General features: G+C 49.3%; 52 protein-coding genes and 1 tRNA gene (2 of these 53 cut by a window edge). 20 read left to right on the top strand and 33 right to left on the bottom strand.

Annotation, left to right across the window (positions count from 1 at the left end; translation table 11 throughout):
- Together AACQ84_RS01090 and AACQ84_RS01085 are read right to left on the bottom strand one after the other, a co-directional pair.
- On the bottom strand, positions 1 to 359 hold the 5' end (the start) of the coding sequence (locus tag AACQ84_RS01090) for an NAD(+) kinase (RefSeq protein ID WP_012305854.1). It extends 583 nt beyond the left edge of the window; only the first 359 of its 942 coding nucleotides appear in the window; the start codon lies at positions 357 to 359; its stop codon lies off the left edge, out of view.
- A gap of 172 nt (positions 360 to 531) precedes the next feature.
- Positions 532 to 1,518 carry an SDR family oxidoreductase gene (locus AACQ84_RS01085; RefSeq protein ID WP_012305853.1) on the bottom strand — a complete coding sequence of 329 codons (987 nt, stop codon included), beginning with the start codon at positions 1,516 to 1,518 and terminating at the stop codon, positions 532 to 534.
- A 154-nt stretch (positions 1,519 to 1,672) separates the two neighbouring features.
- Here AACQ84_RS01085 and msrA point away from each other — a divergent pair, with 154 nt between their 5' ends.
- On the top strand, positions 1,673 to 2,332 hold the full coding sequence (msrA, locus tag AACQ84_RS01080) for a peptide-methionine (S)-S-oxide reductase MsrA (RefSeq protein ID WP_012305852.1): 660 nt from the start codon (positions 1,673 to 1,675) through the stop codon (positions 2,330 to 2,332).
- 76 nt (positions 2,333 to 2,408) lie between these two features.
- On the opposite strand, the gene AACQ84_RS01075 is transcribed toward msrA, so the two are convergent.
- From AACQ84_RS01075 to cax, 3 genes are all read right to left on the bottom strand, one after another.
- The gene (locus AACQ84_RS01075; RefSeq protein ID WP_012305851.1) at positions 2,409 to 5,459 is read right to left on the bottom strand and encodes a plasmid replication protein, CyRepA1 family; all 3,051 of its coding nucleotides are present in this window, start codon (positions 5,457 to 5,459) and stop codon (positions 2,409 to 2,411) included.
- Between the two features lie 208 nt (positions 5,460 to 5,667).
- Entirely contained in the window at positions 5,668 to 6,990 is a 1,323-nt protein-coding gene (gene ctpC, locus AACQ84_RS01070) for a carboxyl-terminal processing protease CtpC (protein ID WP_012305850.1), read from the bottom strand.
- A gap of 211 nt (positions 6,991 to 7,201) precedes the next feature.
- Positions 7,202 to 8,305, bottom strand: a complete 1,104-nt coding sequence (gene cax, locus AACQ84_RS01065; RefSeq protein ID WP_012305849.1) for a calcium/proton exchanger — start codon at positions 8,303 to 8,305, stop codon at positions 7,202 to 7,204.
- Positions 8,306 to 8,477: 172 nt separating this feature from the next.
- Here cax and AACQ84_RS01060 point away from each other — a divergent pair, with 172 nt between their 5' ends.
- Positions 8,478 to 8,954 (top strand): nuclease-related domain-containing protein, encoded by a 477-nt coding sequence (locus AACQ84_RS01060; protein ID WP_012305848.1) that lies wholly within the window; start codon positions 8,478 to 8,480, stop codon positions 8,952 to 8,954.
- A gap of 362 nt (positions 8,955 to 9,316) precedes the next feature.
- Here AACQ84_RS01060 and AACQ84_RS01055 read toward each other — a convergent pair whose 3' ends face one another.
- Both AACQ84_RS01055 and dtd read right to left on the bottom strand, forming a co-directional pair.
- Positions 9,317 to 10,285, bottom strand: coding sequence for a protochlorophyllide reductase (locus tag AACQ84_RS01055; RefSeq protein ID WP_012305847.1), 969 nt, complete (start codon positions 10,283 to 10,285; stop codon positions 9,317 to 9,319).
- A 302-nt stretch (positions 10,286 to 10,587) separates the two neighbouring features.
- Positions 10,588 to 11,043 carry a D-aminoacyl-tRNA deacylase gene (gene dtd / locus AACQ84_RS01050; protein WP_012305846.1) on the bottom strand — a complete coding sequence of 152 codons (456 nt, stop codon included), beginning with the start codon at positions 11,041 to 11,043 and terminating at the stop codon, positions 10,588 to 10,590.
- Between the two features lie 66 nt (positions 11,044 to 11,109).
- On the opposite strand from dtd, the gene AACQ84_RS01045 reads away from it, so the two are divergent.
- Both AACQ84_RS01045 and AACQ84_RS01040 read left to right on the top strand, forming a co-directional pair.
- Positions 11,110 to 11,457, top strand: coding sequence for a YtxH domain-containing protein (locus AACQ84_RS01045; protein WP_012305845.1), 348 nt, complete (start codon positions 11,110 to 11,112; stop codon positions 11,455 to 11,457).
- A gap of 15 nt (positions 11,458 to 11,472) precedes the next feature.
- The gene (locus AACQ84_RS01040) at positions 11,473 to 11,865 is read left to right on the top strand and encodes a hypothetical protein (RefSeq protein ID WP_012305844.1); all 393 of its coding nucleotides are present in this window, start codon (positions 11,473 to 11,475) and stop codon (positions 11,863 to 11,865) included.
- Positions 11,866 to 11,901: 36 nt separating this feature from the next.
- Here the strand turns inward: AACQ84_RS01040 and hypD are convergent, their stop codons facing one another.
- The 13 genes from hypD to hypE all read right to left on the bottom strand — a co-directional run bounded on the left by hypD (position 11,902) and on the right by hypE (position 24,243).
- The gene (gene hypD / locus AACQ84_RS01035) at positions 11,902 to 12,987 is read right to left on the bottom strand and encodes a hydrogenase formation protein HypD (protein ID WP_012305843.1); all 1,086 of its coding nucleotides are present in this window, start codon (positions 12,985 to 12,987) and stop codon (positions 11,902 to 11,904) included.
- 3 nt (positions 12,988 to 12,990) lie between these two features.
- On the bottom strand, positions 12,991 to 13,230 hold the full coding sequence (locus AACQ84_RS01030; RefSeq protein WP_012305842.1) for a HypC/HybG/HupF family hydrogenase formation chaperone: 240 nt from the start codon (positions 13,228 to 13,230) through the stop codon (positions 12,991 to 12,993).
- A gap of 133 nt (positions 13,231 to 13,363) precedes the next feature.
- Positions 13,364 to 15,658: a carbamoyltransferase HypF gene (gene hypF / locus AACQ84_RS01025; protein WP_200807227.1), complete on the bottom strand. Its 2,295-nt coding sequence runs from the start codon at positions 15,656 to 15,658 to the stop codon at positions 13,364 to 13,366.
- A 7-nt stretch (positions 15,659 to 15,665) separates the two neighbouring features.
- The gene (gene hypB / locus AACQ84_RS01020) at positions 15,666 to 16,448 is read right to left on the bottom strand and encodes a hydrogenase nickel incorporation protein HypB (RefSeq protein ID WP_234991340.1); all 783 of its coding nucleotides are present in this window, start codon (positions 16,446 to 16,448) and stop codon (positions 15,666 to 15,668) included.
- A gap of 42 nt (positions 16,449 to 16,490) precedes the next feature.
- On the bottom strand, positions 16,491 to 16,832 hold the full coding sequence (gene hypA, locus AACQ84_RS01015) for a hydrogenase maturation nickel metallochaperone HypA (protein WP_012305839.1): 342 nt from the start codon (positions 16,830 to 16,832) through the stop codon (positions 16,491 to 16,493).
- Positions 16,820 to 17,251 carry a hydrogenase maturation protease gene (locus AACQ84_RS01010; protein ID WP_012305838.1) on the bottom strand — a complete coding sequence of 144 codons (432 nt, stop codon included), beginning with the start codon at positions 17,249 to 17,251 and terminating at the stop codon, positions 16,820 to 16,822. The genes hypA and AACQ84_RS01010 overlap by 13 nt, the downstream gene beginning before the upstream one ends.
- On the bottom strand, positions 17,251 to 18,675 hold the full coding sequence (locus AACQ84_RS01005; protein ID WP_012305837.1) for a Ni/Fe hydrogenase subunit alpha: 1,425 nt from the start codon (positions 18,673 to 18,675) through the stop codon (positions 17,251 to 17,253). The genes AACQ84_RS01010 and AACQ84_RS01005 overlap by 1 nt, the downstream gene beginning before the upstream one ends.
- A gap of 81 nt (positions 18,676 to 18,756) precedes the next feature.
- Entirely contained in the window at positions 18,757 to 19,383 is a 627-nt protein-coding gene (locus AACQ84_RS01000) for a CBS domain-containing protein (RefSeq protein WP_012305836.1), read from the bottom strand.
- Between the two features lie 23 nt (positions 19,384 to 19,406).
- Positions 19,407 to 19,973: an oxidoreductase gene (locus AACQ84_RS00995; protein ID WP_012305835.1), complete on the bottom strand. Its 567-nt coding sequence runs from the start codon at positions 19,971 to 19,973 to the stop codon at positions 19,407 to 19,409.
- Positions 19,973 to 20,689, bottom strand: a complete 717-nt coding sequence (hoxU, locus tag AACQ84_RS00990; RefSeq protein ID WP_012305834.1) for a bidirectional hydrogenase complex protein HoxU — start codon at positions 20,687 to 20,689, stop codon at positions 19,973 to 19,975. Before hoxU ends, AACQ84_RS00995 begins: the two co-directional genes overlap by 1 nt.
- A gap of 60 nt (positions 20,690 to 20,749) precedes the next feature.
- Positions 20,750 to 22,354, bottom strand: a complete 1,605-nt coding sequence (gene nuoF, locus AACQ84_RS00985) for an NADH-quinone oxidoreductase subunit NuoF (protein ID WP_012305833.1) — start codon at positions 22,352 to 22,354, stop codon at positions 20,750 to 20,752.
- 57 nt (positions 22,355 to 22,411) lie between these two features.
- The gene (gene hoxE / locus AACQ84_RS00980; RefSeq protein WP_012305832.1) at positions 22,412 to 22,903 is read right to left on the bottom strand and encodes a bidirectional hydrogenase complex protein HoxE; all 492 of its coding nucleotides are present in this window, start codon (positions 22,901 to 22,903) and stop codon (positions 22,412 to 22,414) included.
- A gap of 293 nt (positions 22,904 to 23,196) precedes the next feature.
- Positions 23,197 to 24,243 (bottom strand): hydrogenase expression/formation protein HypE, encoded by a 1,047-nt coding sequence (gene hypE / locus AACQ84_RS00975; protein WP_012305831.1) that lies wholly within the window; start codon positions 24,241 to 24,243, stop codon positions 23,197 to 23,199.
- A gap of 212 nt (positions 24,244 to 24,455) precedes the next feature.
- Between hypE and ureC the strand changes: the two genes are divergently transcribed.
- From ureC to AACQ84_RS00960, 3 genes are all read left to right on the top strand, one after another.
- Entirely contained in the window at positions 24,456 to 26,165 is a 1,710-nt protein-coding gene (ureC, locus tag AACQ84_RS00970; protein ID WP_012305830.1) for an urease subunit alpha, read from the top strand.
- A gap of 92 nt (positions 26,166 to 26,257) precedes the next feature.
- A complete protein-coding gene (locus tag AACQ84_RS00965) occupies positions 26,258 to 26,836 on the top strand; it encodes a Uma2 family endonuclease (RefSeq protein ID WP_012305829.1) in 579 nt (192 codons plus the stop codon).
- Between the two features lie 128 nt (positions 26,837 to 26,964).
- Positions 26,965 to 28,290, top strand: coding sequence for a PhoH family protein (locus tag AACQ84_RS00960; RefSeq protein WP_012305828.1), 1,326 nt, complete (start codon positions 26,965 to 26,967; stop codon positions 28,288 to 28,290).
- A 9-nt stretch (positions 28,291 to 28,299) separates the two neighbouring features.
- Here the strand turns inward: AACQ84_RS00960 and AACQ84_RS00955 are convergent, their stop codons facing one another.
- From AACQ84_RS00955 to prfB, 3 genes are all read right to left on the bottom strand, one after another.
- The gene (locus tag AACQ84_RS00955; protein ID WP_041443308.1) at positions 28,300 to 29,784 is read right to left on the bottom strand and encodes an Ig-like domain-containing protein; all 1,485 of its coding nucleotides are present in this window, start codon (positions 29,782 to 29,784) and stop codon (positions 28,300 to 28,302) included.
- A gap of 57 nt (positions 29,785 to 29,841) precedes the next feature.
- Positions 29,842 to 31,308, bottom strand: coding sequence for a hypothetical protein (locus tag AACQ84_RS00950; protein ID WP_012305826.1), 1,467 nt, complete (start codon positions 31,306 to 31,308; stop codon positions 29,842 to 29,844).
- Positions 31,309 to 31,357: 49 nt separating this feature from the next.
- A protein-coding gene (prfB, locus tag AACQ84_RS00945) for a peptide chain release factor 2 (protein WP_143589440.1) occupies positions 31,358 to 32,471 on the bottom strand; the annotation gives its coding sequence in 2 pieces (ribosomal slippage) (positions 31,358 to 32,398 and positions 32,400 to 32,471; 1,113 coding nt in all).
- A 364-nt stretch (positions 32,472 to 32,835) separates the two neighbouring features.
- Here prfB and AACQ84_RS00940 point away from each other — a divergent pair.
- From AACQ84_RS00940 to AACQ84_RS00920, 5 genes are all read left to right on the top strand, one after another.
- Positions 32,836 to 33,780: a PRC-barrel domain-containing protein gene (locus AACQ84_RS00940; protein WP_012305824.1), complete on the top strand. Its 945-nt coding sequence runs from the start codon at positions 32,836 to 32,838 to the stop codon at positions 33,778 to 33,780.
- 235 nt (positions 33,781 to 34,015) lie between these two features.
- Entirely contained in the window at positions 34,016 to 34,153 is a 138-nt protein-coding gene (locus tag AACQ84_RS00935) for a chlorophyll a/b-binding protein (protein ID WP_012305823.1), read from the top strand.
- A 625-nt stretch (positions 34,154 to 34,778) separates the two neighbouring features.
- Entirely contained in the window at positions 34,779 to 35,123 is a 345-nt protein-coding gene (locus tag AACQ84_RS00930; RefSeq protein WP_012305821.1) for a hypothetical protein, read from the top strand.
- 187 nt (positions 35,124 to 35,310) lie between these two features.
- A complete protein-coding gene (locus AACQ84_RS00925) occupies positions 35,311 to 36,507 on the top strand; it encodes a glycosyltransferase (RefSeq protein WP_012305820.1) in 1,197 nt (398 codons plus the stop codon).
- A 60-nt stretch (positions 36,508 to 36,567) separates the two neighbouring features.
- Positions 36,568 to 36,640, top strand: a tRNA-Thr gene (locus AACQ84_RS00920).
- A gap of 44 nt (positions 36,641 to 36,684) precedes the next feature.
- Here AACQ84_RS00920 and AACQ84_RS00915 read toward each other — a convergent pair.
- Complete coding sequence (locus AACQ84_RS00915; protein ID WP_012305819.1) at positions 36,685 to 38,268, bottom strand: S8 family serine peptidase; 1,584 nt, start codon at positions 38,266 to 38,268, stop codon at positions 36,685 to 36,687.
- Positions 38,269 to 38,363: 95 nt separating this feature from the next.
- Here AACQ84_RS00915 and AACQ84_RS00910 point away from each other — a divergent pair, with 95 nt between their 5' ends.
- The gene (locus AACQ84_RS00910) at positions 38,364 to 38,900 is read left to right on the top strand and encodes a hypothetical protein (protein WP_012305818.1); all 537 of its coding nucleotides are present in this window, start codon (positions 38,364 to 38,366) and stop codon (positions 38,898 to 38,900) included.
- 117 nt (positions 38,901 to 39,017) lie between these two features.
- Here AACQ84_RS00910 and AACQ84_RS00905 read toward each other — a convergent pair whose 3' ends face one another.
- On the bottom strand, positions 39,018 to 39,212 hold the full coding sequence (locus AACQ84_RS00905; protein ID WP_041443306.1) for a hypothetical protein: 195 nt from the start codon (positions 39,210 to 39,212) through the stop codon (positions 39,018 to 39,020).
- Between the two features lie 209 nt (positions 39,213 to 39,421).
- Here AACQ84_RS00905 and AACQ84_RS00900 point away from each other — a divergent pair, with 209 nt between their 5' ends.
- The 4 genes from AACQ84_RS00900 (at position 39,422) to AACQ84_RS00885 (ending at position 44,534) form a co-directional block, all read left to right on the top strand.
- Entirely contained in the window at positions 39,422 to 39,682 is a 261-nt protein-coding gene (locus tag AACQ84_RS00900; RefSeq protein ID WP_012305817.1) for a glutaredoxin family protein, read from the top strand.
- 103 nt (positions 39,683 to 39,785) lie between these two features.
- Complete coding sequence (gene mutS / locus AACQ84_RS00895) at positions 39,786 to 42,431, top strand: DNA mismatch repair protein MutS (RefSeq protein ID WP_012305816.1); 2,646 nt, start codon at positions 39,786 to 39,788, stop codon at positions 42,429 to 42,431.
- Positions 42,432 to 42,535: 104 nt separating this feature from the next.
- Positions 42,536 to 43,684 (top strand): pyridoxal-phosphate-dependent aminotransferase family protein, encoded by a 1,149-nt coding sequence (locus AACQ84_RS00890; protein WP_012305815.1) that lies wholly within the window; start codon positions 42,536 to 42,538, stop codon positions 43,682 to 43,684.
- 76 nt (positions 43,685 to 43,760) lie between these two features.
- Positions 43,761 to 44,534 (top strand): DsbA family protein, encoded by a 774-nt coding sequence (locus AACQ84_RS00885; RefSeq protein WP_234991338.1) that lies wholly within the window; start codon positions 43,761 to 43,763, stop codon positions 44,532 to 44,534.
- Between the two features lie 81 nt (positions 44,535 to 44,615).
- On the opposite strand, the gene AACQ84_RS00880 is transcribed toward AACQ84_RS00885, so the two are convergent.
- From AACQ84_RS00880 to AACQ84_RS00860, 5 genes are all read right to left on the bottom strand, one after another.
- A complete protein-coding gene (locus AACQ84_RS00880) occupies positions 44,616 to 45,017 on the bottom strand; it encodes a fasciclin domain-containing protein (protein ID WP_012305813.1) in 402 nt (133 codons plus the stop codon).
- 43 nt (positions 45,018 to 45,060) lie between these two features.
- Positions 45,061 to 46,344, bottom strand: a complete 1,284-nt coding sequence (locus tag AACQ84_RS00875; protein ID WP_012305812.1) for a CO2 hydration protein — start codon at positions 46,342 to 46,344, stop codon at positions 45,061 to 45,063.
- 59 nt (positions 46,345 to 46,403) lie between these two features.
- Positions 46,404 to 47,900: an NADH-quinone oxidoreductase subunit M gene (locus tag AACQ84_RS00870; protein ID WP_012305811.1), complete on the bottom strand. Its 1,497-nt coding sequence runs from the start codon at positions 47,898 to 47,900 to the stop codon at positions 46,404 to 46,406.
- Positions 47,901 to 47,955: 55 nt separating this feature from the next.
- Entirely contained in the window at positions 47,956 to 49,806 is a 1,851-nt protein-coding gene (locus AACQ84_RS00865) for an NAD(P)H-quinone oxidoreductase subunit F (protein ID WP_012305810.1), read from the bottom strand.
- 127 nt (positions 49,807 to 49,933) lie between these two features.
- Entirely contained in the window at positions 49,934 to 50,869 is a 936-nt protein-coding gene (locus AACQ84_RS00860; protein WP_012305809.1) for a LysR family transcriptional regulator, read from the bottom strand.
- Positions 50,870 to 51,109: 240 nt separating this feature from the next.
- Between AACQ84_RS00860 and AACQ84_RS00855 the strand changes: the two genes are divergently transcribed.
- Positions 51,110 to 52,477: a cytochrome P450 gene (locus AACQ84_RS00855; RefSeq protein WP_012305808.1), complete on the top strand. Its 1,368-nt coding sequence runs from the start codon at positions 51,110 to 51,112 to the stop codon at positions 52,475 to 52,477.
- Between the two features lie 9 nt (positions 52,478 to 52,486).
- On the opposite strand, the gene aroA is transcribed toward AACQ84_RS00855, so the two are convergent.
- Positions 52,487 to 53,827, bottom strand: coding sequence for a 3-phosphoshikimate 1-carboxyvinyltransferase (aroA, locus tag AACQ84_RS00850; RefSeq protein ID WP_012305807.1), 1,341 nt, complete (start codon positions 53,825 to 53,827; stop codon positions 52,487 to 52,489).
- 320 nt (positions 53,828 to 54,147) lie between these two features.
- Here aroA and AACQ84_RS00845 point away from each other — a divergent pair, with 320 nt between their 5' ends.
- Positions 54,148 to 55,449, top strand: coding sequence for a DUF4912 domain-containing protein (locus AACQ84_RS00845; RefSeq protein WP_012305806.1), 1,302 nt, complete (start codon positions 54,148 to 54,150; stop codon positions 55,447 to 55,449).
- Between the two features lie 197 nt (positions 55,450 to 55,646).
- Here the strand turns inward: AACQ84_RS00845 and AACQ84_RS00840 are convergent, their stop codons facing one another.
- On the bottom strand, positions 55,647 to 56,000 hold the full coding sequence (locus AACQ84_RS00840) for a c-type cytochrome (RefSeq protein WP_012305805.1): 354 nt from the start codon (positions 55,998 to 56,000) through the stop codon (positions 55,647 to 55,649).
- Between the two features lie 152 nt (positions 56,001 to 56,152).
- On the opposite strand from AACQ84_RS00840, the gene AACQ84_RS00835 reads away from it, so the two are divergent.
- The gene (locus AACQ84_RS00835; RefSeq protein WP_012305804.1) at positions 56,153 to 57,139 is read left to right on the top strand and encodes an ABC transporter ATP-binding protein; all 987 of its coding nucleotides are present in this window, start codon (positions 56,153 to 56,155) and stop codon (positions 57,137 to 57,139) included.
- Positions 57,140 to 57,218: 79 nt separating this feature from the next.
- Here the strand turns inward: AACQ84_RS00835 and AACQ84_RS00830 are convergent, their stop codons facing one another.
- Positions 57,219 to 57,671: the end of a phosphoglucomutase/phosphomannomutase family protein gene (locus AACQ84_RS00830; protein ID WP_012305803.1), read on the bottom strand. It continues 981 nt past the right edge of the window; only the last 453 of its 1,434 coding nucleotides appear in the window; the start codon falls outside the window, past its right edge — the gene reads right to left on this strand; it ends in the stop codon at positions 57,219 to 57,221.

Genomic DNA, 57,671 nt, shown 5'->3' with positions numbered 1-57,671 from the left:
TGAAGATACATTTCCGTTAAAAATCCGAGGTGTCCCGTATTGACCGTCAGCAGCGGGATTCCCTTTGGAGCAACTTGGCGTGCGGCTGACAAGACTGTGCCATCTCCCCCCAGAACCACGGCAAACTGCATATTTTCATCGAAGTTGGGGGGCACCAATTGCTCAATTTTGGTGTGACATACGGGCTGTTGGTGGCCCGTTTCCTGGGTTGGCGGACATTCTGCATAGCCAAGTAGACCGCCAAATCCAGTGGCCGTAAACACTTCCCACCCTTTATTCCTCAAGGTTTTGGCTAATTCCTGAGCGACTTGGCAGGCAATGGGTTTGATGTCGTTATAGATAATGCCGGCTTTGGGCACAAGTAGAAGTGTCCTACAAACTTAAGGATATAAACAATAGGGTATCACTCAAACCGTTTCCCTTAATACCGATACGGTTGGCGATCGCCACTAATGAAACGTCAAGTTTTTAATTCTTCAGCAGCATCCCCCAGGTATCACTCCAGGGGAACACAACTGTAGTAAAACGTCCCTAAAACGGTGTCCGAATATTCGGCTTTTTCTTCCCGTTTTTCTTTTTGCCCTTATTTTTCTCGTAGTCAATTTCCTTCAGCTTTTGCATAATGCGGCTGAAGTATTCCTGCAAATAACTTTCTAGGGTCGTTGTTTCAGCGGGATCAAGCCCAAAGGTTTTGTAAACATCTTCCATCGGCGCATCCAAAGGCTTACCCGTGGCCATCACCTCCGCAAAAGCCAGGCGATCCGAAGCATTTTGCCCCCATTGGAAAAAGCGGCTGACCCGGCGCATTAACCGCAGAAAACCCAGGGATAGTCGGGCGATACTGGCAGTTTGGCCAGAATAACGCTCACAAATGGCGATAATTTCTTCCCCTTTCCAAGCCCGGGTGCCCACCACTGGAAATGTTTGTTTTTCCGTGGCCGGAATTTTCACCGCCTGCACCGCAAACTTCGCAATATCCTGGGTATTCATGTAGGCGATCGGCGAACTTTCCCCAGTGATCCAGACTGCTTGATTTTCAAGAATGGGAATCGCGTATTGGGCAATCAACCCCTGCATAAACCCACTCAAGCGCAGGATTGTATAGTTCAGGCCCGCTTCCTTGAGATATTCCTCGACGCAATATTTTGCATCCATCAAAGGCACATCACGGTGCTGCTCTGCATTAAGAATTGAAAAGAAAATAAATCGCTCAACCCCAGCTTCCTTGGCGGCTTGGATCAGGTTTACTTGCCCTTCCCAGTCAACTTCCTTAACACCAATAGAATCCGTTGCCCGGGCCGTGGCAGCATCAATGACAGCATCAACCCCTTCTAGGGCTGGGAGCAAAGACTCGGGCTGGCATAAATTTCCGCCGATTAATTCTGCGCCCCACTCCTTGAGAAAGGAAGCTTTACGGGGATTCCGGACGAGACAACGGACTTGATGTCCTTCATCCAATGCCCGTCGCGCGACTTGCCTGCCTAATGTGCCAGTAGCACCGACCACCAGTAAATTCATTTAAATTCCGGTTAAGTAACGTTTTTTTAAGATTCTATAGAATTTTATCAGAAAGCGATCGCCCCCTCCCCCCATGCAGAGAAAAAGGCCGCCCCATCCGCCAGATCTTTTTGTCTACAATCAAGGCAGTCACCATGGTTAAAATTTAAGTCCTATGTTTTTTGGTTTGCTCGGTAAAAAGACCCAGATGCCTACGCCCCAGGAGGCTTTACCCGGTCGTACCCAAACAATGCCTATCCCCGATCAGCATTTCGTCAATGGCAATCCCATTGCTCCCCCCTTCCCCGCAGGAATCGAACTTGCGATGTTTGGTCTGGGCTGTTTTTGGGGGGCAGAGCGCAAATTTTGGCAAACCCCCGGTGTTTTTAGTACAGCGGTGGGCTATGCGGCTGGCCACACCCCCAATCCGACCTATCAGGAAGTCTGCTCTGGGATGACGGGCCACAATGAAGTGGTTCTTGTTGCCTATGATTCTACGCAAGTGTCCTATGAGACTCTCCTCAAGGTTTTTTGGGAAAGCCATAATCCCACCCAAGGGATGCGCCAAGGTAACGATGTGGGCACCCAGTACCGTTCTGGCATTTACACCTACTCCGAGGCTCAAAAACAATTGGCCCAGACATCCCTAGAGGCCTACCAAGATGCTTTAAAGGCCGAGGGTTATGGCGCGATCACAACGGAAATTTTGGAGGCACCAGAATTTTATTATGCGGAAGAATACCATCAGCAGTATCTCGCAAAAAATCCAGGGGGCTACTGTGGCCTTGGTGGTACGGGGGTCGGCTGTCCCGTGGGTCTTGAAGCTAAATCCTAGTGACCCTCGGATCGCATAATTTTTGAACATCAGGGGCTTGGGTAAAATAGCCCCTTTTTTTATTTTTCACCGCAGATTAGGACGCCTCTGGGGTCGGTAACTCAAACGTCAGTTGGACATAGTTTGATTCCGTTTGGTGCCGGGTTTCCTGAAGCTTAGCCAGGTATTTTTGGCAGTCTTCTTGCCAGAAAGCGGAGGTGCCTGGGCAATTTTGGTCGGTTTGTAGCCAATGTTGAAAAACCGTTTGGCGTTGATCCTGGGGCTGACTGATTTGGTAAATACGGGTGCGTTTTTTCTGAATGGTGGTGATCTTGAGGTATTTCAGTTCGAGGCCGAGTAGTTCGAGGAAGCGGCGCAAAATCATGATCGGGGTAGAATTTTTCGCGAGGCCAATGCCAACGGTGGTCTTGATGGCATCTCGATTTTCTAAGGCGATCGCCGCGAGTCGTTGCATCTCTGGGTCGAGGTTGTGGAGCGGTCGATTGGCCTGGGCGAGGAGGGTGGTGATCCCCAAAATTTCCATGGTGCCGATGATTGCCCCCATTTGGGAGTGGTTAAAATCAGGCTGGAAAATTTGCCCGCCGCCCTGTTGCATGAGGTGAGTTGCGATTAGGGCATCTCGATCCGCCAGGTAAGGGCGACCCAGCGTCAGAAAATAGTGACGCCGCAGCTTTTGGTACCAGTGGTCGTCATCTTTAGCCACTAGGGAAGCGGTGACGGGGAGATTGTAGCGTTTCTGGAGTTCGTATTTGCGGAGTTGTTGTCGTTCAGAGGGGCTTTTCAGGAGTTTCTTTTTCAGGCGTTGGTAGTCTTTGGTACTCAAGGGGGTTGCCTGGGCGATCGCCAAACATTCTGCTTGGTAGTTGGTATCGCGAATGGAATTAATCGCCGTGGCCAATTGATTATCGGGTTGGCTTTGAGTCGCCGTCGTTTTGCGGTGTTTTGGTACCGCTGACAATTGATGTCCTTCCCGCTGGAGATGAGCAAGCACGGCCTCGCGGTAGTTCACCATGCCCGCATTAATCCGCACCGCAAATTTGGCCCAACACAGGAGGGATTCAGCCTGAAAAGCAGTGTCTAAATCATCAAGGGCGATAAAGTCAGACTGTTGCAGCAGACGGATATTCGTTTGGGTGAGCCTTTGACTGGAGGTGAGTAGTGCCGGAATGGAAGTGGCCCCATTGCCGACGGTGTTAAAGCCATATTTGGCTACCCAGAGATGACGCGGAATATTTTCACGGACTCGACTCAGGGCCTGGCAGATGGAATTAACCGTTTGTACCCCCTGGGCGATCGCCCACACCGAGGTGAAGTGTCCCTGCAAATCGAGACTGATCCCCGTTTCCACGGCGGGACTCGCTAAAACCACATCATACTGGGCGAGGGTTTGGTTAATTTGGCCCATGGCACCGTAGGCAGGATGTTCAGGATCCGCCAGGGATTCCGCATCAAGGCGAAGAATTTTGCGGTCAGGAAACTGATTTTTGAGGTAAATTTCGAGGGTCGAAGTGCTCCATTGGCTCTTGAGTTTTTGGGCAGATAGACAGATAAAAGGCCGCCCGCCCCCTTGGATATGTTGCACCAAGTCCTTGACTAGCCGTTTCGGTGTGCCATCGGGATAGTGATTGAGGGTGTAGTGGGTGGTGGTATCCGCTTGCCAAGTATTTTCAATGAGATAGGGCTGGAGTTTTTGCCCTCCCAAGGTCAGGAGGTAGTCAATGGAGACATCGCTCAAGTCGGCATCACTGATGTAAATTTGACCTTCGCCGACAAAAACATTTTGTAGCAGGTGCTTGAGACTCTGGAGAATATTGACCCGGTTATCGCGACAGGTGCTGGAATTTAACCCATGCCACAGCACTTGTTCTACTTCATCAAAAATAATCAGGGCATCGCCCCAGTGATGGGGATTGAAACGGGCCTGGGATTTGCCATGCAGAGAATCAATGCAGAGGCCATAGCCATTAATTTTTAGGTTGGGTTCCTTGGATCGATCTTTGCCCTTGGGTAAATCACGGATGTAGTCGAGGCCAAACCGCTGACAGAGTTCTTCGACGAGACGAATGCGGTGTCCAATCACAAGGACGGGCTGTTGGCGGGCGATCGCCCCCGCAACAACTGATTCTAGCCAACGGGTTTTGCCCGTTCCTTTGGGAGATTTGAGCGCAATTAACTTGGCTGCTGGGGGAATTGTTAACTGCTCCGGGAGATACCGCTGGTGGAGGGTTTGGTGACGGGGATAGGTGAGTTGTTCAAGGTCTTGGGCTTTCCAAAGATCGAGGCTGGGGGCGTTTTGAAAGGCAGCTTCAAAGGCGGCTTGACCTTGGTTCGCAATGAGATCATCCACCCCTTTCCCGGCACGACGATCCCAGGTGATCACCTTGATGGGGCAACCGGCTTGTTTGAGTAGATAACCTGTTTTTCGGATGGCACTGCGCACGGCCCGGATAGTGGTTGGTTTTTCATCCTGGTCAAAGGCAATGTAAATGGTGCGCTGGGCGTGAATCAGTTTTTTCAGTTGGGGAATCAGTCGAGATTGGCCGATGCGGTGGCCAAATTCATCCTTGGGTGTCCGGATCGCGCCATAAATACCCGGTAGGGCGATCGCCCCGTAGCCGGCACTGAGGAGGGAGCCTGCTTTTTTCGCCCCTTCAGTAATAATCAGGGGGATTTGGGGATGTTCCTTTAGCCATTGCCAAAAGCCCCCATCGGGCTGGGTATCGTCCCAATCGTCTTGGCTAAATTCTAGTTGATGGCGGCGGGCCACCCGTTCCCACACATGGGGCGGCAGTCGCAACGCAAACAGGCCCGTACTCGTTTTTGGGGGGTGTTCGTACTTGATGGGTTTGCCTTTTTCTGGATTGACGCGGGGTTGTTCCGGTTTGAAACAGCCCCAAAGGTCAGCCTTTCCCGTCAAAATATCAACACCAGAACACCACCAGCCCCCGGCCTCGGTGTGTTGATAGCGCTGGAGGTAACTGTCCCCCAAACGACCATCATTTCGTCGGGGCAACGCCTCTGAATAGAGCAAATAGTCCAAAGGGCGATCGCCCTCTAGGGAAATAACATTCAGTTGGATGAGTTCAGGATCAACACAGCTTTGCTGCCATTCTTGAACATGATCCATGGGTTGCACCTCAGACGCTAGATGTAGGGTAACTAAGCATACTCCACTCTATATCTGGTGCGCAACTTTATTTTTAAAAAAATCTTAAGCAAATTTTAAGGCCGCAAATCCAGGGGAGTTGAGCCTGGGATCCGGGGGCGATCGCCACCGCAACAAGATTTGTAACGGCCTTTTAAAGGGCGATCGCTGACACCGAGGACTTGGGAGTTTAGCTATCCTGGGCGGGGCGGCTCGGTCGCTCAGTGCTGGCCTGTTTTTCGGGGATCACAATCGTCCCAGTGCGGAGTTGTTCGTCGAGCAGTTGGATCGCCTTGGCATATTGCGGGTCAGCCATTGTACCAATTTTTGTGCGATCTTCTTGCAATGTTTCTTGATCAGCTTCATCAAGTTCCACAATAAAGTCCGGCGCAATGCCTTCTTTATTGATATCCCGACCAGAGGGGGTCAAATATTTGGCGACCGTCACGGCAACCCCAGAATCATCCCCTAGGCGACGGACAGATTGGACTAGGCCCTTACCGAAGGTTTGCGTCCCTACAAGTACCGCCCGTTGATTGTCCTGGAGCGCGCCGGAAAGGATTTCGCTGGCACTGGCGGATCCCCCGTCCACTAAAACGATCAGGGGTTTATCTGTTAGGGCGCGGTCACTGGCCTCCTGGCGATCCACTTCCCCGACACGGTTTACCGTCGAAACAATCCCACCACCATCAAGCCACATTTGGGCAATGTCAATGCTGGCATAGAGCAGTCCCCCAGGATTAGAACGTAGATCTAAAACATAGCCATCGACATTTTGAGATTCTAGATCGGCGATCGCCTCGCGCATCTCTGCCGTTGCCTGGGCGCTAAATTGGGTCAAGCGAATATAGCCCACATCCCCAATGGGACTCTCATTAATCCGTGCCTTTACCGGATGAATCTGAATCACTTCCCGGACAATGGGAAATTCTAATACTCGCTCATCTCGGCGGATGGTGAGGGTGACCTCCGTACCCCGTTGGCCCCGGATCAAATTCACCACATCGTTGAGTTCCATCCCTTCGGTGGGTTGCTCATCCACAGCAACGATCACATCTTGGGCCATAATGCCCGCTTCAAAGGCTGGCGTCTCCTCAATGGGCGCAATCACGACCACCTCTTCTGTATCTTTATCCTTGGCGATCTGAATGCCGACCCCGGTCAACTCACCGGACGTATCAACCTGTAAATTTTCAAAATCTTGGGGGGGCATAAACCGGGTGTAAGGATCTCCCAGGAGATCTAACATTTCCCGAATTGCATCGTAGGCTTCGTCCGTATTGGCATAGTCTTTGCTGAGAAACTCTTGCCGCACCTGACGCCAGTCATTTTGGTTAAAGGTCGCATCAACATATTCTTTGTTGATGACATACCAAACCTCGTCCACAATTTCCTTTGGGCTGTCTTTGAGGTAGGCTTGACTTTTAGAGTAGTGCAGCCCTGCCCCTGTAACCGCCACAGTGGTTAACACTAGAGCTGTTGCACCGAGTACAAAGGGTTTAGAGTTTGACATGGAAGGCTTCAGATAATTAGTAAATTGGGACTGCCCCCATCAATAATTTGCACGACAGCCACTATACCTATGCTAATGCAGCAAACTTAAAATCGGGAAGAGCGATGAAGATTTCCCGATTAAATCAGCATTATTTATGGTGGCTAAAAATAAAGACGAACCAAGGTTCGCCCAAAAAAATTAGCAGCTTGATTGTGTTGAATATCTCGGCCTAGGCCAATCCAGGTACGGCAGGATGGAAGAAAAAGGCCAATCCGAGCACTGTATAGGTCGCTAGCAACAAGCTTCCTTCTAACCAGTTGGAGTTGCCGTCAGAACTAATGGAGTTGGCAATCAGTACAGCCACGGCCACGGCCACCAGTTCAAAAGGATTAAAATCAAGATCCATCGGTTGACCAATGACCCAACCAGCAATCACTAAGACCGGGGCGACAAAGAGGGCAATTTGTAAACTAGAGCCAACGGCAACGGACACAGACAGATCCATTTTATTTTTGAGGGCAACGGTAACAGCGGTGGCATGTTCTGCGGCATTACCGATGATGGGCAGGAGGATCACCCCTGTAAAGAGAGGACTGAGGCCGAGGCTTTCGGTGGCTGCTTCGAGGGAACCGACTAGGAGTTCCGACTCAATGGCAACAGCGAGGGTAACAATCAGTAGAACCCCAACCCAGAGCCAAAGGTTAACTTTTGCCTTGGCTTCTTCTTCTGTTTCCCCTTCTTCTTCGATTTCTGCGACCCCCACATCATATAAATAGGAGTGGGTTTTCATCGAGAACAATAAAGTGAGGCCATAGACCAAAATGAGCACAATGGCTACGGCAACGGAAAGATTTTGGAGAGTGGCTTGGCCGATACCAGCGGAGGTGTACTCTACGGCGGTGGGAATTAGGATCGCAATTACCGCCAAGTTCATGGACGAAGCATTAAGGCGGGCAGCGGTGGGCTGAAAGTCTTGTTCTTTGAACTTGAGGCCACCCAGGAGCATCGCAAAACCCATCACCAGCAGCAGGTTACTAATGATTGATCCGGTGATCGTGGCCTTGACGACATCGACTAAGCCGGACTTGAGGGCGATAAAAGCCAAAATTAATTCGGTGGCATTACCAAAGGTGGCATTTAACAGACCGCCAAGGTTGGGGCCGACGACAACGGCAATTTCTTCGGTGGCTTCTCCCATGAAAGCGGCGAGGGGCACAATGGCGATCGCCGCTGTACAAAACACAGTAACGGGACTCCATTCGAGGAAGTGGCCAGCTAGGGAAATTGGGATAAAAACTAGCAGGGCTAGGAAAAAAGTGTTTTTGTTTAGCATAAAGACGTAAGGGTTGCGCTAGTGTCCAATATAGACGCGAAACCAAGAATCCGCGCTCCTTTTGGCAGAGATTCCTTGATGAAAACTTGCAAAGTGGCGATCGCTGTTACATTTGTATTTTTCCAAACACATAAAATCAATATCAGATTTAAAAATCCGCAGTAGACTAAAATTGCAGCGCTTCTTTGCTAAGTTAATGCAAAAAATATCCCAGTCTCCCGATTTAAAAACATTTTTTGCCCAAGAAATCGAGAAGAAAAAAGCATCTCAAACTCAGGAAATTTATGCAAGAGTCGAAAATAATCCCCTAGGTTACTTTGCGGTAGGTGTACATCAATTCAAGAACTTCAGGAATCAAGTCCAAGGCAATATCGGAGAAAGCTTTATTGCACTTCTATTGAGTCAGTTACCAAAAACCTGGGCGATGGGAAAAAATATCCTGATCCCCACCCGTAGCCAAAAGCTAACAGAGATTGATTTATTAATTGTCGGCACAAAAGGCATTTTTCTCATGGAAATCAAGACCTGGAAAGGGTCTTTTTCTGCGTATGCTGACCGCTGGAAAAGGAGAGAAGGGAGTCGTTGGATACCTTTACAAAACAGTCCAACCCAACAGAGTCTGTACCACCAAAAAGCGTTTCAAATTTGACTTGACGCCCAAAATATATCCATTGATAGCAATGCCATCATTGCACCTGTTATTTTTCCTGCTGCCCAGTGGGTCGGTGTAAAAAAATGTTCTGCCCCGGTAATTACTGCCTTAAGCGCATTAAAGCATTTGATTGCTCAAAGACAAGATTATTTGGATGATCTCCAAATAGAAACTATTGTAAATGCTCTCCAAAAAATTGCAGTGCCTACGCAGCAGTCAGACTCACAAAAGCCAACTTTGGCTAAACCTAAACCTATTCTCAAAAAGAAACGCTACACATGAGGCAAAAAAAATCTCCCTTGATGGGAGACGATAAGAATAAAATTGCTCTCTTAAGGAATTAGGAATCAGGATAAAAATTAGGCCGGCATCCCCACTAACTTGGCGCTGAGATCCCAAAGGACATCTGCTTTGTTGTCATCGAGAGCTTCATCAGAAACTTCTTGCATAAAGGCTTCCCGTCCTTGCTGTTGGCGGTTCCCCCAACTCCAGTAAACACCCGATACATCGAAGCCAGAATCCGCAACAACTTTAGCGAGACGTTCTCCGGCCACTTCTTCAGTGACATAACCCCCGGTGATATTTTTTTGGAACCAGGGGAAGATCTTCCGGAACAGACCATAGTGATTTCTAAAGAGGCCCGTTTCGGCAACGCAACCCGGATAGAAAGAATTGAAGATAATCCCAGTGTCTTTGTGATAGCGGTTGTGGAGTTCCCGCATGGTGAGAATATTGCAGAGTTTGCTGTCTTTGTAAGCTTTACCGGGTTTAAAGATTTTGCCGTCGATCATGGCAACAGGGGGCTTAAAGCCAGCGGCCATTCCCTGGAGATCGCCAAGGTCGGGGGGCGCAGGAATGGGAATTTTACCGCCTACTTCTTTCGGGTTCGCGGTGACAGTGCCGAGAATCACAAGGCGTTTGTCTGCAGCGGGGGAATTTTTGAGGTCTTCCAACATCAAATTGCAGAGCAGGAAATGACCCAAATGGTTGGTGGCAACGCAAAGTTCATAACCGTCTTTGTTGCGTTGGGGTTCCTTGGCGAGGGGCAGATAAACCGCCGCATTACAAACTAGGGAGTTTAGGGTTTTACCCGTTGCCCGAAAATCGGCGACGAATTTACGGACGCTATCGAAATCAGCGAGATCAAGGTGCATGATCGTCCGACTGGCTTCGGGGATACCAACTTCTTTGGCGACTCGCTCGGTTTTTTCGAGGTTGCGGCAGGCCATGACCACATGCCAGCCTTTATCGGCGAGGGCTTTGGCCCCATAGAGTCCGACCCCGGACGAGGCACCAGTAATGATCGCTGTTTTTTGTTGATCTGTCATGATTCTATGCTTTGGCGGAAATTCATCACGTTAACTGCTTGTTGAAAATCTTACTATCGTTCTTTTCCCTTAATTTCAGGGGAATTCGTCGGGGGGAATTTGTCCTGGGAATTGGGCAAGCAGTACGGGAGGGCTGAATTGGGCAAAGGCTTATGCCATGGGGCGATCGCCTTTGGCGTGGGGGAACTGAAACGGCGATCACCAAACTTTTAATATTTGTATCTCAATATTGCCCACTGCTTTACAAAGCCATATTTCTCGTAAAAACCTGGGGGAAAACTTTACTGAAATTTAGGGCCAGTTCAGGCGGGTTTAGCTTCGCGCTCTAGGAGGAGGGTCACGGGGCCATCGTTGCTGATTTCCACCTGCATCATGGCACCAAATTGTCCGGTTTCGATCTTCAGCCCACTTTGGCGCAAGAAAGCCACAAATTTTTCGTAAATCTGTTCGGCTTGATCTGGTTTGGCAGAACCACTAAAGGATGGTCGTCGGCCCTTACGACAGTCGCCATAGAGGGTAAATTGACTAACCACAAGGATTTCCCCCTGGATATCTTGGATCGAGGCTTGCCAGGGATTGCCCTCAGGATCCGGAAAGAGGCGCAGATCAAGGCATTTGCGGGCGAGCCACTGTAATTCGGCGTCGGTGTCGGTGGGGGAAATGCCGACAAGGAGCGTTAAGCCTTGGTTAATTTGGCCGACAATGTGCTGATTGACGCTGACGTGGGATTGTTGCACCCGTTGGAGAACAATTTTCATCGGTTTTAGTAGAAGCCGGGTTGAATACTACAATGGAGGCGATTTGTGTAATGGGAGAACTTCAATATGGCTGAGCGAAATGGTGGGGCCTTTGTGGGCGGTGTGCTCATTGGGGGCGCTGTGGGGGCGATCGCCGGTTTATTATTCGCACCGCGCTCTGGTAAAGATACCCGAAAAATTCTCAAAAAATCCCTCGAAGCGTTGCCAGAACTGGCGGAGGATCTCTCGGATAGTCTACAACTCCACGCTGATCAACTCTCGGAAACGGCCCGTCGCAATTGGGAAGATACGCTGCAGCGGTTACAGGAGGCGATCGCCGCTGGGATTGAAGCGAGCCAAACCGAAGCCCAACGCCTCGATGCCGAAGAAGAGGAACTCCTCCCTGTCCAAGAGATTGACCCGTCCCAAAATTAAACCGTTTCATTTACAGTGCAAGATCCCCTTTTTTGGCTACTCCTGTCTTTTTTGCTTGTTGCCCTCAGCCTTACCGCTGTCCTCGCCGCTGCTTTCCCGGCCTTTTTGGAACTGGGACGGGCGGCCCGTAGCGCAGAAAAACTCCTCGATACCCTCAACCGAGAACTGCCGCGCACCCTTGATGCCCTCCGGCGTACGGGGGGAGATATTACCGAATTAACCGATGAACTCGAAGCCAGTTTTAAAAGTGCCCGGGGGATTCTCCAGCAGACAGAAAAAGGACTGAAGCACACCCAACGACAAATTCAACAGGTGCAACGGGGCGGACGTAGTACTTGGACGGGATTCCAGACGGCTTGGCAAACGTTTTGGCGATCGCCCCGTAAAAAATCCAGGCGACGTCGTTAATTTTCCTTATTCTCTGATGTCATCGCCAAGGGAAATTTAGCCGTAACGGTAATAGGCAGCACAGGCTCCCTCGGAGGAAACCATCGGCGCACCAAGGGGACGTTCTGGGGTGCAGGTTGTGCCAAAGGCGGGACATTGCTTGGGTTTTTTTCGACCTTGCAGAATTTCGCCACTGATACAAGAAGAAGATGCTTGGGGCTGGAAATGCGTCAAATCTAGCTTAAATTTGCGAGAGGCATCAAAGACGGCATATTTTTCGCGCAAACCGAGACCACTCTGGGAAATTTCACCAATCCCGCGCCAAGTACGGGGCACAATTTCAAAAATTTCGGTCACTAATTGCTGTGCCGTGGCATTCCCTGCGGCTTGGACGACGCGACGGTATTGATTTTCGATATGCGATCGCCCTTCCTCCAACTGTTTCACGCAGAGATAAATCCCCTGCACAATATCCAAGGGTTCAAACCCTGTCACGATCAGGGGGATTTGGTAATTTTTGGCGATCGCCTCATATTCCTGATACCCCATCACCGTGCAGACATGGCCCGCGAGCAAAAAACCCTGAATGGTTCGATCCGGAGCGGACAAAATCGCTTCTATCGCTGGCGGCACTGACACATGGGCGACCAAGAGGGAAAAATTGGTTAGTCCTAACTTGGCGGCTTGGTAGACTGCCATCGCCGTGGTCGGTGCGGTCGTTTCAAAGCCCACCGCAAAAAAAATCACCTGTTTGTCGGGATTTTCCTGGGCCATTTTCAGGGCATCGAGGGGAGAATAAACCATTTTTACGGCCGCCCCCTGCGCCTTCACCGAGAGTAAATCGAGCCTTGTCCCCGGCACGCGCAACATATCACCAAAGGAACACAACACCACATCGGGCAACTGAGCCAGGGCGATCGCCTGATCAATAAGTTCAGCAGGGGTGACACAGACCGGACAACCGGGGCCATGAATCAAGGTGATTTCTGGGGGCAGCAGTTGATCGATGCCGTATTTAACGATGCTGTGGGTTTGTCCGCCGCAGATCTCCATGATTGTCCATGGACGGGTCACAAGGGCGGCGATCGCCTGCACATATTTCTGAACCGCTGCGGGATCGCGAAATTCATCTACAAATTTCATTCACTATCCCCCCGCAAAGGACTCCATTTCTGCCAAAGTGGCAAGGGTTTCTGTTGCCGCCACTTCATCCAAAACACTCAGGGCAAACCCCGCGTGAACCACTGCATAATCCCCCACTTGGGCTTCCGGCACATAGGCGAGGCTCACCTCCCGCACCACACCGCTAAAACTAACGCGACCCATTTTAAAAAGGGGGTCATCCCCCACAATTTCTAAAATTTTTCCCGGCACAGCAAGGCACATATTTTTGGAATATTTTGATTGGATTGGCTACTGTTTATCCTAACGAATTTTTTGCTTTGATGTTATTAGTTTTAAGTTTTTTTATTAAGCTTTTTGTTGAGACTCTTCTGGATGATTTCCCAACAGCAAAAAATTAGATCGCTTGTCCAGTAACCACCATAACCTGTCCCAAGGCGATCGCCCCATCATTGGGCGGGAATTTTTGGGGATAATAGATATTTGCCCCACTAGATTCCAACTTTTGGATCGTTTGCTCTAATAAATATTTATTCTGAAAACAGCCCCCCGCTAAGACAATATTTTTTCGAGAATTAAAACCAAGCTTAAGGGTATGCAGATAAATATCAAAAATAATTTCCACCAAGGTATTGTGAAATTTTGCCGCAATAAAATTTTTAGGCAAGTCATTTTGCAAATCCTGAATAATACCCTGAAATATACCACGACTATCAATCTCTAAGATTGAATCATTTTTTGTATATTGAAACTGATAAAAATCTGGTATTTGTAAACCATCAATTGAAAATTCTAAAGCCATCGCTGCCTGTCCTTCAAAACTTTCCCTTTGCCTTAAATCAAGCAGAGAGGCAACCCCATCAAATAAGCGTCCAACACTAGAAGTGAATGGCGTATTAATGTCTTTTTTTAACATTGATAAAAGCAATTCCAATTCTGTTGCAGAAAAAGCCTGAATTGTGGGTAAATTTAACTTTTTCAATACCTGTAAATCATAGAGTTGAGACAACAAACCTAAAGCACTGCGACGGGGTTCTCGACTCGCTCGATCCCCACCCGGTAACGGAAACGGTTTAAAGTGGGCAATTCTTTCACAACTCTGTTTTGTCACCCAGAAAAACTCACCGCCCCAAATTGTGCCATCTTCACCGTAGCCCGTCCCATCCCAAGCCACCCCTAACAGCGGCGATTCAAGCTGATGTTCCGCCATACAAGCATATATATGGGCATGGTGATGCTGCACTGAAATCAAAGAAATATTCAGTTTCTGCGCGAGATTTTTAGCATATTGTGTAGAGAGATAATCGGGATGTAAATCACAGGCAATAATATCAGGTTGAAAGTCATAAATTTGGCTTAGTTTTTGCAATGTTTTTGTCATCGCTTGCAGTGTTAATTGATTGGATAGATCACCAATATGCTGACTTAGAAAAAGACGATTTTTTTGGGCGATCGCCACCGTATTTTTTAGATGTGCCCCCATTGCCAAAACATTTTTCGAGAGCGTTCGTTTTAAGGTGAGTGGCTCTGGCGCATAGCCCCGCGATCGCCTCAAAATTATAGGCGTATTGTTCATCACCCGCACCACTGAATCATCCACCGGACGCAAAATTCGGCGATTATGAATTAAAAAGCCATCGGCAATATTTTTGAGCCTCTCTAGCGCTTCAGTTTCATCAATGCAAATGGGTTCATCACTGCGGTTACCACTAGTTGCAATGACTGGAAAATTCAGGCTTTTTAATAATAAATGGTGTAGCGGAGTATAGGGCAACATTACTCCTAAATTCGGATTGTGCGGCGCAACATTTTCAGCAAGATTAAATTCTTTTTTCTTCTGTAATAAAACAGTCGGACTGGCTTGGGAAGTCAAAAATGCTTCTTCTAATTGTGACAAAAAACAATCATTTTTAATGGACGGCAAATCAGGATACATCACCGCAAAAGGTTTATCAGGACGTTGTTTCCGTCCACGCAATTGTTGCACTGCTTTGTTATTTCTGGCATCGACTAATAACTGAAATCCGCCTAAGCCTTTTAGGGCGACAATTTTTCCATCACGAATATATTGAATTGCTGCCTCTAAAGGTGATTGATTTGTATTTTCTTGCCCTTGGCAATGACTCAAAAATTCAAGTTTAGGGCCACAAATTGGGCAGGCATTGGGTTGGGCATGGAAACGGCGATCGCCGGGGTCTTCATATTCCCGTTGACAGTCGGCACACATCGAAAAATCTGCCATTGACGTTAGGGAGCGATCGTAGGGCAGGGTTTCAATAATGCTGTAGCGGGGGCCGCAATGGGTGCAGTTGGTAAAGGGGTATTGATAACGGCGATTTTGGGGGTCAAAAATTTCTGCAATGCATTCAGAACAGGTCGCCAAATCGGGCAAAACAATCGCTATTTTTTCCCCAGTTTGACTCGCATGAATTTCAAAATTATTATACCCAATTAGCTCTAAATATTGATATTTTAAAGCGTCAATCTTTGCATTAGGGGGCAATTCTGCTTGCAGTTTTTCGAGAAATAAATTTAATGGCGATCGCCCACCTTCTACTTCAATAGTAACCCCCGCAGTAGAGTTATTCACCCAACCAAATAAATTGAGTGCTGTCGCTAATTGGTAAACAAAAGGACGAAAACCAACCCCCTGCACTGTGCCTTGAATCTCCAATCTTAACCGTCTTTTCACGAGCAATTTATACAGTTATTACAGCTTGGAAAGCAATGTCTTGGTATTGGCTTTGGAGATAATTCAACCAGCTTTCCATCCCTTCCCCCGTGCGGGCAGACAGCTCAAAAATTTGTGCTTGGGGACACATTTTCTTGACGTTTTCTAAGGCTGAATCACGGTCAAAACCAACAACTTCAGCGATATCAATTTTGTTAATAATGACGACATCAGCAGACTTAAACATCGTCGGATATTTTAAGGGTTTATCTTCCCCTTCGGTGGTAGACAGTAAGACAATCCTTTTATGTTCACCAAGGTCATAGGCAGCGGGACAAACTAAATTGCCTACATTTTCAATGATTAATAAATGAACACCATCAAGGGCAAGTTTTCGGGCGGCATTTAAGACCATTTCGGCATCGAGATGACAAAGAGTTCCTGTGGTAATTTGGGCAACCGGAATATTATTTTTTCGCAGCCGTTGGGCATCGTTATCCGTTTTTAAATCGCCCACGATAACGGCTGAATTCAGTTTATTTTTTAATTGCTCAATGGTGCGTTCTAATAATGCCGTTTTCCCTGAGCCGGGACTTGAAACGACATTAATAACAAATAAATCTTTCGCCAAAAAATAGCCGCGATTACGCTCAGCTAGACGATCATTTTTTGCAAAAATAGATTGATTAATATCAATGGCATGGCTATGGTTCCCATCATGATTATGGTGATGGTGATGTTCATGGTCATGGGGGTGATGATGGTCATGATGCCCGTGGGAATGATCATGGGCGTGGGTATGAATTTCCACAGGTTTTTCAACAGCGTTACAACCGCAATTTCCACACATAATTTAAATCACCTCTAAGGATTTTAATTCGACTTCTTTACCACTTAAAATATGTTGACTTAAACTACTACATAACGGACATTCATAAAATAAATCAGGGGGTGTAAAGGGGCGATCGCATTGGGCACAATAACAGGTCACAGGAACCGTTTCAATGATTAGTTGAGCCTGTTCGGCAAGGGTTCCGCCTGCCACCGCTTCAAAGGCAAAACTCAGGGCTTCAGGAACGACACCACTGATTGCACCAATTCGCATGGTTAAACCTACAATTTTTGTGGCATTTTGTCGCTCTGCTGCTGCATTGGCGATCGCCACGGTTTCTGTCATAATGGCTACTTCATGCATGGTGTGAGTCGTTCTTGCAAAAGATGAATCGCTGTTTCGATTGCTTTTTGGGTTATTTCAGAATAGTTTTCTCCCAGTTTAAAATCTTGAGCAGGGATTAAAACCAAGTAAGCATCGGGCGCATAATGATAAATTTCTTGAGCTAAATTCAGAAGGCTTTTGGGGTCAATAAAATGTCCAAAATTGTGTTCATTATCTCTCCGTTGAATAGGTTTAATCGTTACAGTCTCAATGGGAGCCGCATCGATAAAGTAAACCTGCTCCACTTGTACCAAATCTTCTACTAATTCAGGGGTGAGTTGATGGGTAGCGATCGCCGTTATATTTTCCTGATCAAAAAAAGCTTCCGCAACCTTTTGTCCTGCCCCATCATCAGAACGTAATGTATTGCCGTAACCAATCATTAAAGTTTGTTTCATTAACTATCACGACGAATTTCTTTGACAATGGAACCATCAGGGGAAATTAATTGTAAAATCATCGGCATTTGTCCGGCGGCATGGGTCGAACAACTTAAACAAGGATCATAATTTCTCACCCCAGCCTCCACTCGATTTAAAATGCCTTCTGCAACAGTTTCACCATGAATATAATGCTTGGCAATTTGGGTCACGGTGCGGTTAATAGCAAAGTTATTTTGTCCTGTCGCAATCACTAAATTTATCTTTTTGAGCAGTCCATTTTCATCCACTTGATAATGATGAAAAAGGGTTCCTCGTGGTGCCTCACTCACGCCAACGGCTTCGGTTTGATTAACCCCTGCCTCTGCTTGCAAACGGTTAGAAAAAAGATCTGGATCATCGATCATCCGCTCAATTCTTTCGAGGGAACCTAATATTTCAATGAGTCTCGCGTGGTGATAAACAAAGGAAGCTTGGACAATTCTGCCGTGTCGTTGCCGATATTCAATGAGTTCTTGATCGGCGGCTTCGGTGCCAAAATGTTCGCAAATATTTAACCGTGCTAAAGGCCCGACGCGATATACCCCTGTCTCCCCAAAAAGCTTATAGTAAGGGGATTTTAAGTAGGAATCTTCCTGTAATTTTTCCCCCAGAAATTCATGGTAATTGTTCGGATCAAGGCGATCGCCCACAATATTGCCGTGGCTATCGATCATCCGCAAAATGCCGCCATAATGTTCCCATGCGCCGGACTCGCCTATTAAACCCAGATAAAGACTCGGAAAATTACCGAAAACTGTCACTTCTTCCTGATGGGAGTCAAGAATTTTTTTAAATAAACTCAGGGCATTTTTAACGGTATTTTTTGCTTCCGGCAAACCCTCTTTAATATAAGTTTGTCCTTCTTTTGTTAACGGCGATCGCACGCCACCGGGGATTGACCAAGCGGGGTGAACTTTTTGGCTCCCAAGGATTTTAATAATGTCCTGTCCAAATTTTCTCAGACGAATTCCACCCCGTGCTAAATCAGGATCAGCGGCAATTAAACCAAATACATTTCTCGTCTTCGGATCACTGTCCCAACCAAAGATTAAATCAGGACTACTAAGGTGGAAAAAACTGAGGGCATGGGATTGAGTGATCTGGGCAAGATTAATCATTCGCCGTAATTTTCCTGCCCCAACAGGAATCTTTACAGCTAATAATTGATCGCCTGTTTTTGAGGATGCAATTAGATGACTGACGGGACAAATACCACAGATTCGGGACGTTAAGGCAGGCATTTCCCAGAAAGGACGACCTTCACAAAATTTCTCAAACCCCCGAAATTCCCCGACATGAAAACGTGCTTCATGCACTTCTCCTTGATCATCTAGATAAATGGAAATTTTGGCATGTCCTTCGATGCGAGTCATGGGATCAATAATGATTGTTTTAGACATTTTTTACTCCTAGATGATTTTTCAAACGAACGCTAAAAATGTGTTGATTAAAATAGTTTTTATTTTAACGAATTATGACTGTTAACCACTACACCAATTATCAACCATTAAATGATCGATGGCTTCTGGATTTTTTTCTAAATATTCTTCAAGGGCGGTTTTATCTACTTTTGTAGATTGTTGGTAGGCGGTTTTAGCTTGTAGTTCTTCCACCATTGCCCATGCTTGAATACAATCACTCGAATCATGTCCTTTTTCTTGACAGATTAATTTTGTCTTTTGAATTGCGGCTTGCATTTCTGCGGCAAATAATAGTTCTTTGGGACGTTCTAAAAAATCACTTTTGCTAATTAAATCTTCAACGGTAATTATCCCTAAAAGTTTGTCAGTCATGACGGGGGCACTGTGCAAATTCCATTGACTAAATAGGCGGGCAACATATTCAACCGCCAGATCAGGACTCACGAAAATACAAGGTTTGGTCATAATTTCATAGACCCGTATTGCCCTTGGATCACGACCATAGGCGATCACTTTACTGACGATATCGGTGGCGGTCAAAATGCCGTAGGCATCGTGAACATGGCGACGATCAACTATTAATACACGGGTTTTATTCACCCGCATACATTGGGTGGCACTGGCAATGGTCGCTAAACCTTTGATCGTCACCACATTGGGATTCATGATATCGGCGGCAGTCAGCATGGCAAATGTTTGGGACATAAAATCTAGCCGAATTTGATCATTTCTCGTCCTTCCATTTCCGGCAATTTTCCTTCTAATAAGGGGGCGATCGCCGCTTTAATTCGGTCGGCATCGGGGGGGCAACCGGGGAGAAATAAATCGATATCAACGACTTCATGGATGGGCAAAACTCTGGGTAATAAAGGCGGCAAAATTCCTCCGGTAATTTGTTGGGGTAATCGGTGTTCTTCGGTGAGTTCTTTATAGCCTCGTTCTAAAATGGTTTGGGCATCTCCCTTTTGATTGCGAATTCCTGTAACATTGGTCGTTACAGCACAGTCCCCAAAGGCAATTAATAGCTTTGTATTTTGGCGAACTTTTTCTAACAATTCCAAATTTTCTTGGTTAGCAACAGCCCCTTCAATGAGACAAACATCGACATTTTTAGGGTAATCTTTGACATCGGAACCGACGGGACTAAAGACCACATCCACATATTTTATCAACTCAATTAAAAATTCATCGAGGTCTAAAAAAGACATGTGGCAACCGGAACAACCCGCCAACCAAATTGTTGCAAATCGAATTTTTTGTTGGGTTTCTTGCGCCATTATCTTGTCCACTCTCCTTTGGTGCGTGCGGTAATTAAAAATTCAAGTTTTTGGCGATCGCCGAGTTTACTGCCTACGGTGGCTCCCTTGCGGAAAATCGATCCCGTTGGACAAGCATCCACACATTTGCCACAACTCGTACAGGCATCCACCGCCCCCCAAGGCTGATTTAAACCGGAGACAATTTTTGATTCACCGCCCCGATTGGATACATCCCAGACGTGTGCCCCCTCGATCTCATCACAGACCCGAACACAGCGGGTACAGAGGATGCAACGGTTATGGTCAATGCCAAATTGCTTGTGGGAAATATCCACTTCCCGCTTTGGATATTGGTACGGAAAGCGCGAATGATCCATCCCCACCTCTACCGCCATATCCTGTAACTCACAATTACCATTCGCCACACAGACCGCACAAACATGGTTCCCTTCCGCGAAGAGCAATTCCACCGTCATCCGACGATATTCTTCTAATTTTTCTGTGTGGGTCTGGACGACCATTCCCTCCATCACCTCCGTCACACAGGCGGGCTGGAGTTTATTACTCCCCTCAATTTCCACGAGACAGAGGCGACAAGCTCCCACATCGGACACCCCCTCCAGATGGCACAGGGTCGGAATGTGAATCCCTGCATCACGGGCGGCTTCAAGGATCGTTTCCCCAGCGCGGGCGCTGATTAGCTGATCATTTATCGTTAAAGTTTTAACTGCCATAGTTTTGCGATTTTGCTTAAGGTTCTCTCTGTAAGGACTGCATGGGAATTAAAAAAAAATTTAATCGGCGTTACTCCCCACGAGGGCATCATATTCCGCGCGGAAATAGCGCAGGGTACTCAAAATTGGATTGGGCGCACTCTGTCCTAACCCACATAAACTTGCTTCCTTGACCATGTGACAAAGTTGTTCGAGCAGTTCAATGTCCTTGGGTTCAGCCTGTCCCTTGAGCATTTTGCTTAACAGTCCCGACATCTGCACCGTTCCGGCACGGCAGGGGATACATTTACCGCAGGATTCGCACTGGCAAAATTCCATGTAAAACTTCGCCACATCAACCATGTTAGTGGCTTCGTCCATAACGATCATGCCGCCGGAACCCATCATTGTGCCGAGTTTGATCAAAGAATCATATTCGATGGGCGTATCAAGGTAGTCCGCCGGAATACAACCGCCAGAGGGCCCTCCGGTTTGGACAGATTTGACTGTGCCACTGTCGGGGATGCCACCGCCCATTTGCTCGACAATTTGCCGGACGGGGGTTCCCATCGGCACTTCGATCAAGCCATTATTTTTCACTTTTCCGGTGAGGGCAAAGACTTTTGTGCCTTTGCTTTTTTCGGTGCCGATGCTGCTAAACCAGTCTGCCCCTTCACGGATGATCGGGACGATGTTGGCGTAGGTTTCAACGTTGTTGATTAGGGTGGGATGTCCCCACAGTCCGGACTGGGCGGGGTAGGGGGGTCTGGGTCTGGGGGTTCCCCGTCCGCCTTCGATGGAGGCAATTAGGGCGGTTTCTTCGCCACAAACGAATGCCCCTGCGCCAATGCGGATGTCGATGGTGAAATTGAAGGGGGAATTAAAAATCTGGCTACCGAGTAAACCCTTACTTTTGGCTTGTTTGATTGCTTTTTCGAGGCGTTGGATCGCGAGGGGATATTCTGCCCGAATGTAAATATATCCGTGGTTTGCGCCCACGGCATAGCCGGCGATCGCCATCCCTTCGAGAACCCGGTGGGGGTCACTTTCGAGCACCGCCCGATCCATAAATGCCCCCGGATCCCCTTCGTCGGCGTTACAGACGACATATTTTTGATCCCCCGGCATTTTCGCGACGGTCGCCCATTTCAATCCCGTGGGATAGCCGCCGCCGCCACGCCCCCGTAGGCCGCTCTGGGTAATTTCTTCCACCACCGCCATCGGGGTCAGATCTTCGAGCACTTGGTGCAATGACCGATAGCCGCCCCGCGCAATGTACGCTTCAATCCGTTCGGGGTCAATTTTGCCGCTATTTTCCAGCACCACGGGTTTTTGTAACGTGAAAAATGGCGCTTGGCGATCGCAAATTTCCAGCTTATCCGAGGGCGTTTCCCCCAATGCTACATCGACGATCTCTGGGGCAACTTCTGGCATCACCTGCTGGAAACAAGTCTCATCGCTCACATCCACCAACGGCGCAAAGCCACAGAGTTTCATACAACCGACGGGAACCACCTCCAGGCGATCACCCAAATTTTTTTCCTTAATCTGTTTTTCCAGTTCCTCCTTCACCGCCAAACTGCCGGAGGACATACAACCCGCCGCCGTACAACAGCGAATCTGAATTTTTGTGTGGCTGTCCTGTTCCGCTTCCGCAATTTCAAACAATTCCGCTAAATCCGTCATCTTTCCCGCAAATCCTGACTACAAATCAAACACCGAAATTCTGATCCCTGATACCTGTCAACTTCCTTCAGACAACTGCCGCAACCTTGCCATCACCTGATCAGCGTTCTGTTTGCCGCACACCTCATCGTCATAAACTACCGCTGGCGCAATCCCACAGGCCCCAATACAGCGCGCCGTAACCAAAGAAATTTGATCATCAGGGGTTGTTTCCCCGGGTTTAATGTGGAGAGTTTCATCAATTTTATCGAGGAGTTCTTGGGAGCCTTTCACATAGCACGCCGTCCCCAAACACACGACACAAGTATGTTTTCCTTTCGGCTTTAAAGAAAATAAATGATAAAACGTCGCCACCCCATACACCCGGCTGAGGGGCAGTTTCAATCCCCGCGCCACGTATTCAAGTACCTCATCTTCGAGGTAACCAAAGACTTCCTGGGCCTTGTGCAGAATCTCAATCAGGGTATCTTGGCGATATTGATTCCGTTTCATGGCGACTTCCAGCACCCGAAAACGTTTATCCGCAGGAACCGCATGGGAAATGGCCATGGTAATCGTCTCAAATGACAGTAAAAATCAGGCGGCGATCGCCTTTGCTTTCATCTTAAAAAGGATTAATCCCAAGGATCAATTAAACGCCTTGAAACCTCAGAATTCTACAGAAAAATTTAAGCTTTTTCTCTAAAATGTTAAGTCTTACAAACGAACCTTGATTGTACAAAAATCAGCACCAGCTTTTTGCGAATTAATATAAATTTGATCGCGCTATAAAACAATTATTTTGTTGTTTAATTCCGGAAAAAATTGGCAGCTCATAATTTTAATCAATGTACAAAAAATACTTAACAAATTCGCGGTAATTGTTCACCACTCAGACGTTCTAAAATGCGTGTTACCCCCAGATCATTTTCTACAACCACGGGGGCGATCGCCAAATGTTGTTCCCCACAGTTTTGGGTCGTCACGAGACCAATTTGGCGGGCGTTGGCATTGTAATGCTGCAAAAGAGCCAAGCCTTCAGCCGCCCTCGCCTCTGGCAAAATCGCCACAAAGCGGCCCTCATTGGCAATGTGTACCGGGTCAAAGCCAAAAATTTCACAGGCCCCGCGCACCGCTTCGATTACAGGAATTTGATTGCCATGGACTTTAAACTGATATCCAGCGGCGATCGCCAACTCATTCAAGACCGCCCCTAGCCCACCCCGCGTGATATCCCGTAAACAATGAATCTCAATTCCTGCTTTTAACAAATCCTGTACCGGCTCCACCAAGGGGGCACAGTCACTTTCAATGGGACTTTCAAAGGCTAACCCCTCCCGCTGGGCCATAATCGCGATGCCATGGCGACCGAGATCTCCGCTGACTAAAATCGTATCCCCAGGGGCGATCGCCTTTGGTTGAATATTAAGCCTAGATTCAATAATGCCAATGCCTGATGTGTTGATAAACAGACCATCTCCCTTACCCCGCTCCACCACCTTCGTATCCCCCGTGACGATCTGTACGCCGACGACCTGGGCCGCCTGCTGCATCGAGACCACCACCTGCCAGAGGGTTTCTAAGGGCAAGCCTTCTTCTAAAATGAAGCCCACACTAAGGTACAGGGGCCGCGCTCCCGCCATCGCCAGATCATTCACCGTGCCGTAAATCGCTAATTTGCCAATGTCTCCCCCCGGAAAAAAGAGGGGCTGCACCACATAGGAATCCGTCGTAAACGCGAGTTTCTCCGTCGATACTGGTAAGGCCGCTGCATCATGGCTCGTGCAAGGCTCACCAAAGGCCGTGGCAAACATTTTGTCGATGAGGTCTTGCATCAGTTTGCCACCGCCGCCATGGGCTAACAGTACATGGGAAGTATTTTGTAAGGGAAGCGGGCAGGTTAAATCCATGGGGGCGTATTGCTTGTTATTTTTTCGTTTAAGGTAGCGCCTCCCCAAGGGAAAAAGAACCCCGCCATCACTTTGGGTAATGAAAGTTCAAATCCTGAAGTTTGCGAGTGAAATATCGCTGATCTAACAAGTTGTCTCAGCTACGGTTCGGGGCTTGGGAGATGGGGTAATCTGGACTGAGAATTTGAGCCTCAACGCAAGAAGGAGTCCCCATGAGTTACCGGATGTCGCGCCGTGCCTATGCAGAAACCTATGGCCCCACGGTGGGCGATCGCCTGCGTTTAGCAGATACGGAACTGTGGCTGGAAGTGGAACAGGATTTCACCACCTATGGGGACGAGGTGAAATTTGGTGGCGGGAAGGTGATCCGCGATGGCATGGGACAGTCCGCCGTTCCCCGTGCTGATGGGGCGGTAGATACGGTGATTACCAATGCGCTGATCGTCGACTGGTGGGGCATCGTCAAGGCCGATGTCGGTATCAAAGACGGCAAAATTTACAAAATCGGCAAAGCTGGCAACCCTGACATCCAAGACAATATCGACATTATTATTGGCCCCGGCACGGAGGCGATCGCCGGTGAAGGACATATTCTCACTGCTGGGGGCATCGATAGCCATGTGCATTTTATTTGCCCCCAGCAAATCGAGGTGGCGATCGCCTCTGGGATTACCACAATGATCGGCGGCGGCACTGGCCCCGCCACCGGTACCAACGCGACCACTTGCACCCCTGGGGAATGGCACATTTCTCGGATGCTCGAAGCCGCAGAAGGATTTCCAATAAATTTGGGATTTACAGGGAAGGGCAATAGCGCCAAACCAGAAGGACTGATTGAACAAGTCAGAGCTGGGGTGATCGGCCTCAAACTCCACGAAGACTGGGGTACAACCCCTGCCGCTATCGACAATTGCCTTTCTGTCGCCGATCAGTTTGATGTGCAAGTCGCAATTCACACCGACACCCTAAACGAAGCAGGTTTTGTGGAAGATACGATCGCCGCCTTTAAAAATCGTGTCATCCACACCTACCACACCGAGGGGGCTGGGGGCGGCCACGCACCGGACATTATCAAAGTTTGTGGTGAAGCGAATGTGCTGCCGTCTTCAACAAACCCGACCCGTCCCTACACCCTCAACACCCTAGAAGAACACCTGGATATGTTGATGGTTTGCCATCACCTCGATCGCAGTATCCTCGAAGATGTCGCCTTTGCCGAGTCGCGCATCCGTCGGGAAACCATTGCCGCCGAAGATATTTTGCATGACCTGGGAGCCTTTAGCATGATTTCCTCAGATTCCCAGGCCATGGGGCGCGTTGGGGAAACAATTATTCGCACCTGGCAGACGGCCCACAAGATGAAAGTTCAACGGGGCGCTCTGGCCCAGGACACTGGGGAGAACGATAATTTTCGCATTAAACGCTACGTTGCCAAATACACAATTAACCCAGCGATCACCCACGGCATTTCCAATTACGTCGGCTCCATTGAGGAAGGAAAATACGCCGATCTCTGTCTCTGGAAACCCGCTTTCTTTGGGGTCAAACCAGAACTGGTGATCAAAGGGGGGGCGATCGCCTATGCCCAGATGGGAGATCCCAATGCCAGCATCCCGACGCCGCAACCAATCCACATGCGACCAATGTTCGCCAATTTTGGGAAATCAATGCAATCTACCGCCTTCACCTTTGTTTCCCAAGCAGCCATGGAAGCGGATGTGGCGACGCGATTGGGTCTCCAGAGAACCGTTTTACCCGTTGCCAACTGCCGTAACCTGACGAAGCGCGATCTGAAGTTGAATGATTACTTGCCTAGAATGGAGGTAGATCCCGAAACCTACCATGTGCGGGCCGATGGGGAAATGCTCGTCTGTGAACCGGCCACTGTTTTACCTATGGCCCAACGTTACTTTTTATTTTAAAGACCATCTTGTTAAAAATAGAAAAAGACTCTTAATATTGGCTTCAAAGCAACGTTAACTGTCTATCGGCTCAATGAAATCGGAGATCGATAATGATTTCTACAGTCCCTCAACTTTTTACGGTAGAAGATTATCTCGAACAGGAAGCGAGATCAGCCTTAAGACATGAATTTATTCAAGGAAAAATTATTCCCATGGCAGGGGCTTCCGCAAATCACAATCGTTTGACTTTAAATCTAAGTCGCTTATTGCCGTTTGAAATCAGCGATCGCCAATACGAAATCTTCGTCAGTGATATGCGTCTTTGGTTACCAGATGTGGCTAGTTATCTTTATCCTGATGTGATGATGATTGAAGGCGCACCAGTTTTTCTAGACGAGAGCCAAATGGCGGTGACCAACCCCTCTATGATCGCTGAGGTACTTTCTAACTCCACCGAAGGATTTGATAAAAATCAAAAATTTGCCCTTTATCGCACGATTCCCCAGTTACAAGAGTATTTGTTAATCGATCAGACTTACCCACGGGTAGAGCTTTATCAAAAGGTAGGCGATCGCCAATGGTTATTAACTGAATTAATGGGGGAAAATGCTGTTATCAAATTCAAGTTTGCTGCGCTAGAAATTAAACTTTCAGAATTATATAAACGGGTTAACTTTGTTGAGAATTAATTGCCTAAATACTTTATTAACCCATAAGCTCAGTTCTCCCTAAAAGAATTTTTATTGCAAAGGTAACACTGACGGGATCAAACAAAGGACGATAGAACTATGAGCTATTGATCCCCTGGCAGATCTCTATGAAAAAAGTCTTTGTCCTGGATACGAATGTCCTGCTCCATGATCCCAAGGCGATGCTGTCCTTTGCGGATAACGAAGTGGTCTTGCCGATCACGATTATTGAAGAATTAGACCGTTTCAAGAAACAAGTCGATTCCATCGGTCGCAATGCCCGACAAGTTTCCCGTACCCTTGATGCCCTCAGCCATGGGGGATCTTTGGTGCAGGGAATCACCCTCGATCAGGGAGGCTTGCTGCGGGTCGCCCTCTGTAAACCAGAAATTCTCGAAACTTTGCCGACGGAATTGGCAGGGGATTCTGGCGATAATGAAATTTTGGCGGTGGCCCTAACGGAACAAAATAATTGTCAATGTCCGGTCGTCCTCGTCAGTAAGGACACGAACCTACGCATTAAAGCCGGAGTTTTAGGTCTGACCACCGAAGATTATGAAACGGGCAAGGTCAACCTCGATGAGTTTTATGGGGGGACGGCGGAAGTTTTTGTGGATGCAGAGGCGATCGCCAAATTTTACCAAGACGGAACCATTACCCTACCCGAAAGCTTTTTTCCCAATCAGGCGGTAACCCTCGTTGATCGCCTAAAGCCAACCCACACTGCCCTGGGGATTTGTCGCGGCGACGAGCATCAGGTGGTGCCCCTCCATAAAGCAACGAAAGCCCCGGTTTCCAATATCCAAGCGCGCAACCGTGAACAAAAATTTGCCCTGGAATTATTGCTACAGGATGAGATTCAACTGGTGACGTTGGTCGGGAAAGCGGGCACAGGTAAAACTCTCTTGGCCCTCGCTGCTGGGGTGGCGAAAGTGGCCGGGGAACGCCTTTATAATCAACTGCTCATTTCACGGCCCATTGTGCCCATGGGCAAAGATTTGGGCTATCTGCCGGGGGAAATAAAAGAGAAACTCACCCCCTGGATGCAGCCCCTTTACGACAATTTAGATCTGATTTTCAATACCCAAGACCTGAAAGATAAACCGCGCCACTGGCGGCACGGCTACGAGGAACTGATGGAATTAGGCTTGTTGCAAATCGAACCCTTGACCTACATCCGGGGCCGCACGATTCCCCGACAAATTTTGATCGTTGATGAGGCGCAAAATTTAACGCCCCACGAGGTAAAAACCATTTTGACCAGGGCGGGGGAAGGCACCAAGATTATCCTCACCGGGGATGTGGAGCAGATTGATAATCCCTATGTGGATGCGTCCAGTAATGGGCTGACCTATGTGGTGGAAAAATTTAAACAGGAGGCGATCGCCGGTCACATTACCCTCCTCAAAGGTGAACGATCGCCATTGGCAGAACGGGCCTCAATCCTGCTTTAGCGACGAACTCTAGGGCAGCCAACGGGGATAGACTCCCGCAAAGGGTAGCGCCTCCAACTGAGTTTGGTCAGGCGTTTCACCAGGAACAATAAGCCAAAGTTGCCCCCCGGCGATCGCCTCCCCGGATGCCGTCCGGAAAAAAGGCTCTTCCACGTCGGTAATGTCCGTCACCACCTGGCTAAACAGCAACCCCAGACCATCGGGGGCCATGCTGAGGGCAATATCTTGGTATTGGGTCAACTGGGCGAGGCGATAGACTGTCTGGGTTTCGAGATCAATCTGGGCAAAATAGGGTTGCTCCCGGTATTCGTCCCCAGGGATTAATTCTGTCAGTAAACAATAAAGCTGGGTTTCTGTGGGGTTAAAGTCGCAATCTAGCACCGAGCCGTCCGTATCCAGTAATTTTTGCTCCTGGTTGCGGCTATTGACCAAATAAAGCGATCGCCGATAGCGTAACTCCGGATTATCACTGTTGAAATCCACCAATACCGCCGTTGTTCCATCGGGCGAAAAGGTGACCACCTGACCAAAACGGGGCAAAAAGTCGAGGGGTTCTTCTTGGATATCTTCTAGGGAAAAAATACCAATCCCTTTCCCCTGGGGTAGAGCAATGGTTTTCCCATCCGGGGCGATCGCAAAATCTCCCCCCGACAAGCCCAACGGTTGCGGTTCTTCCCCAGGCATCACGAGCCACAGCCCAAAGTCCGCCGGATCATCCCGCTTGACCCGTTGCACGGCGATCGCCTCCCCATCCGCTGCGAGTTGAAATTGCAAATTTTGGTAGGTGCGATTATCTAAAACCAGTTCCAAATCCGCAGACGCATCATCTTCTCCAAGGCCTGTGCTTACCCGATAAAGTTGACTATCCTGAATCCCTTCTGCTGGGCGCGTCCGATCCACCGCACTAAACAAAATTGCTTTCCCTTCCGGATACACCTGAAAGTCCAGCACCACCAAATTCGGCGGCGTTAAAATGCGTTTCTCGTCCTTTGTCCAGTTGTATAAAATTAACCGTCCCTTTTCCTGCTGTGTCTCATCGGTGCCCACATAGGCCAGGGCGCGATCGCGGGTGCGAAAACTACTGGAAAATGGCTGCATCGTCTTGCCTAGATTTCCCGAAGCCGCAAATTTTTCCCGCGCCCCCCGTAAGGTTAATTGATAATCCTGGCCATAGGGAGCCGGTGCCAACAGCGTATAGGCCAAGCGTTTACCCGCCCAACTGGTCTTGCCAGGGAGCGGTGGATCAATAACTAAATTGTCCTCGACCCCCACCGCATCCATCGGTCGGTCGAAGGTCAAAATAAAGGCCGTATCATCACCACCAATGCGTTGTTCCTGCCAAGAAAATTCCCGCACCCTCGGCCCGGTATTAATCGGACAATCCACGCCACACAGTTGCTCACCGCCGACACCGATGCCGATCATCAGGCTAAAGATCACAATCAACAGGAGGGCAAGACGATCAATGCGGGTCATGGTTTTCAAAACGGTCATAGGATCTACGGGGGCTAATTGCTCCCATTAAAAAAGGAAAGTGCAGCAAAAAAATCGTTAAGGAATCCACTGGGGTTGATAGCCCGGCAGCAGAGATTCCGGTGGAACAGGCTGAATTTCTGTATCTGTCTCCAACTCCGGGAGCGCCAATAGCCAGAGTCGGCCCCCTTCCACCGCCAGGCCCGTGGAAGTAAACAGATCGCTGGTGGGCGTTGGTGGAGTCGTGACCACCTGATCGAAGAGGAGGGCAACCCCATCGGCAGCAATGCTCAGGCCCACATCCCGGTAATTCGGTAAAGCGAGGAGGGCGGTTTCTTCCCCTGTTTTGAGATTCAAGGCACTGAGAAAAGGTTCCTCAACCACTTGGCCTGAGGTTTCATTTCGATCCAGCTTGAGGCAATACAAAAGTTCCGCCGCGCGGGGTTCAAAGCGACAATCAATAATCGGCGTGAGGGTGCGTAAAATTTCTGTGGCTTCTCCCTGGGCGTCGATGCGGTGGAGAGAGTAAACGCCATTGGCCTGCTGGAGGGCGATTTGTTGGGTTTGGTCGGGGGAAAAGGCGAGGAGCTTCGTAAATTCTTCCTTGGCTTGGATGGCACCACCGTTGCGGTTCAGGGGCACGAGGGAGAGTTTATTTTGTTGGGAAATGGCAACAACTTCGGCATTGGGGGCGAGGAGGAAGTCATCGGCGGGAATCCCTAGGGCGCGGGGCTCGGCTTGGCCTTCGATGACCCACAAACTGCGATCGCGGGGATTCTCTCGATTTGTGCGCTGAATAATGATCCGTTCTCCATTGTCCGCAAGTTGAAAGGCCCCATTGCGATAGTCTTTGGCTGTTAAGACAGACTGAATGCGCCCGGCAGGTGGGGGGCTGTCGGTAGAGCCTTGGAAATTTAAGCCTGTGCTCACGGTATAGAGTTGTTGGTCGCCAATCTCAGCCTGGGCCGATCCCCGGGGAATGGCAGAAAATAATAGGCGATCGCCTTCAGGATACACATCCAAATTGAGAACGATGAGGTCGGCTGGGGTGAGGACACTTTTTTCCTGGCGAGTCAGGTTATACAAAATCAAGCGGCCCCGGTCAGTGCCGTCGGTGCCAATGTAAGCAAAGGCCCGGTCTCGACTTTTTACCCGACTCAAGAAAGGCACGATATTGGGCTTCTCTGCCGCTTCTGGGGTAGGAGCAGCTAGTTTGAATTGATAATCCTGGCCGTAGATGGGGCGTTCATCAAGGCTATAGAAAAATGTTTTGCCGACCCAACTCCAACGGCCTGCCAGGGGTGGTTCAATGGTGAAATTTTCCGTGACGATGGCTGGATCGAGGGCCTGGTTAAAGGACAGTTGAAATTTTTGGTCTGCTACCCCAATTTGTTGCCCCTCCCAACTGAAAGCCTGCACTTGGGTGAGGGTGCGATCGCCAAATCCCCACAGCAGTGCCACCGCTAACGTAAGGCTAAAAAGGGCAGCGAGGACGACTTGATCGAAGCGTTTGAGGCGAAAAATATCCAAAACTGAAGAAGCCACGAAATTTTGCCACCTTGCATTTTAGCTCACCGTTCCCCATTCCCCGGTGCTAGTCTCCCACCCAGGTGTCCTGGCGCAGGGAAGCTTCAATAAAAGCATCGAGGTCGCCATCCATGACCCCATCCACATCGGTCGTTTCGTGGTTGGTGCGCAGATCCTTGACCATTTGATAAGGGTGAAAAACATAGTTCCGGATCTGATTTCCCCAGGCGGCCTCCACCATATCTCCCCGAATTTCAGCGATTTCCTGGGCCCGTTGTTCCTGGGCAATGATTAATAATTTTGCCTTGAGGATCGCCAGGGCTTTTTCTTTGTTTTGTAACTGCGATCGCTCTTGGGTACAGCGCACAGCCACCCCCGTAGGTAAATGGACAATCCGTACCGCCGTTTCGACTTTATTGACGTTTTGTCCCCCCTTACCGCCTGCACGGGAGGTGGTGATCTCTAAATCTTTTTCGGGAATATCGACTTTAACGGCATTGTCTCCCAAAATGGGCATCACTTCCACCCCAGCAAAACTGGTTTGGCGTTTGCCATTGGCATTAAAGGGCGAGATTCGCACCAAACGATGGGTGCCTTTTTCATGCTTGAGATAACCAAAGGCGTAACGCCCGGTCACTTCGAGGGTGGCCGATTTTAAGCCCGCTTCGTCCCCTTCGGAAATTTCTGCCAGCCGTACCTTATAGCCTTGTTTTTCACTCCAGCGGGTGTACATTCGCAACAGCATCTCCGCCCAGTCCTGGGCATCGGTGCCCCCAGCCCCGGCATTAATCGTCAGCACCGCACCGAGGTTGTCATATTCCCCGGAGAGCATCTGTTGCAGTTCCCAGCGGTTTAGTTCCTTCTGGAGATCATCAAGGTTTTCCATCGCTTCCGTGAGGAGAGCCGGGTCTTCTGCTTCGGTCAATAATTCGGCGATCGCCGCCGCATCTTCAAACTGACCCTGCCACTGTTGATACTGAGCCACGGTGCCCTTTAGCTCCGTTAGCTCCTGGAGAATGTCCTGGGCCCCTTGTTGATCCTCCCAAAATTCTGGCTGGGCCGCCTGTTGTTCGAGGTCAAAAATCTTCGCATCTAAGGTTTTTAGGTCAAAGATAGTCCTGGGTTTTCCCCAGGTGCGCTTGGACAGTTTCGAGGAAACGCTTTAAATCGGTTAATTCCACCATAGATCTTTGGAAGTTGTGGCAAATACGCAAAAAGTACAGAGACAGCCGGCAATATCGGCAGATAATTATAACGAAATCCCTTGCTGGAAAAAAATGATCATCTCAAATTTCCGGCGCGATTCGCTAAAATAAAACCACCCACGCAATGGAAAAGTTGTCAAGAATACCCCGAAATGATAGAGTCTGCTGAATAATTGCCACTAGGCTACGGTGCACAGTCGAGATCAATTCTCTCAACATTTTGCTTTTGCTATTGTACGGAACTTTCCGGTGCTGTTTCCCCTGAACCTTCACATGTCCCCGTTACCTTTAAGCTGATTTTTCCTGTTTCCACTAACGCATCGCCATTAATTTAGACAATATGAGCATTGATTCTATCCGCCTACGCAACGAATTCATTAACACCCAGGTGATTACCCGCAACCGAGGGACGCGCCTAGGGGTTGTCAAGGATGTATTAGTGGACATTGACCGTCGCGAAGTCGTTTCCCTAGGGCTACGGGATAGTATTTTCTCGGTCTCTGGAATGCCCAAATATATGTATCTAGAGGCGATCACCAAAACCGGAGATGTCATTCTCGTTGAAGATGAGGATGTACTGGCTGATGTGGATGTCGAAGCTTACAGTCCTCTGATCAACAGTGAAGTGATTACGGAAGCGGGTGAACCCCTAGGCCGGGTGCGTGATTTTCAGTTTGACCTCGAGAGCGGCACCGTCTCTTCGATCATTATCGCTTCCATTGGCTTACCCCAAATTCCAGAACAGGTGATCAGCACCTACGAACTCCCCATTGAAGAAGTCGTGAGCAGCGGCCCTAACCGACTCATTGTTTTTGAAGGGGCCGAGGAGCGCCTCAGTCAAATTAGTGTGGGTTTCCTCGAACGCCTAGGCATTGGTCGCCCTCCCTGGGAACGAGAACAAGAAGATATCTACTACGCGCCCACTGCCCGCCCGGAAAATCAATTGGGTACTGGGGTGCCCCTCCAGCAGCCGATTTCCCGTCCTGTGGAAACGCGCCAACCGATTAACACCTGGGAAGATGAGTGGGAAGAAGAGGCGATCGCCCCACCCCCACCCCAACGCCAGCAGGCCCGCGCCATGAGCTATGACGACTACGACGAAAGTAGCAACTGGGGCGACGACACAGCCTATGAGTACGAAGAACCAGCCCCTAGCTATCCCCAAGACGTCGCCGGTGACGTTTGGGACGACGACACCCTTGACGAAACTCCCTACCAACCTCCGGCGGTTAACATTCCGGAGAAAAAGAAAGAATACGAATACGAAGAGGAATCTGGCTACTAACCACCAAACATGATTGTCCCTTGACTGCAAAGGCCGTAGCTTCAAGCCTACGGCTACTTTTTTGTCTGTTTGGCTCTCCTGCTTCACGGTTATCTAGGTCGAAATATAATTTTTGCTTATGAATTTCAAAACTTAAATCAAACAATCATGGCCCTAGAGTTGTGGCGGATCAACGTAACAGTTTGTTAAGCTGATACCAGCAAGCAATTTTATTTTCTTCACATAGGTACCCATCATGGACGACAAGAAATTTGGTTTCACCGCTTCTGCTGAAAACCTCAACGGCCGCATGGCAATGATCGGTTTCATCGCAGCGATCATTCTCGAAGTAGCAACAGGTCAAGGGGTACTCCACTTCTTCGGTCTCCTCTAAGTCTTTGCACTAACCTCTTCAATTTTCATTGTCAATCTCCGAGGGCTGGATACTATAGTTGGTATTCGGCTTTTTTTTGTTTAGGGCAGTATGGGGCGCGTTATTTGTTTCGTTATTCTAATCGGGCTTTGTTGGTGGGCAGCACCAGCCTACGGTGAGTTATGCCGTGTTTATGGGGAACAACAAATTTGTTTGGTATCTCTGAAGCGCAGTGCAAAGTATTATTGGGAGTATCGCGCTGTATTACGCATTAATGGCAAAAAAATTCCGGTACAAAAGTTTGATTGCCTCCACAACCTCGACTTGGCAAATGATCGACGAAAGTTTGTTTGTAGCTTGATTCCACGACGGTAACTACCGGATTAAGGTTAGTGAAAGTCAGTTATTTGAGTCATTTAAATCAAGCCTAAGAATTATTTAAAAAAACCAAGGTAACTCTTCTTAAAAGAGAAAAAAGCAGAATAATAAATATTATTGATTGGCATTAATCTCTTACGTTCGATAGATGATGGCCTGTTATTGAATTGTTATAATGAAAGTGTCGATTAAAATTGAAATAAGCTTCAAAGCTTTGGAAAATCGTCAATTTTAATCTTTATTGCAAGAAAGCGAGGTATTTCATTTTATGGATAAGGATACCCAAAATATTTCTGTTCCTGAAAACCTAAAACCTGAAGATATTAGTAGTGGTGAAGAGCTTGTGCCAGCAGAAGTCGCAGCAAGGAAAGCGCGGGAAGGCGAATTCACCCCAGACCCGAAACAAGAAACAGATAAAAGCGTTGATACAACGGCTGGTTATACAGTCAGTGAGCAGGGTTTAGTCAATAATTACGCGGTAACGCCTGAGGTTTATGAAGAGGAAAAGTCCTCGGCGCAGAGACGACTGGATTACACGATGCTAGGGGTAATTGCCTTAGCTGTGGGAGTTCTATTAATTGGTGCGGCCATTACGGTGAATCTCTTAGCTTAAAGATTTTACAGGCGTAGCGCTGAGCAGTTAATTGACTAACTAGCTTTTGCTGAATAATTTCAAGATTCGCCAAGGGGAGGTAACTCCCTTATTTTTTTGTCTAGCGATTGGAAAAGAGAGTGAAGCACTTTCCGGTACAATTTGCCTGAATGTTGTATTGAGTTTGGGATGTAAACCAGTGGCCGCCATGAAAGATCGCTTAAGTTTGTGCATGATCGTTAAGAATGAAGCGGATGCCCTGGGGGATTGTCTCAAGAGTGTGCAGGATCTCGTGGGGGAAATCGCGATTCTCGATACGGGTTCAACGGATGAAACGGTGGCGATCGCCAAGGAATTTGGCGCGACGGTGGGCCATTTCGACTGGAATCAAGATTTTGCGGCGGCCCGGAACGAAGCCCTTAAGCTGGTGACGAAAGAATGGGTCTTAGTTTTGGATGCGGATGAGACCTTAAACCCGAAGGTAATTCCGGCCATCGAAGCGGCGATCGCCAAGCCGGATACTTTGGTGGTCAATTTGCTCCGCTATGAAATTGGCGCGAGTCAATCCCCCTACTCCCTGGTGTCTCGGTTATTTCGCCGTCACCCGTCTTTAGAATTTTCGCGGCCCTACCACGCGATGATCGATGACAGCGTGCAAACTTTGTTGGCCACAGAACCCCAATGGCAGATCACAGAGTTACCCCAGGTGGCGATTTTCCATACGGGCTATCAACGGACGGCGATCGCCAAATTAGAAAAGAGCACCCGGGCTAAATTGGCGATGGAGGCCTATTACGAAGGCCATCCCAATGATCCCTATGTGTGCAGTAAGTTGGGGGGCATTTACTTGGGTGAAGGTTTACCCAAACAGGCCCTCAAGATTCTCAAGCAGGGTTTGAAATACAGCGCGAACGAAAGCGCCAACCTCCGCTATGAGTTGCATTACCACCTGGGTAACGCTTTCCGCCAAAACCACGAACCCGAAAAAGCGATCAAGCATTATCAACTCGCCGGAGAGCAGCCCCTCCAAGACAAGCTAAAAATTGGAGCTTACCACAACCTCGGCGCGCTTTTACAGACCCTCGGCAAACCAGATGCGGCGATCGCCCAACATCAGATCACCTTAAAAATCGATCCGACCTTTGCCCCTGGCTACTACAATCTCGGTTTGGCCTACAAAGCTCTGGGTCGGGTGGGCGAAGCCATTGACGCCTACGAAAAATCCTTAAAATTAAACCCTCTCAATCCCTGGGCGCACCAAAATTTAGCCGCGCTTTTGTTCCGCATTGGCCAAATCGCCGAAAGCCAGAAATTCTTTAAGCAGGCGATCGCCCTCCATGAGACCCAAAATCCTGCCGAAGCCAAACGCCTCAAGCAAAAGCTGGCCCAACTCATGCACCAATAACCGAAAAAATTTTCCCCAAGCGCCGCAGAAAAATGTAGTACAATAAATTCTCGCAAAAGCGCCAACATAGCTCAGTCGGTAGAGCAACGCATTCGTAATGCGTAGGTCGTGGGTTCAAGTCCCATTGTTGGCTTTTAAATTAATCGATGGCCAAAATAGTTAATGCCTGTTGTTCTGTCAGTCCGGCTGATTGCCCTGGGCTAAGACAACTGCTGCCAAGGCATTCACACGACCGTAACCAAACCATTGGGAATGGCCCTGGGCGTCGTAGGTGCCCAAGGTTAACTGCAATTGGCGATCGCCGCTTAAATCGACAATTTTTTCGGCTGTGGTTTGTAAAATCTCCCGCACGGCCCACCCCGTCAGCTTCGGATTTACTGACCAAACCAATGCCGCGACTCCCGCCACTAAAGCGGCAGCTTCTAAGGTGCTACCCTGCTGATTTAAAGCTTCAACCGGATCTATCTCGGCCCCCAAGTCATCACTAATTTCCGGTGGTACCGCGACCATGCCCTGTTCTGGTAGCCAAAGGGTTGGTGTACCTGGATTCGTTGGCCCACAAAGGCTAACGGCCTCTCCCCAGTTGCTATGGCTAGCTTTTTTATTCGCCTCAGTACAACCACTAACGGTCACAACTGCCGGATGATTACCCTTCCCGTCGAGCCAAGCGGTCGGCCCCTGAAAAAGTTGATTCGGCCAGTGACGTTCATAAATGATTCCGGCTAAGGGGCGATTGGCATCCCCGGCTCCCGTTACCAACAGACACCCTTGACCCCGGTTTCCCTGGGTGGCAGCCCGGTGGAGAGCTAAACTTTGCCGCAGGGAGAGAGGCCCGTTGATCATCGCCAGTTGCCAAGCCAAAAGAATCACTGCGGCCCCCTGGGCGATCGCCGCTTCGATGACTTTTTCGAGGAGTGCATCATCTAAGTACTGGGGCAGTTGCAGGAGCAATAGGGTGCATTCTGGGGCAACATCGATCGTCAACTGGGCAATGGTATTACCCCAGGTCGTGGGCCGAATTTCTGGAATGGCACCATAGGGAGTTTCGCTTGTTTCAGCGATTGGCTCGGCAGAATTTTCTAGATCGAGGTCAGAGGCTAACACGGCAATGGTTGTTTGGCGATCGCCTTTGGTCATTTGCCAAGCTTGGGGGATTTGAATGGCGTCTAGGTACCAGTGGCGGCTTTGGGGATTTGTCGCCAAGGACATTTCTCGCACCGCGAGGGGCAATAAAACATTGGGTTCAGCGAGGGCGATCGCCGGATCTTGCTGGAGGATCTGGGTTAACCAGAGGGGATCGCAGTCAGTTTGCGCCGTTAGTTCATAAATAAACGTTTGATCGGCCCCCAGAAGGGGACGAATTTTTTTAAGGTGGTGGCGATCGCCAATCGCTTTTTGGGCTGCTGGGGAAACCTCCGGGGCGAATTGGAGGGTGATTTGCTGGGTCAGATAGACAAAGCCCTCAGCCGAGTCTGCTAGCTGATAAACCGGGTAAGCAAAGAGAATATCGGGATGTTGACACGCGGCCCTCAAGGAGGTGGCGAAATCCTCTGGCGGTACAAGAATTTCTTCGAATAAAATATCTGGCTGCCCCGATGGTAAGGGACGATACATTAATCCTGGAACAATATCGAGAAGATCCACATCAGAACTGCGAAATGCCACCAGGAGGCGATCCTCTAACTGATGAAGTAAAAGTTCCGTATGTCCCCGTTGTAAAATAAGACCTTGTTGCTGTGGTGTCCCCCCTGGGCGTGCCATAGGCCTAAGCTCTCCTTGTCTGTTCCCACTGTGGGATCAAGATGTACAACATAATCAGTACTGTTATTGTGTCAAAACAAGACTTGACGAACATTATGAATTTTATCGACCGTTTGATTCCACTCGCTAGTTTGGCAATGGGGTGTTCCTTGGCCATGATGCCATCCGTTTCGGCGCAGCCTGAGGCTGTCCAAGGGAGTAGCAGCGAACTCCGCCCCCTCCAGAGCAGCATTCTCAGTATGTCCGGGGCTTCCCAGGTAATGGATGAGGCGATCGCCGCCATTTCCGCCAAAGATTACGAGGTTGCCGTTTCTAAACTCCAGGAAGCGCGTCAAGTTTATAATCAGCTTTCTAATTTTCACCTAGATCTAGCCAATAGTTTCCAAGGTTTAGACAATTCTGTTTATGATACAGAGCGACGTTCGGCGATCGCCGCTGGGGAAATGCGCGACACCGCCACCTACCGTTTGGCCCTCGTCCACCGTGTCCAGGAAAAACCCGAATTGGCAGTGCCCCTCCTGATCCAGGTGATTCGCTCCCAAAGTCCCACCAGCGACCTCGGCGAAAAGGCCTACCAACAACTGCTAGAAATTGGCTTTGTCAGTCGCGAATTTACCCGGCCTAACTTCTAAAAAACGACGTTTAGATCGCCGCTTGACCCGGGCTCTCTCTTTTTGCCCGTTTGCTTGGGTGGCGATCGCCTCGACACGACGGTTTTGTAATTGATGTAATCGTACTGTTTTAGTTTCTTAGGTACCACGTACGGCGATATAACCCGCTTCGATGCCTTGCAACAACTGGTCTAACGCTTGATACAGAGCATCACTCATAGGAGTTTTCCAGAGCCATTGATTGATCACCCTTGCATCCTGCTTGGTTAAAGTACCTGAAGAAAATACATGATCAATGGTTTCTAATAAAGGATTCATTTGCTGACATTCCATACTTCTCGCTTTAGCTTTGCCACCTGATTTCCCACGGAAACAAGGCCACAATTTCCTTAGATGTAAGATCAATTCAGTTTGTCAATAAGCTGAAATACTAAAAAAATTATCAAGGATAGCCAGGAACAATAATGTAATCCCCCCCTAAATTCTCTACATTTCTCATCGGATCTTTACTTTTCTTAAACGTTTTTGTTACCGATCGTACTGTGAAGCAAATTATTTTTTACACAAAACCCGGTTGTCATCTCTGTGAGGGCCTCGCCGAAAAATTGGCCCAGGTGACCCAGGTAGAATTCCAACTCGAAATGCGCGACATTACGACAAATCCCCAGTGGTTTACGCGCTACCAGTACGAAATTCCGGTTTTGTGTCTGCTCGAAAATGGTCAGGAAAAAGAATTGCCCCGTTTTCCGCCCCGCATGGCCGTGGCTAAACTCGAAGAAAAATTAGCCGGATATCTTGCTTAAACTTTATTGCCCAGGTTTTTGGGGCAATCTCCCAGGAGACTCCTAAGGAAAAAGGCGATCGCCGCTAAGATAGAATACTTGTCCGTGACTGAAGCCAAGTTTCATGCCTGCTGCCAACCGTAACCCCAGCGCCGAAGACATTCCCAACGCAGATTATCGCCAGCTCGATCGGGAACTCCTCACACCGATGATGCAGCACTACGCAGACCTTAAGGATAAGTATCCCAACAATATCTTGCTCTACCGGGTCGGCGACTTTTTCGAGTGCTTTTTCATGGATGCGATCACCGTTTCTCGCGAATTGGAGTTGGTCTGCACCAGCAAAGAATCCGGCAAAGGCATTGGCCGCGTACCGATGACAGGGGTGCCCCACCATGCCCTCGAACGTTACAGCACCCAGCTTTTAGAAAAAGGCTATGGGGTCGTCATTTGTGACCAAGTAGAAGATGCCGCCACCGCCCACGCCGAAAAACGAATGGTGCGGCGGGAAGTGCAAAAGGTCTTGACCCCAGGCACCCTCACCGATGATGGGATGTTGCGGGCGCGGCAAAATAATTATCTTGCGGCGGTGGTGATTGCGGGCAACCATTGGGGTTTGGCCTATGCTGACATCTCCACCGGGGAATTTTGTACGACCCAGGCCCAGGATTTAGCGGCGTTAAACCTCGAACTCCTGCGCTTGCAACCTTCGGAAGTACTCTATCCCACCGATGCACCGGATTTAAACCGTTTGATGCGGCCAGGCGATCGCCAAACATTATTACAAAACCACCTGCCCGCTTGTCTGCCGTCGGACTTTTGTTATGCGCTGCGATCGCCCCGGGAATTTGATCTCAATGAGGCGAAACCCAAGCTTTTGATGACTTTCCAGTGGCGTTCTCTGGAGGGGGTCGGCTGCGAACATTTACCCCTGGCGGTGCGGGCAGCGGGGGGACTCTTGGCCTATGTGGAGGAAACCCAGCAGGCCTACAAAGTGCCCTTTGAAAGCCTCAAAACCTACAGCATCGATGCCTTTTTGCAACTGGATCACCAGACGAGGCGCAACCTAGAAATTACCCAGACGGTGCGGGACGGCAGTTTTTACGGCTCCCTACTCTGGGCGCTGGATGTAACCTGTACCAACATGGGGGGCCGCGCCCTGCGGCGGTGGTTGTTGCAACCTTTATTAGATCCAAAGGCGATCGCCAAGCGATTAGATTCCGTCGCAGAACTGGTAGAAAATACAAATCTCCGCCAAGATATCCGGCAATTGCTGAAGCAAATTTACGATTTAGAGCGAATTGCTGGGAGAATCGGCTCTGGTAGTGCGAATGCCCGCGATTTATACGCTTTAGCGGAATCTTTAACGAAATTAACCTATCTCGCGGAATTGGCCACCGAGGGGCGATCTCCTTATCTCCAGGCAGTGAAAGATTTTCCGCCGGAATTAGAAGCCCTGGGACAGCACGTTTTGCAATACCTGGTGGATTCGCCGCCGATTCACATCAAAGAAGGGGGGTTAATCCGGGATGGGGTTGATGAAAACCTCGATTTTCTGCGTCGCTCCCAAGTGGAAGACCGGGAATGGTTGGCGAATTTAGAAGTTACTGAACGGGAACGGACGGGGGTCAGCAAGCTCAAAGTCGGCTATAACAAGACCTTCGGCTATTACATTAGTTTGCCCCGCTCCCAGGCGGACAAGGCTCCCGACGAATATCTACGCAAACAGACCCTCGCTAACGAAGAACGCTACATCACCCCGGAACTAAAAGAACGGGAAAGCCGTATCCTCACTGCTAAGGACGACATTTGCAGCCTGGAATACGAAATTTTCACCACCCTCCGCGCCGAGGTCGCTGAACATACCGACCAAATTCGCACCACCGCCAAGGCGATCGCCGCCCTGGATGTATTGACGAGCTTCGCGGAAACTGCCGTGTACCAAGGGTATTGCCGTCCAGAGATTACCACCGAAAAAACCCTAGAAATTGAAGCTGGTCGTCACCCCGTTGTCGAAAAGTCCTTGGGCATGGGTCTGTTTGTGCCCAACTCCACCTACCTCGGCCGCACTCAGAATTCCTATCCTGATTTGATTATCCTCACGGGCCCCAATGCCAGCGGCAAAAGTTGTTATCTCCGGCAAACGGGCTTGATTCAACTGATGGCCCAGGTGGGTAGTTTTGTCCCCGCCCAAAGTGCTGTAATTCCCATTTGCGATCGCATTTTTACTAGGGTCGGCGCTGTCGATGACCTGGCTACGGGCCAATCCACGTTTATGGTGGAGATGAATGAAACCGCCAATATCCTCAACCATGCCACGGAAAAATCTTTGGTTTTAATCGACGAAATTGGCCGGGGAACTGCAACTTTTGATGGCCTTTCCATCGCCTGGTCAGTATCAGAATACCTCGCCACAGAAATCAAAGCGAAAACAATTTTTGCGACCCATTATCACGAGTTAAATGAGTTGGCTTCATTATTAGAAAATGTCGCCAATTATCAAGTAACGGTTCAAGAAATGCCCGAAGAAATTATCTTCTTGCACCAAGTTCGCCCCGGTGGCGCTGACCGTTCCTACGGGATTGAAGCTGGTCGTTTAGCCGGTTTACCCAAGAGCGTCATTCAACGGGCAAAACAAGTCATGACCCAAATTGAAAAGCATAGTAAAATTGCCGTCGGCCTACGCAAAGGCATCCCCAAGAAAATAACCACTACCACGCCAGAAGATCCCCAAAGGGTGTCGGAACAATTAAATATTTTCAAAGTTTAAATTCTTTAAACATCAGACTTCCCTCGCTTGATGGCCCCGACAATATGGGAAAATTGAACCCGATAAAAATCTGATTAAATACAGTCCTTAGAGCTTAACTATCCATGAGCGATCGCCCCACCGTCCAAAATACTTACCGTAAACCTGTTCAGCAACTCGACCTGCCGCCCCGGCTCCTCCTCGGCCCTGGCCCCTCCAATGCCCACCCCAGGGTTTTAGCCGCTCTCGCTATGCCTCCCATCGGCCACCTCGATCCGAAGTATCTTGAAATTATGGAGGACGTCAAGGATCTCCTCCGCTACACTTGGCAGACCGCAAACCCCTTCACGATTTCTGTGAGTGGTACTGGCAGCGCCGCCATGGAAGCCACCCTCGCCAACATGGTCGAACCCGGCGATAAAGTCTTGATCGGCATCAATGGTTACTTCGGTCACCGCCTCGTGGATATGGCCAGCCGCTATGACGCCGAAGTGCATACTTTCTCCACTGCTTGGGGTAAGGCTTTCACCCTCGAAGAAATCAGTGCTGCCGTTGCCCAGCACGAGCCGAAAATCCTGGCCCTTGTCCACGCCGAAACTTCTACGGGAGCCAGACAACCCCTCGAAGGTGTCAAGGAAATTTGTGAAAAGCACGGCACGATGCTCCTAATCGATACCGTGACCAGCTTAAGCGGTGTGCCTCTTTTCCTCGATGAATGGGGCGTTGACCTCGCCTACAGCGGCACCCAAAAAGCCCTCGCTTGTCCCCCTGGCCTTGGCCCCCTGACCCTCAGCCCCCGCGCCCTGGATGTCCTGAATAATCGCAAGACGCCGGTGAAAAACTGGTATTTAGATATGTCCATGGTCAGCAAATATTGGGGTACAGGGAAACGGGTCTATCACCACACCGCCCCGGTTAATATGAACTATGCGCTGCGGGAAGCCTTGATGCTCGTCGCTGAGGAAGGATTAGAAGCCCGTTGGCAACGGCACCAGGAGGCAGCAGATCTCCTCTGGGCGGGCCTCGAAGAGATGGGGTTACAGTGCCATGTGGATCGTGAAATCCGTCTGCCGACCCTCACCACAGTGCGCATTCCCGATGGGGTTGATGGTGCCGCCGTCGCTGCTCAGTTGATGAAGGAGTACAACATCGAAATCGCTGGTGGTCTCGGTGATCTGGCTGGTAAGGTTTGGCGTGTTGGCCTGATGGGTTATAACGCCCGCAAGGAAAATGTGACGCTTCTGTTGGCTGCCCTAAAACAGGTTCTCTTTTAGATAGACTAGAAGCGCAATTTTTATTGAAGATCTAATGATTCTTTCGTTATCTATGGGGCAAGGTTTTTCCCGAAAAATGCTTGTCCTTTTTTCTGTCCTTTGTCTTGGGTTTGGTCTCTGGGGCTGTAATGGCGATCAAGAGACAGCCCAGGCGGATGTCAATGTCGATCCGGAACTGGAAGCGCAAATCCTCCAGGTGATTCGGGACAATCCCCAAGTGTTGATTGATGCGGTACAAAACTACCAACTCTCCCAACAACAGGCCCAACAGGAAGAACAACAAAAGGCGGCTGAGGATTTTCAACAGCAGGTCTTGACGGAACCACAGACGGTCATTGGCGATAGTCCCACCCTGGGTGCTGAGGATCTAAACGTGGTCTTGATCGAATTTTCTGACTTTGAATGTCCGTTCTGTGCCCGCGCCCATAGCACTTTGCAAACGTTTATGGCTCAAAACAGTGACACTGTTACTCTTGTCTATAAGCACTTTCCTTTGGCTCAAATTCACCCCCAAGCAATCCCGGCAGCAGAGGCATCTTGGGCCGCCCAACAACAGGGGAAATTCTGGGAATACCATGATCAGCTTTTTGAAAATCAAGACCGTCTTGGGGAAGAACTCTACCAAGAAATTGCGACAAATCTAGGTCTGGATCTAGAAAAGTTTGAAGGCGATCGCCAAAATGCCCAACCGGCTATCCAACAGGATCTTGAACTGGCTCAACAGTTGGGTCTAAACGGTACACCTTTCTTTATTTTAGCTTCGACTGAAACCGGAAAATTTGAAACCTTCTCTGGGGCGTTAGATCTGCAACAATACGAAGAAAAACTCACCGCGATCATCACTCCCTAAAATTAGTTTAAATAGTCAAAAAAAAGAGGCTTCTTAATCCGTTATAGATAGAAGCCTTTTTGTTTTTTGATTCTAGAAAAATTAGCCCATCAAAATAACATTATCAATTACATGAATAATGCCATTGTCAGCTTCGATGTCAGCCGCTAAAACCGTTGCATTTTTGACCTCAAAATCATCTTCACCATTAATGGGAATGGGGGAACCTTCGATGGAAGTCACTTCCCCAAGTTTGATTAAATCATCCTTAGTTAACCGTCCCGCCGCGACGTGATAAGTGAGAATACGCGCTAACTGGGGCGGATTTTGCACAAGGGTTTGAATCGTGCCGGGGGGCAATTTGGCGAAAGCGTCATCGTTGGGCGCAAAGACGGTAAAATCCCCTTCTCCGGCTAAAGTTTCCACTAAACCTGCGGCTTGCACGGCGGCCACAAGGGTTGAAAAACCCTCATTATTAACCGCAATATCCACAATACTTGGCATTGTTTAAGCTCCGATTGACTAAATAAAAGAAATTCAAAATAGATTAACGATATTCTGCGTTTTGAATGTCCCGTAAGCGGGCTTCTGGCCGGAGAAAACGATCCATTTGGGCTTCAAAAAATTCACGGTTTTTCTGTAAATGTTTCGGATTGGGATCATCTAATGGATAAAGCAAGGCTGTCCGTAGGGCTTGAATCACCGCAGAGGTGACGTTGTACATCGACCGCTGGAAGGTAATACCCAATTGGATCAACTCATCATCCTCGCCCCGGCAATGTTCCTTGTAGTAATCCTTCAGATATTGCGGCAGGAAATGATACATATCATCCATCAACAATGTCGGCGGAATACCGGCGGTTCCTACGGGAAATACATCGGCATACAAAATACCGTAGTGGAAATCCTTTTGCGCGTCGGGCACTTCGTGGGCCTGGGCGTTGTAGGATTTTGTCCCCCGGAAAGGCGCGGTGCGGTAAAACACGGCTTCGACGTAGGGTAAGGCAGCCTCATAGAGCCAAGTAAAGCCTTTGGATTTGGGAATAATTTCAAAACATTCGCCATCAATATAAACGTGGTGGTAAATGGGGCGACCGGCGATCGCAAAAATGCCATTCACCAAAAAATTCATCGCATCGGGTACACCCTTAAATCCACCTTCATCGTAGATATCAGACATTTCAAAGAAGACGGGGGCCATTACTTCCCAAAACAGTCCGAGGTTGGCGTAATAGGAGAGTTCGCGCACCTGCTCCAGGAACATATCGGGGAAAAGTTTATACAAGCCCAACATGACCGGGTTTTTTTTGAAATAGGCTTTGATCGCGCGGTCGGCGTTGGCTTTGTATTCGTCGGAATCGAGATAGGCATCAAATTTACCCAGGCCCATGTCCCGCCCATGCCACAACATTGCCCGCATACAAGCTTCGGCGAATTCCATGTTGATCCGGTCGTGGAACAAGTGATGGAAGAGTTTAGAGGATTTAAAGGTTTCCCCTTTTTTCATAAATTCCAACAGTTCCGGGTGGGCGGAGCCTGTGCCGCGCCAAATGCGGAGATCTGCTTGATCACCCGCGTAGTGATTTTGCCGTTCTAAATATTCGTCGGAAATGAAGTATTTAAAGAAGCGAAAAGGCTCTAAGAAAACTTGTTCCGCAATGTACAACAGATCCCGCCAATAGAAATCCATCGGCACGGCGTAGGCTTTGTAGATGCCGATAATCTGCATCAGGTTTTCGGGGGTGTCGGGCAACATCGAACCCCCGGCTTCGAGGCGGTGAATGACATCGGCATGGGGATGGGTTGAAGGGGGAATTTTCGTGGTGATCATAGTGCTTTGTTCCTGAGGAAAATGCTGGGCGAATCGGTCAAGCGAGAACGTCTGATTGACTAGGGTGCTTTCGACAATTCAGCGGGAGTCAAGGCAATGGTCTGAACCGTGGGAATGGCGGCAATGAATTGGCTGGTGGTCGGTTCGATCCAGCGGGTGAGCCAGGCGGGTTGTAAACCAAGGAAAAGGATAATGACCGTCAAGGCGATCGCCGGAATTTTTTCACTGGCAAAAACTTTGGGGTAATAGGCGGTGTGACTGTCGAGGCGACCGAAACAGGTGCGGTTGAGCAAAATCACGAAGTAAACCGCCGTTAAACCAGAAGCGATGATGCAAAACAGCGTCGGAATCGGGAAGCGGCTAAAGCTACCTTGGAACACGAGGAATTCCGCGACGAAACCGACCAAACCGGGAATCCCGGCACTGGCCATCCCTGCCAAAATCAACAGGCTACTGGTGAGGGGCAAACCCCGTACCGGATTCATCAAACCATTCAACACATCCAAATCCCGCGTGCCGACTTTGCGTTCGATAATGCCGACGAGGTGGAACAACAGCGCCAGAATTAAACTGTGGCTAATCATTTGGGCCACGGCACCAAGCAAACTTAACTCTGTTCCGGCTGCCGTCGAAACCAAGATATAACCCATGTGACCGATGGAACTGTAGGCCACCATCCGCTTGAGATCCCGTTGGGCGATCGCCGCCAGGGAACCATACATCACGCTCACGGTACCAATGACTGCGAGGGCGGGGGAAACCGTAGACCACACATCCGGGAACAGTTGCAAACCGAAGCGCACCAAGCCATAGGTGCCCAATTTCGCGAAAACACCGCCCAACAGAACTGTTACCGCTGGATTTGCTTCTACATAGGCGTCGGGCAGCCAGGTGTGTAAAGGCACGAGGGGAATTTTAATCCCAAAGCCAATCAACAAAATCGTGAGCAGGATTACCTTAGTGTTGAACTCTAGGTTTTCTAGGGTTAAATTCTCAAAGTCAAAATTACTCGATTGACTGAGCCACACAATCCCTAAAAATGCCGCCAATACACAGAGTCCAGAAATGGCAGTGTAAATCAAAAATTTAGTCGAGGCATATCCTTTTTTTTCGCCGCCCCAAATGGCAATCAGTAAATAAAAAGGAATCAACTCAATTTCATAAAAGAGGAAAAAGAGCAACAGATTATTGGCAATCAAGGCCCCTGTAATCCCACTATTAATCAACAAAATGAGGGAGTAATAAAGCTTCGGACGGTGGTTGCTTTCACCAATGCTATAGATCGCGACCAATGTCAGCAAACTATTTAGGACAATCAGCGGCAAAGATAAACCATCCACACCGAGGTTATAGTTGAGACCCAGGATGCTTAACCAATTATGGAATTCGGTATATTGCATACCAGCATCTTGGAGGTTGAGGTTAATCAATAAGCCACTACTGATCGCCAGGGTGACAACCGTAAACACCGTTGCCACAATCCGGGTCAGGGGCCTGGGGAAAAGGGCGATCGCCCCAATGCCGACGAGCGGTAAAAACAGTAAGAAACTCAGCATAATCTTTCGGAGAAGGTCATAAATATTTCAGCGAAAATCGTTAACTCATCCCCCTTTAAAATTGCCAATGCTTCAGCAAGGGATACGATAAAGCGGCAATAAAGAGGAGAATACCGGCCACAATCGAGAGGGCATAGGATTGGCTTTGACCAGAGTTGTTATATTTCAAACTTTGGCCACCGAAAAGGGTTGCTAAACCGAGAAAGTTGATCACCCCATCGACAAAATAGCGGTCTAACCAGTCAATGATTTTGGAAATCAAGGCAACGGCAAAAATAACTGTGTTTTTATACAACTCCGCTGTGTACAAATCCTTGGCGAAAAATTCCCGCACCGGATCTGAAAAAATATGAATCGGTTTACTGATTTTTTCATTGAGATAAAGATACATCGCGGTACCGCCACCGACCATGGTCGAAATAATCAAAACTGCAGCTAGGGGCAGATTCAACTGGTGCCAATCCGGTAGAAAATTCAGTTTCGCCAGAATAAAAGGACTGTGGAGGGCGAAACCCGCAAGAATCACCATCGGCAGAACCAAAGCCCATAATCCTTCTGGCGATCGCACGGTCATCTGCTTCGGCTTACCGCCAAAAATCAGGCCAAATTCTCGCATGATACTAAAGGAAGTCAAGGCATTGACCGTAATCAAAATCACGGCCAGAATCGGACTTGTTTTCCAAAAATTTGTCGTCAGTTGGGCCAGGCTCCAGAATCCCCCAAACGGCGGTAGGGCAACGAGGGAAGCAGCACCGACGAGGTAGCAAATCCCCGTAATCGGTCGCCGTGACCAGAGGCCGCCATATTGGGTTAAATCTTGGCTGATATTGACTAAAACAACGCCACCGATCGCCATCACGAGAATTGCCATCGCCACGCCATAGGTGAGCAGCAAGACCAATGTCGTTTGATCCTGTTGGGAACCCACCGCCATAAAGACCATGCCCATGTAGGCACTGACGGAATAGGACAAAGAACGTTTGATATCAATCTGGGCGATCGCCACCATGGCCGCCCCCAAGGCCGTTGTTGCCCCAATCGCAATCATAAAGGTAGAAGCAAAATCCGAGAGGGCAAAAATCGGCTGCAACTTAATCAGCACCCAGGCTCCAGTACCAACCACGAGACTATTCCGCACCACCGTTGCCGGGACAGGACTTTCCATCGCCTCATCAAGCCAGAGGTGTAAAGGAAATTGGGCGCATTTCCCCAACGGCCCCGCAATTAAGGCCAAGCAAAGCAGCGTTGCCAAAGTCGGATCGAGTTCTGCCGTTGCTGCCCATTCAGCCAGACCATCAAAATTCCAAGTACCAGCAAGGGGCAACAGAGCCACAACCCCCATCAGCAAGAACAGATCGCCGACCCGTTTTGTTAAAAACGCATCCCGCGCCCCCGTGACCACCAGGGACTGGTTAAACCAATAGCCAATTAACAGATAAGTACCGAGGGTCAAAATTTCGAGTACCACATAGCTAAAGAAAAGGGAATTACAGAGCACCAAGGCACACATCCCCGCTTCAAATAAGCTCATGGTCGCGAAAAATCTCGCCCAGCCCCAATCCATTTCTAAGTAGGCCACAGCATAGAGTTGGGCGAGTAAATTAATCCCGGCAATCAGAATCAGCGCCCCGATAGTAATGCTGGAAATATCGAGGTCGATGCTGAGGGTCAAGTCCGCCGCCTGGAGCCAAGTTAACGATGGTTTTAGGGCGGGCTGTTCCCATCGCTCGATGAAGGCAAGACAACTATGGACTAGGGCCATAAAAGTAAGCAACATATTGACGTAGCCCGCAGGCCGTGGCCCTGTTTTTCGGGTGATGCTCGGCATCCATAGCGCCGATAGACCCATGCCCAGCAAAGGATAGCAGGGAACAAGCCAGACACTCTGACTGAAAAAAGTATTCATATGACGATGACGCTGAAATAATTTGCTTAGGAAAAAGCGGGCTGATGACCCATCTTTTTTACTGGTTGGGCAATTACCAACTTCGACCTACCAAAGGCACGGGAAATGGCCCAACAATTTTGAGCTTTTAGGGTTGCAGAGCAAGCGATCGCCGCCCTGAATTTTCGAGAGTTTTCTGGCTAGACCGGACCATAAACTCCAAAAAGGCTTGGGCAATCACCGACAGTTGTTTCCCGGCGAGGTAGGCAACATACCAGTGGCGCTGGATCGGAAAATGCTCCACATCCAACACCGTTAATTCGCCGTGGGGAGGCTCTGTGATCAAAGTATGGCGGGACAAGACAGAAATCCCTAGGCCACCGGCGATCGCCTGTTTAATCGCCTCATTTGACCCCAGTTCCAGGCGCACCTGTACCGACACATCATGTTCTGCCAGGAGCTTTTCGACCGCAAGTCGTGTCCCCGACCCCATTTCCCGCGTCACAAAATCGGCCCCATCCAACACAGACAGAGGGAGATTTTTCTGGTGAGCCAGGGGATGATCGGCGCGGGCCACCACCACCAAGGGATTGTCCAAAAATGCTTGCGCATGGACATCAAGATCATCGGGCAAATTACTCAGGATGTAGAGATCATCTAGATTATCCGCCATCCGATCATGGAGCTGTTGGTGGTTGATCACCTGCAAAGACACATCGATATCTGGGTAATCTTGGCAAAATTCCCCCAGGATACGCGGCACAAAATATTTGGTTGTGGTGATTACCCCAAGGCGGAGTTGACCCCGTTTCGCTCCCTGCAGGGCGGCCAACTTCATCTCAAAGTTATCCAACCGTTCAAAGATTTCTTGGCAGGTTGCGAGGAGTTCCTCACCTGCTTCCGTGAGATATAGCTTTCTGCCAATATGTTCAAACAGTGGCATCCCGATGGTCTGGGTCAGTTGTTTCACTTGTCCAGAAACCGTCGGTTGGGTGATTGATAATTCCTCCGCTGCCTTGGTAAAACTGCCGTGGCGAGCCGTGGTTTCAAACACCTTCAGTTGGTGGAGAGTTGCAGGGATCAAGGGTTTACTCCTGAACTTGTGCTGTTATGCCTGAGTTTAGCAATACCATAGACTAGAGTCAATACAAGAAAATATCGTCATAGTTTCGGTTCTATATAAGAAAAATTTATAAAAATTCCCTTGGGCTTCCCGTCAAACTCTGATTTTTTCTGGCTTAGGGACGTTTTTGGCGAGTATGGTTCTCTGGACAAAAGTGTCACAATAGGGAAACAAGGCCCTTCACCCTATCGAGTCAAACCTATGGCGATCGCCACTGAATTCAAGTCCATTCCGCGTTTATCTACGGGAAAATTTCAGCAAAAATTACAATTGTTGTTGAATCCTGTGGGGTATTTGACCCGCTTAGCAAGCTCAGCCCCCGATCTCGCCTATATGCCAGCGGCAGGCTACGACCAGCCCTTGGTTTTGGCCTATCATCCTGAGGCGATACGGCAGTTGCTCAGTAATAGTAACCAGGCTTTTGCGGCCCCTGGGGAGTTAAACGGCATTATTGAACCCCTGGTGGGGCAACAGTCTTTGGTGAGTTTGAGTGGCGATCGCCATCGGCAAGAAAGAAAGCTGATCATGCCAGCCTTCCACGGGGCGCGGATGCACAACTATGGGGCGCTCATTACCCAAATTATTGAGGAGGAGTTGTCTCAGTTAAAGCCGGGCCAAGCTTTCCAGATGCAGGACATCACCCAAAAGATTACTCTGCGCACAATTATTGAGGTGGTCTTTGGGGTACAGGGGGGCGATCGCTACGCGCCGATTATGGCGATGACCCGCAAGATTTTGAATCGGTTTACCTCGCCCATCGCCAATAGTTTTCTCTTTTTTACGTCGTTGCAAAAGGATTTGGGAGCCTGGAGTCCCTGGGGCAGTTTTATCCGCGATCGCCAAGCCCTAGATGAGTTGATCTACGCCGAATTGCAGGAACGCCGCGCCCATCCCGACCCGGAGCGGACTGACATTTTGTCTCTGCTGATGGCGGCCACTGACGAAGCGGGCAACACCATGGACGATCAACAGTTACGCGATGAGTTGATGTTGCTGTTGTTTGCGGGCCACGAAACGACGGCGATCGCCATGGCCTGGGGCACCTATTGGCTCCATACCCACCCGGAAGTGATGGCAAAAGTCCGCGCCGAAATCACAGCCTTGGGCGAAAATCCTGACCCGATGGACATTTACCGCTTGCCCTACCTCGCAGCCGTTTGCAATGAAACCCTACGGATTAATCCCGTGGCGATGTTCACTTTTGCTCGTCAAGCTGTTGCCACCACCCAGTTGCTCGATTATTCCATTGAGGGGGGCACGGTGTTGATGGGGTCAATTTATCTGCTCCACCAACGCCCGGATCTCTACCCCAACCCCAGAGAATTTCGCCCTGAACGGTTCCTAGAACGGCAGTTTACGCCCTACGAATTTATGCCCTTTGGGGGCGGTGTGCGTCGTTGTGCCGGGGAAGCTCTAGCGATGGTGGAGTTGCGCCTGGGTCTGGCGGCGATCGCCACCCAAACAGACTTAACCTTATTGGATCAAGTGCCCGTCGCGGCCAAACGCAAGGGGTTAGTTTTGTCTCCTGCAACGGGGGTGAAAATGCGCTTTAACGGCAGCAAAACCTAGCCTGGACGTCTATTCAAACTGACAAACATTGGTGAGGGTTTCGACAAAGGTGGGATAGGAAATGGAGGCGGCTTCGGCCCGGTGGATGCGGGTTTCATCTTTGGCATTTAAAGCGGCGATCGCCAAACTCATGGCAATGCGATGGTCAGTGTAGCTATCCATTTCTGCTCCGTTTAAAGAGGCGCCCCCAATGATCTCTAGGCCGTCGGGATGCTCGATAATGTTCGCACCCATTTTCGTCAATTCTGCGGCCATCACCGCGAGGCGATCGCTTTCTTTGACCCGTAACTCCTCAGCATCTTTGATGATCGTTGTTCCTGCTGCGAAACAGGCCGCCACCGCCAGGATCGGAATTTCATCAATCAGCCGGGGAATAATCTCGCCGCCGATGGTGCAACCCTTGAGGGGAGAATATTGCACCCGCAGATCCGCCACCGGTTCCCCGGCCACTTCCCGCGCATTATCCAGGGTCATGTCCGCCCCCATCATCTGCATCGCTTCAATAATCCCGGTGCGGGTCGGATTAATCCCCACATTCTCAATCGTCAAATCAGAATCGGGCACAATCGCCGCCGCCACCATCCAAAAAGCCGCCGAACTAATATCCCCCGGCACCACCACTTTTTGGCCCCGCAACGTCGGGTGAGGGTCAATAGTGACGCTGTGGGTTTCGGGATCAATGGTGAGATTTGCGCCAAAGGCCCGGAGCATCCGTTCACTGTGATCCCGCGAAAGGGCAGGTTCGGTGACGGTGGTTTGCCCCTCTGCCAAGAGGCCCGCCAACAATACACAGGATTTTACCTGGGCTGACGCAATGGGGGAATGGTAATGAATTCCCTTTAACTGTTGTCCTTGAATCGCTAGGGGAGCGAGGGTATTGCCTTTTTTGCCCCAAATTTGTGCCCCCATTTCCTTCAGGGGATTGACAACCCGGGACATGGGGCGCGATCGCAAGGAACCATCTCCAGTCACGGCAAAAAAGCGATCCGGCGACGAAGCCAGCAGACCCATCATCAAGCGCATCGTGGTGCCGGAGTTGCCCGCATCAAGGACATTGTCCGGTTCTTGCAAATTACCAAGGCCGACCCCCTGCACCCGGACTTCCGTTTCATTTAATTCTGAAATATTGGCCCCCATCGCCGCGAAACAGGCCGCCGTACTGCGGGGATCTTCGCCCAATAGCAAGCCTTCGATGATCGTTTCGCCTTCGGCGATCGCCCCCAACATCAACGCCCGGTGGGAAATGGACTTATCCCCCGGAATCCGCACCTTTCCCTGCAAACTGAGGCCCGATGCAGGCGGCGTAATCACAAGTTGCTGGTGGGGAGAAACCGTTTCGAGGCGAATCATAATGTCGGGATGTTACAAATGGGCGATGTCATCTTAGCGGATTTCCAAATCCCTTGCCTATGGCCCGGGGCAGAATCGCTCAAATTCGTCTTTTTAACCAAGCACAAATACTTACCCTAGACGCAAAAATCACAGTTTCCTGACATAAAAAATCGCTAAAAGCCATTGAATTCGTTAAAAGTCAACATATCTTGACTTTTGGGATCACGAAACCCAGGATTCTCTGCTAAAACATGAAACAACAGGCGATCGCCAAAAAAACCGATGCAAGCGCCTACCCTGTATCAGTCCAAAATTCGTGCAACGGAGGAGCCCATCCCATGACCACCACAGTAGGCAATGGATTCGCAGACAACCCAGAAGATATGACCCTGAGGCAACTACGGAAGCTCGCCAGCAAACTTGGCATCAGCCGCTATAGTCGGATGCGCAAAGATCAACTCCTCGCTGAGGTGAAAAAACGCTCAAGCTACGACAATCCCAAAGCCTCAGTCACCCCCGACAAAACTGAATCCATCACCCCAGTCAATAGCCAAGAGGAGGAAACTCAAGTGGAAGCAGCAAAATTTGAAGTTGGTCAAGATGATCCTATCGAGCTCGATCTCGCCAGTGTCGATGAAGACCTCGGTGACCTCCCCGGCGGCTATGGTCAAAGTCGCATCGTTCTCTTACCCCGTGATCCCCAATGGGCCTACGCCTACTGGGATATCCCCAACGACCACAAGCAATACCTGCGGAACCAAGGGGGCCAGCAGATCGCCCTCCGCCTCTATGACGTAACGGACATCAACCTCGACTACCAGACCCCCCACAACGTCCAAGAATATTTGTGTGATGAAATGGCGCGGGAATGGTATTTCCCCGTCCCCGTTAGCGATCGCGATTACGTTGTCGAAATCGGTTACCGTTGCGCCGATGGCCGTTGGTTAAGCTTGGCCCGCTCCACCGCAATTCGCATTCCCCCCGTCTATCCCAGCGACTGGGTAGAAGACATCTTTGTGACCGTCCAGTGGGATGAAGAACTGAAAGGAAAAACCGTTTACAACCTGGTACCCCCAGCCAAGAAACAAGCAGAAGCTGCTGCCGCCGCTGCCGAAAGTACCTCTAGTCCCATCTACGACGAAATCTTTGGCGATCTCCAATCCCTCGAAGCCCAACGTATTGCTGGGTCTCTGTTTGGTTCGATGCAACATGTGGCTGGTTCAGTACCGCCCCAAGAATCCATCAGTTCCTATGTCTTCCCCTCTGGGGCAGGACTATGGGCAGCCCCCAACGTTTCTGGCCTCAATATGTCCGGCTTGAATATGTCCGGTGCTGGCTTTGCGTCGATGCCACCAGCGCGTCCCCGGAAATTCTGGCTCGTGGCTGATGCAGAGTTGATTGTTTACGGTGCGACGGAACCCGATGCCACTGTCACTATTGGTGGTCAACCGATCAAACTGAATCCAGACGGCACATTCCGCTTCCAGATGTCTTTCCAGGACGGCAATATCGATTATCCGATTGTGGCTGTGGCTGCCGATGGGGAACAAACCCGTTCGATTCACATGACCTTTGACCGGGCGACTCCTTCTCGGAATACCAACACCAAAGAACAGGCAATGGACGAGTGGTTTGTCTAGGCCACTGTTGCGGTAAATCTCAAAAACGAATGCTTTGATTTGATTAATTTATTTCTTGACCTCTCCATCTGGGGAGGTTTTTTGTTCTGAAGTTTATCTGTCGAAAGGGTTAATCGCCATAAAAAAACCAGTTATTTAAGCAAAATAACTGGTCTATGGGGGAATGGGTTGCAACTGATTTTGAGGCAATCAGTCGTTTACCATTTGTTGTTTTCTGCTTGGTCAGCGATGTAAGCGGCAACGTTAGCAATGTCAGCATCGCTTAGACGACCACCGAAAGCAGGCATTGCCCCTTGTCCGTTGGTTACTTGGTAGGCAACCGCTTCTTCGAGGGACTTGCTGCCATCTTTGTAGCCAGCGAGGTAAGTTTTTAGGGCATCAGCCTTTAGGGTTTTGGTGGGCATGACTGCGTTGTTACCACCAGCATGGCAAGCGGCACAGTTAGCGGCAAATACCTGGGCACCAGCAGCAGCATCAGCGGCAAATGCAGGAGTCCCGAAGGCAAAAACAGTAGCAAGTACGGTTAAAGCAATAGCAAGTAATTTTTTCAAAGGAGTTTTCCTCTCAATGCTCTCAACAGAAAAAGAATTTGGTTAAAAGTTTAATATAATCAACCAGACTATATTTTATCGATCTTGTCGTTTGGTTCAAACGCTTAGCCTGAAATTCCCTAAATTGTTTCAATTTGTCACGAAATTGCCCTATGCAGTCCGCATCTCCTTCCTCCGATGGTATGGCAGTGGTCAAGACCTGGGACCTTTGCAAAACTTACCGTACCGGCTTTTGGCTCAACAAAACCGGTGAATCCCTGAAAAGTTGTTCCCTCGAAGTCTTGGGAGGAGAAACCTTTGGGCTACTGGGGCCGAACGGAGCGGGGAAAACCACCCTTTTGAAAATTCTGTTGGGGATTATCCGACCGACGGCGGGAAATGCGACGTTGTTAGGGAAACCGTTTGGCGATCGCCAGACCCGACAGCGCATTGGCTATCTCCCGGAAAATGCTTATTTCTATGACTTTTTGACGGCCTGGGAATTTCTAGATTTTACGGCGGGTTTATTTCAGATTCCGCGCGGCAAGCGACAAAAGCGGATTAAATTACTGCTGGATACGGTGGGACTGGCCCAGGAAGTGGCGAAAAAGCGGCAACTCCGCAAATATTCCAAGGGGATGCTCCAGCGGGTAGGGATGGCCCAGGCGTTAATCAATGATCCTGATTTAGTCTTCCTCGATGAGCCGATGTCGGGCCTCGATCCCCTCGGACGCTACCAAGTGCGAGAAATTATTTTGTCCCTAAAGGCCCAGGGGAAAACGATTTTCTTTAATTCGCATATTTTGGCGGATGTGGAATTGATTTGCGATCGCCTGGCGATTTTGTCGAAAGGAGAAATTATTTGCCAAGGTACTTTAGATGAGCTTTTGGGGGCAGCAGATCGCTACCAAGTTGTCATCGAAGGGGGTACCGAGGCAGCGTTACGGTCTTGGGTGCCGGATTTAGCCCGCAAGGATCACCATTGGATCGGTCATTTGGAAGGGGATCCCCAAAAGTTTATCGCTTCCCTAAGCTTAATGAAGGCGCGATTATTAGATTTGAAATTGGCGCGGGTTTCCCTAGAGGATTTCTTTATTCGCCAAATTCGTGACCATGATCCCCAGGCGCACATCGAGGAAAATCTCAAGGCGATCGCCTAATTTTTTCTCTTTCAAAAAAGCATTAAAAAAGGGGCATTACCGATTAGTAACGCCCTCTCTCGCAAAATTTCAAAGGTGTTTATTTCGCGGGATCAAGTTTGGCGATCGCCGCTTCCATTTCTGAGGCAATTTTCGCTTCAAGGGCCGCAGAATCCGTTTCCATATAAACCCGCATCAACGGCTCTGTACCAGAAGGACGCAGGAGCACCCAACTGCCATGTTCGAGGTACAGTTTCACGCCATCTTTTAAGCCCACTTCTTTGACCGCTAAACCAGCCACGGTTTCCGGGGGCGTCGCCTTGTAGAAGTCCAAGACAGCCTTTTTGTGGGGTTCTTCGAGGTGTAAATCCAAACGCTTGTTAAAGAGGGGACCATTGGCATCTTCGAGGGCTTCTTTCACCAATTGGGAAAGGGGTTTGCCTTCGTAGGCGATCGCCTCGGCCACGAGCATATCCGCCAAAATGCCATCTTTTTCCGGGATATGACCGAGCACACTCAAACCACCGGATTCTTCACCGCCAATGAGGACAGC

Origin of the sequence: Picosynechococcus sp. PCC 7002, from assembly GCF_963860125.1 — a bacterium.
Classification (GTDB): Bacteria; Cyanobacteriota; Cyanobacteriia; order Cyanobacteriales; family MRBY01; genus MRBY01.
The sequence above is the reverse complement of the archived record's forward strand: the minus strand, read 5'-3'. Positions and strand labels throughout refer to the sequence as shown.

Excerpts from the sequence above, each read along its gene's own strand:
- dtd (WP_012305846.1), bottom strand. The coding sequence starts at position 11,043 with ATGAAAATTGTTCTCCAACGGGTGCAACAATCCCACGTCAGCGTCAAT.
- AACQ84_RS00915 (WP_012305819.1), bottom strand. The coding sequence starts at position 38,268 with ATGGCACGCCCAGGGGGGACACCACAGCAACAAGGTCTTATTTTACAA.
- msrA (WP_012305852.1), top strand. The coding sequence starts at position 1,673 with ATGTTTTTTGGTTTGCTCGGTAAAAAGACCCAGATGCCTACGCCCCAG.
- AACQ84_RS00955 (WP_041443308.1), bottom strand. The coding sequence starts at position 29,784 with ATGACCGTTTTGAAAACCATGACCCGCATTGATCGTCTTGCCCTCCTG.
- AACQ84_RS00890 (WP_012305815.1), top strand. The coding sequence starts at position 42,536 with ATGAGCGATCGCCCCACCGTCCAAAATACTTACCGTAAACCTGTTCAG.
- hypE (WP_012305831.1), bottom strand. The coding sequence starts at position 24,243 with ATGGATTTAACCTGCCCGCTTCCCTTACAAAATACTTCCCATGTACTG.
- AACQ84_RS01005 (WP_012305837.1), bottom strand. The coding sequence starts at position 18,675 with ATGTCTAAAACAATCATTATTGATCCCATGACTCGCATCGAAGGACAT.
- mutS (WP_012305816.1), top strand. The coding sequence starts at position 39,786 with ATGCCTGCTGCCAACCGTAACCCCAGCGCCGAAGACATTCCCAACGCA.
- AACQ84_RS01030 (WP_012305842.1), bottom strand. The coding sequence starts at position 13,230 with ATGTGCCTTGCTGTGCCGGGAAAAATTTTAGAAATTGTGGGGGATGAC.
- hypD (WP_012305843.1), bottom strand. The coding sequence starts at position 12,987 with ATGAAATTTGTAGATGAATTTCGCGATCCCGCAGCGGTTCAGAAATAT.
- AACQ84_RS00965 (WP_012305829.1), top strand. The coding sequence starts at position 26,258 with ATGATTTCTACAGTCCCTCAACTTTTTACGGTAGAAGATTATCTCGAA.
- AACQ84_RS01000 (WP_012305836.1), bottom strand. The coding sequence starts at position 19,383 with ATGCTGACTGCCGCCGATATCATGAATCCCAATGTGGTGACGATCAAA.
- AACQ84_RS01075 (WP_012305851.1), bottom strand. The coding sequence starts at position 5,459 with ATGGATCATGTTCAAGAATGGCAGCAAAGCTGTGTTGATCCTGAACTC.
- AACQ84_RS01085 (WP_012305853.1), bottom strand. The coding sequence starts at position 1,518 with ATGAATTTACTGGTGGTCGGTGCTACTGGCACATTAGGCAGGCAAGTC.
- AACQ84_RS00865 (WP_012305810.1), bottom strand. The coding sequence starts at position 49,806 with ATGAATACTTTTTTCAGTCAGAGTGTCTGGCTTGTTCCCTGCTATCCT.
- AACQ84_RS00995 (WP_012305835.1), bottom strand. The coding sequence starts at position 19,973 with ATGGCGCAAGAAACCCAACAAAAAATTCGATTTGCAACAATTTGGTTG.
- hypA (WP_012305839.1), bottom strand. The coding sequence starts at position 16,832 with ATGCATGAAGTAGCCATTATGACAGAAACCGTGGCGATCGCCAATGCA.
- AACQ84_RS01010 (WP_012305838.1), bottom strand. The coding sequence starts at position 17,251 with ATGAAACAAACTTTAATGATTGGTTACGGCAATACATTACGTTCTGAT.
- cax (WP_012305849.1), bottom strand. The coding sequence starts at position 8,305 with ATGCTAAACAAAAACACTTTTTTCCTAGCCCTGCTAGTTTTTATCCCA.
- AACQ84_RS00880 (WP_012305813.1), bottom strand. The coding sequence starts at position 45,017 with ATGCCAAGTATTGTGGATATTGCGGTTAATAATGAGGGTTTTTCAACC.
- AACQ84_RS00930 (WP_012305821.1), top strand. The coding sequence starts at position 34,779 with ATGGATAAGGATACCCAAAATATTTCTGTTCCTGAAAACCTAAAACCT.
- AACQ84_RS01045 (WP_012305845.1), top strand. The coding sequence starts at position 11,110 with ATGGCTGAGCGAAATGGTGGGGCCTTTGTGGGCGGTGTGCTCATTGGG.
- AACQ84_RS00870 (WP_012305811.1), bottom strand. The coding sequence starts at position 47,900 with ATGCTGAGTTTCTTACTGTTTTTACCGCTCGTCGGCATTGGGGCGATC.
- AACQ84_RS00960 (WP_012305828.1), top strand. The coding sequence starts at position 26,965 with ATGAAAAAAGTCTTTGTCCTGGATACGAATGTCCTGCTCCATGATCCC.
- AACQ84_RS00910 (WP_012305818.1), top strand. The coding sequence starts at position 38,364 with ATGAATTTTATCGACCGTTTGATTCCACTCGCTAGTTTGGCAATGGGG.
- ctpC (WP_012305850.1), bottom strand. The coding sequence starts at position 6,990 with ATGTCAAACTCTAAACCCTTTGTACTCGGTGCAACAGCTCTAGTGTTA.
- AACQ84_RS00905 (WP_041443306.1), bottom strand. The coding sequence starts at position 39,212 with ATGGAATGTCAGCAAATGAATCCTTTATTAGAAACCATTGATCATGTA.
- AACQ84_RS00875 (WP_012305812.1), bottom strand. The coding sequence starts at position 46,344 with ATGATCACCACGAAAATTCCCCCTTCAACCCATCCCCATGCCGATGTC.
- ureC (WP_012305830.1), top strand. The coding sequence starts at position 24,456 with ATGAGTTACCGGATGTCGCGCCGTGCCTATGCAGAAACCTATGGCCCC.
- AACQ84_RS00925 (WP_012305820.1), top strand. The coding sequence starts at position 35,311 with ATGAAAGATCGCTTAAGTTTGTGCATGATCGTTAAGAATGAAGCGGAT.
- aroA (WP_012305807.1), bottom strand. The coding sequence starts at position 53,827 with ATGATTCGCCTCGAAACGGTTTCTCCCCACCAGCAACTTGTGATTACG.
- AACQ84_RS00835 (WP_012305804.1), top strand. The coding sequence starts at position 56,153 with ATGCAGTCCGCATCTCCTTCCTCCGATGGTATGGCAGTGGTCAAGACC.
- AACQ84_RS01055 (WP_012305847.1), bottom strand. The coding sequence starts at position 10,285 with ATGACAGATCAACAAAAAACAGCGATCATTACTGGTGCCTCGTCCGGG.
- AACQ84_RS00935 (WP_012305823.1), top strand. The coding sequence starts at position 34,016 with ATGGACGACAAGAAATTTGGTTTCACCGCTTCTGCTGAAAACCTCAAC.
- AACQ84_RS00845 (WP_012305806.1), top strand. The coding sequence starts at position 54,148 with ATGACCACCACAGTAGGCAATGGATTCGCAGACAACCCAGAAGATATG.
- AACQ84_RS00940 (WP_012305824.1), top strand. The coding sequence starts at position 32,836 with ATGAGCATTGATTCTATCCGCCTACGCAACGAATTCATTAACACCCAG.
- hoxE (WP_012305832.1), bottom strand. The coding sequence starts at position 22,903 with ATGGCCATTTCCCATGCGGTTCCTGCGGATAAACGTTTTCGGGTGCTG.
- AACQ84_RS00855 (WP_012305808.1), top strand. The coding sequence starts at position 51,110 with ATGGCGATCGCCACTGAATTCAAGTCCATTCCGCGTTTATCTACGGGA.
- AACQ84_RS00885 (WP_234991338.1), top strand. The coding sequence starts at position 43,761 with ATGCTTGTCCTTTTTTCTGTCCTTTGTCTTGGGTTTGGTCTCTGGGGC.
- hoxU (WP_012305834.1), bottom strand. The coding sequence starts at position 20,689 with ATGGCAGTTAAAACTTTAACGATAAATGATCAGCTAATCAGCGCCCGC.
- nuoF (WP_012305833.1), bottom strand. The coding sequence starts at position 22,354 with ATGACGGATTTAGCGGAATTGTTTGAAATTGCGGAAGCGGAACAGGAC.